This is a genomic window from Virgibacillus senegalensis, from assembly GCF_000821245.2.
Classification (GTDB): domain Bacteria; phylum Bacillota; class Bacilli; order Bacillales; family Amphibacillaceae; genus Sediminibacillus; species Sediminibacillus senegalensis.
The window spans coordinates 757240-814910 of sequence record NZ_LN611424.1; the positions used below are offsets into that span (position 1 = coordinate 757240).

Below are 57671 nucleotides of genomic sequence, written 5' to 3' on the forward strand. Positions count from 1 at the left end.
CGAGACCCCACAGCGGGCTTTGCGAGGAGGCTCGGGCGTTCGTCCGCGGAAAGCGAGTTTATTTCCTCTGCGGTCTGAGTAAAATAGCTGTTTTTAGAATGAGCCTTTCGATAAAGAGAGGGTGGAAGAAAAATCGCACCACCACATTTGACAGAGAACCAGAAGGATTCCAGTAGGATGTATCGAAATGGTTACACAAAATAAAAAACGGGAGGAGATGGAACATGCGGTGGACGCTTGATGACCAGGATTTTTTGTTAAGAAAAGCGGAAGAAAGCGATCTTGACAGGGTACTCGCTTTGCTTCAACAGGCTGGAAAGTGGCTACAGACAAAAAACACAAACCAATGGGATTATTATGTAACGGATTTGCAAGGCAACACGGATGAAGTTAGGGATTCAATCAACAGTCAGCATACATACATTTTAGAGACTGATGGAAAAACCGTTGCCTCGGTTACCCTGGAAGATACGCCAAATGAATGGGATTGTTCCATTTGGGAAGAAGCTGTCGAGCAAACAGGTACCGTGTATTTGCATCGTGTTGTGGTGGACCGGGATTATGCGGGGAAGGATATTGGAGGAAAACTGATCGAATGGGCCTGTGAAACTGCAAAAGAGAATGGAAAAAAGCGGATTCGATTTGACTGTCTGGCCAGTAACAGCGGGTTGAATCGTTACTATCAAAAGCGGTACACACGGGTAGGTATTGCTAACAATTATGGAGAGCACAGTAAATATGAAATCCCCTTGTAGATAGGAGGAGAAACTTATGGCAAAGGTGATCGGATTTGAGCTAAGCAGTCAGGAACCAGAAAAAGCGGTGCAATTTTATGCAAGGGTGTTTGGCTGGGAATTTGGTGAACCAAACTGGGAATATTGGCCGTTAATCTCGGGAAACGATACGGATAATAGCCGAATGAGTGGTGGAATCAGTAAAGGCCCCAGCGATTTTCCGCATGGAACAAGGATTCAAATAGAAGTGGAATCGATAGATGAAACGCTCGCATTGGCGACACAGAATGGAGCCATGGTAGTCAGAGAGAAAATGGAGTTCGAATCTTTTTACCTGGCATACTTGGTTGATCCCGCAGGTATAGGGTTAGGTTTGATTGAGAACAAGTAGGTACTTGATTCGATTGGTGAATGGTACAATTTTTTTCTCTGGAGTGAGAGAATTTAGTAGAGGGAGAAGCAGATGATAAGCGAAAAAAATTATATCGTTCACGATCTAAAGTACAGGGTAAGACCTGCGGTGGAGAAAGATGCAGAACAACTGTCAAAAGTGAGATTGCAAATCGATGGAGAAACCGAAAACATGGATCGGGAACGGGGAGAAGATTATATAGACCCGGCTGGATTTCGAGAGCTTCTTAAAATAGATAAAAAGGCTCCCCGTAATCTTTTTTTAGTAGCAGTTTCTGGTACAGAAATTATCGGATATTCAAGATGTTCGGGCAGCAATCTAAGACGGACAGCACACAAAGTCGAATTCGGATTGGGCGTGTTGAAGAATTTTTGGGGTTACGGTGTCGGAGGAAATTTGTTAAGTGAATCAATCGTCTGGACAGAAACAAACGATATTGTCAAAATGACCTTGAGTGTGTTGGAAACCAATACCTCAGCTATCCATCTATACAAAAAGTTTGGATTTGAAGTGGAAGGCGTGTTGAAAAACGACAAATTACTTTCAGATGGACAGTATTATAACACCATATTGATGAGTCGAATGAAGAACAGCGAAGGCAATCCTATTTGTTAAAGCCCGATTGCTTTTAAAATCGGCTAGTATGAAGGTTTCGTTTCGTATTAATAATGTTTTTCAGATAGTATATATCCGTCCAGTTATTTTGAATCTACGAGCCACTTTTGGTAAAATGAATGTAAATTTTATAGAACGATTTGTTTTCTAGGGTTCCGCAGTTAAAGTCGCTGGCCAGGTCCGAGAGAAAACACACAGCTTTTGTTGTGACACGGAGGGATAAAAGCCCGGGAGGTACTGCCAAGCAGTAGTCTCCCGGGCTTTAATATGAGAAAAGGAAAGTAAGTCTAGGAGGAAATACATTGAATAAAGAATGGATCAAAATAATCGTCGCAGCATTTTTTGAAGTTTGTTGGGTAATAGGTTTAAAGCATGCAGATGATAGCTGGACATGGATAGGGACTGTTTTATCTATTGTTATTAGCTTTTATTTACTGGTTAAGTCTGGTGAAAAACTTCCGGTTGGAACAGCTTATGCCGTATTTGTCGGTCTGGGGACGGCGGGCACGGTCGTGTCCGATATCGTATTTTTCGGCGAACCGTTCCAGTTTATGAAGGTTCTATTAATTGTCGTGTTGTTAGCAGGCGTCATTGGTCTGAAACAACTTGAATCCGGTGAGAAAGGAGAGAAAGCGTGATGGCTTGGATAGCGTTGGTAGTAGCAGGAATATTTGAAATGTTTGGGGTAACGATGATCAATAAACTGCATAAAGACAACAAATGGCAATCATTCGTGTTATTAGTTGTCGGATTTGCCGGAAGCTTTCTGTTTCTAGCGTATGCCATGAATACGTTGGCGATGGGTACTGCTTATGCAGTTTGGACCGGTATAGGTACAGCAGGCGGTGCGTTAACCGGCATGGCTATATATGGTGAATCAAAAGACTGGAAGAGAATTGCGTTTATCATCATGATTCTGGGAGCAGCGATTGGGTTGAAGCTGGTGTCTTAGGACAAAAGAAGATCGGCTTCCTCATGAAGAAGAGCAAATCCCGAATTTTAGGGAAAAAACAACCGGCTTCTCTCCAGAAGCCGGCCGCTATCAGTCTTGAACATCATATGGATCAATTGTTTGAATCGTTCCATCTTCATTGTATTTCAACTCTGTAAATTTTACAGAGCGTTTATGGTCGACGCCATCAGACAATGAGCAATCATGATAGAACAAATACCATTTATCCCGGAACTGGACAATGGAATGATGGGTAGTCCAGCCGGTGACTGGTTTTAGAATCGTTCCTTTGAATTCGAAAGGTCCATCCGGATTTTCGCTTACTGCGTAAACGATTTTGTGGGTCGTACCTGTTGAATAAGAGAGGTAATATAGTCCGTTGTATTTGTGGACCCACGGGCCCTCAAAGTATCTGCGGTCTTCATCACCTGCCAGAATTGGTTCACCTTGTTCATCGACAATAGAAATCTCTTTTGGTTCATTTTTAAAAGTTAGCATGTCATCGCTTAATTCAGCTACTCTTGGTCCCAATGCAGGTTCCGCGGGATCAGGACCTTCTGCGTCTGGAGCGAATTTACCGGTTTGCCATTTTTCAAGCTGTCCTCCCCAAAGACCACCAAAATAGATATACGCTCTGTTATCATCATCCACTAAAACAGCAGGGTCGATACTAAAACTATCTGGTATGTAGTCTTTTTCAGCCTTAAATGGTCCGGAAGGGTTCGAACTAGTCGCTGCGCCGATACGAAAAATACCGTCATGATCTCTTGCGGGGAAGAATAAGTAATACTTCCCGTTTTTATAGGCAGCGTCTGGCGCCCAAAGCTGTTTGCTTGCCCAAGGGATGTCGTCTAGATGAAGCACTTCTCCATGATCTACGCACGGTGCATCCATAGCTTCCAACGATAATACATGATAGTCTTTCATCTTATATTGGTCACCATTATCATTCGAAGTTCCATCATGATCCAAGTCGTGTGAAGGATAGATATACACTTTTCCTTCGAAGACGTGTGCAGAAGGGTCTGCCGTGAAAATATGCGTAACCAACGGTTCATTCGGTTTAACGTTTCCTGCCATTAATAATCCCTCCATCCAAATGTAAATGCTTTCATTAGTAGTATAACGGAAGATGGTTACTTTGTACATTCAACGAACTAACTTTTTCTGCTAAGTGATAGAAACGAGGATGGCGTTATTTTTATAGGTGTGTCCGCATGGATTAATTCATTCTCTATGCTTGAATTTAGCAGGATAAATCGTATTCAAATGGAAGGTGTATATAGTATAGAAAGGGGGGAGACATTTGAGTGCTTTAATAGAAGATTTCAATTCCTTTTTCACGAAGTATCAAGAAGCCTGGAACAGTTGCAATCCTGATGAAATGATCTCCTTGTTATCAAAGGAACTTGTGGTTCGTTGGGCAAGACCTGGTAACAATATTTCCGATTGGGGATACGAAGAGGATTGTGAAGGATGGAAAAAGGCGTTTGATCAGTACAGAGAAGGGAATCCAAAATGGATGTTTCATGATCCCATTGTCACGCCAGTGCAAGCGAACGAAGTAATGGCTGTGTATTGGGTTACTTTTGAAGTGCATGGGGAATCAAATGGGAAAATCAATTTGTTTGTTGAAACTTTCCGAAAAGAGTCAGACGGATGGAAAAAAATTCGTTCGTACAGTGAAAGCTCAATACCAAAAGAAACTGTAAACGCTACTTATTTATAGGGAAAGTTCGTAATCCACTTGAAAATGGTTAAATGAGCAACAACACAATGTAAGGAATAGAAAATGGCCCGGTTTAGTCCGGGCCACTTTTTACATTAGCAAGTTTCCTCGGTTTTGGGGACTGACCCCGATTGGAATCGGGGTCAGTCCCTCTGTGAGGCGATTCACATGTTATAATGGGTGGTAACGATGAGGGGGGATTAGGTGATGCATGTTATTTTTGATATGGATGGAACGCTTTTCCAAACCGATAAGATTTTGGAGCTTTCCTTGGAGGAGACTTTTCAGGATTTAAGAAGTAAGGGATTGTGGAATACGGAAACTCCAATTGAAAAGTACCGGAGCATTATGGGTGTTCCGCTTCCCGAAGTGTGGAGAACGTTACTGCCCAACCATCCTGAATCTATTAAGGAACAAACAGATGCGTTCTTTCTGGAACAATTGATAAGCAATATTAGAAGCGGAAGGGGAGCCTTATATCCAGATGTCACAGACGTTTTCCGACATCTAGTGGAAAGCGGCTGCAGCATATACATAGCGAGCAACGGATTAATTCGATATCTCCAGGCAATCGTTGAGTTTTATCGGCTTGATCAGTGGGTGACGGAGACGTTCAGCATTCAACAAATCGACTCTTTGAATAAAGGGGATCTAGTCAAGCAGATCGTCGACATATACGGGATTGAGGATGGAGCGGTGATTGGTGACAGGCTATCGGATATTAAAGCTGCCAAACAAAATGGCTTGGTATCCATCGGTTGTCATTTTGACTTTGCTCGTGAAGAAGAACTGGCACAGGCAGATATAGTAATCGATGGGCTTGCGGAATTGAGAACGATCATTCCTGCATTGCATAGGCAGGCAGGAAGTATACTTTCCTAAAGATTTTCTTGAAGAGGGGGAGGAATGTTGCGGAATATAACGTTGTCTAACGGTAAGACGGTGGAAGTGGAATGTCTTAGCTGTGCTTTGACCAGTAGAATGATCGAACCGGAAGGCGGCGCAATCATAGAAACGGCTTTTTTCCACGCGCATCAGGATGTCGCATATCCAATAAAAGGATTGGTCATCCTGGCCTCCAGGCGGCATATCAAAGGCATGGATGAACTGACAGAAGAGGAGCGGTTAGATTATATCCAATTACTTGCTAACATCCGCAAGGCACAGCGGGAAGTGTTGGGGATTGAATCAGTTTACTACTTTTATAACGAAGACACCACCCATCACTTTCACACCTGGATGGTTCCGCGTTATCCGTGGATGGAGTCATTCGGACGCTCCATTGAATCGGTTAGACCAGTGCTTCTTCATGCCCGTAACGAACGGAATAATGAGAAGAACCGAATGGAAGTCATGCAGGCAATAAAAACGTTACGAAGAGAGTTGAATGCGTAAGGAGAGATGTGCATGAGCGAATGGGAGTTGAAGATTGTACCTATTAATCATCAAACCCAGTATATGGCCAAGCAAGTCATATTCGAAGGACTGTATGACTATTTTGGTTATATCGATAACGGGCTGAATGAAGATTTAGTTTGCCCGGCTGATTACTACCAAGGGAATCATAGGACACTCTTCACAGGAACATACCAAGGGTTGATTGTATGCACCGGCGGACTAATCAGGGAAGATGAAAGGATAGGCAGAATCGTCAGAATATCGGTTTTGGACAAATTCCGGAATAGAGGATTCGGCAGGGAAATGGTTACTTTTCTGGAGAAAAAGGCTCGATTGCTAAGCTATAAAAAAGTCATCTTGGAAACGAATAAAGAATGGCTTGCCACACAAGTTTTTTACCAAAGACTTGGTTATAAACCAGTCGGCGGGCAAGCAGGACTTATGGAATTATCTAAGGACCTAGAGGGATAGAACCGGTAAAGGGAAGGATGAGCGGGATGGGGATCGATTTTCATGATAGGAAAAACCGTAATTCTTATACTACAAGACATGCTGATGATGCCTGGATAAAAACTATAGATAGGCTAGTACCTATTGAGCGTATTTCACTAGCATTGGATATTGGCTGTGGCGGCGGAATTTATTCACAGGCGCTTGCGAATTTGGATATCAAGGAAGTGATTGGAATTGATTACTCAGAAGCTATGCTCGAGGGAGCAAGGGAAAACTGCAGGGAATATTCTAATTTAACTTTTCGGAAGGGTGACGCTTTAAATACTAGATTAAAGAGCAAACAGTGCGGTTTCGTACTTGAAAGAGCCTTGATCCATCATATAACGGATTTGGATGCATGTTTTCAAGAAGCGCATCGTATTCTGGAACCAAATGGCTATTTTATTGTGCAAGACCGTACACCGGAGGATTGTTTTCTGCCAGGAAGTGAAAACCATATAAGGGGTTATTTTTTTGACTTGTTTCCACGATTGAAGGAAAAAGAAAGGATGCGCAGGCATTCCAGTCAGAAAGTAACCAAAAGTCTTAAGGATGCAGGTTTCCATTCTATTGAAGTGCTCTCTTTTTGGGAAACGAGAAGCAAGTACCCTGCAAAGGAGCCACTTTTGGAAGATATAAGAAAAAGAACAGGAAGAAGTATCTTACATGAGCTTAATGACGATGAATTGGCGTTATTGATTAAACACATCGACCATTCTCTTCCGTCCAATTCTCCCATCACGGAAAAAGACCGCTGGACAATCTGGAAAGCAGTGAAATGAATTTCGTTTACAGAGGCAGTCGCCAAGCGACATTGGGGACTGTCCCTGTAAACGTTCGGGGACTGACCCCAATGTCGAATGGGGTCAGTCCCTCTGTTTAAAAAGCTATTAATCGTGCTTTTTTTGCCACTCACTCCGTAACATTCCCATTTTGATGGCGTCATAATACTTCCCGTCTACCATTCTTGCATCTCTAATCCGCGCTTCTACCTGCATACCTATTTTTTCAGCCACTTTCATCATCCGGACATTTCCAGACCAAGTAGACATGCCGAGTCGATGTAATTGTGTGTGTTGAAACAGGAAGTCAATCCATAGCTTGTAGGCTTTCGTGCCATAACCGCCGTTCCAATAATGCTTGTCATAAATGACAATACCTGTTTCCAGCCAATTCGTGTTTTTGTCGATCCAATAGGCACCGACATACCCAATCAATTTCTCATCGACATAAATTATCAAGGAAGCAGGAACCCCGGGAGCAATTGGTTCTTCCCGTCGCCAGCTTACTTCGTATTCTTGTTTACTTACCTTTTCTTCTGGAATGTAAGGGCCGTTCCATTTTTTTGCCGCCTGTTCTGGTTCTTCGTACTTCCAGTAGAATAGTTCATCGATCGCTTGTTGATCAGGTTCTTTCAAAGTGACTTTGTCTCCGACTATCTTTACCATAAGAAACACATCCTTCTGTATAAGAGGCTTAGTGCAATTCATTTAATTCATTGGTCATCTGATCAACTAGCTCTGGCCGACCATGAAACTGGGCAGGGGTATTTTGAAAGAGTTCGATTTTCCAGGAATCATTCTCTTTCACTGTTACCAGTGTGTGATGTGTGTTGACTTCCGGATTGATGGTTTGCTGACCAGGTGGAATCATACCGGCAATGGCCCTCAGTATCACCGTGTTATCAGAAAGAAATCGGACAGATTTTACTTTGCAAACAAATGGGGGTGTTGGATGGTCTCTGAATATTGGGCTTAAGTGATCGAAGATTTCCTTTGGTCCTTTTGCCAGGCTTCCATCAAAGCCTATTAATTCACCGAACTCATTAAATAACTCGGCCATTCCTGAAGCGTTTCTTTCATTCCAGGCAGTAATTAGCTGGTTATATACCGCTTCTATTACCATTTGTTTGTCCTTACTCATGTCATTACCTCCAAACAATTCATGTTCATTATTCTCCCATTAATAGTCCTATAAGTCACCAGCCGGAGAGGGGACTGACCCCAAACCGGCCCGGGGACAGTCCCCGAAAAGGCCATTATTCCCAGTTTCCTAGTAAGAAACCTGATCAGGACGGGCTTTTTCGATGGAAGGGACAGTCCCCGAATCCGATCAAGGTGTGTCCCTGTGCAGGAATGGGGACTGTCCCCTCATTATTTCCGCTTTATCTTTGGGAAGAAGAGGGTTAGGGCGAAGGTGATTAGTCCGATGGCGAACAGGCCGATATAAACGGCGTGTAGGGCAGTGGACAGGGAATTCTGGAGTTGCTCCAGGGTGCTCTCGGGCAGGCGCCTTCGCATGGTATCATCCAGCAATGCATTGGTGGAAGTGCTGTCGATAAGCCCGGATTCAGAAGTATCTTTGTCCTGCATGGTCTGGTTCATCCGCATGTTAAGAACACCGCCGAGGATGGCCGCTCCGAGTGCACTGCCAATAATACGCATAAACATATTCAAAGAGGTTGCGACGCCCCGGGTTTTCCAGTCCACACTGCTTTGAATCGCAACAATAAAGGTTGTGCTGGACAGCCCCATACCTACCCCGACTACAAAGGAACTAATACCTGCATAAATCGGCCCTTTACCTGGATCAAGAAATACAAATAATAACCCGCCGATTCCAAGAGCTGTTCCTCCCAAAATCGCCGTCGTCCGGAAGCCGATTTTCAAGACCAGGTGACCGGCGATGGTAGAGGAAATCGGCCAGCCAATTGACATGGTACACAAGGTGAATCCGGCAACAATGGCGGAGTACCCCATGACTGCTTGTACATAAGTCGGCAGAAAACTCGACAGCCCGATCATCATCATGCCTGATGTCAAAGTTGCCAGGTTGGCAATGGAGATCAATTTGTTATTCCAAATCCCCAGCGGCATCATTGGCGCTGCTGCTTTTGTCTCCTGCCAGATAAACATGATGGCACCGACGATAAATACGGCTATTAATATCAGTACCTGCGGGGATGTCCAGGACCAGGCTGCTCCTCCTTGCACGAGCACTACAATTAAAGAGGAGATGGCGATGAAAAATAAACTCGAGCCAAGGTAATCAATTGATTTCTTTTCTTTGGTAACATCTTCATGAAAAAACAAAATGACACCAATCATGCCGATAATACCAAGCGGGATATTCATCCAGAAAATCCAGGCCCAATCGGAAAAACGGACAATAAAGCCGCCTAGCAGTGGTCCGACGACAGAAGAAATTCCCCAAACGCTGGCCAAGTAGCCCTGGATTTTGGAACGCTCTTCGACTGTATACATATCGCCGACGATGGTTGTGACGATTGGCTGGACGGCTCCCGCCCCTAGACCCTGTATCACCCGGAAGATAACCAGCATGGTCATCGTTGTAGCCAGTCCGCATAGCAGGGAACCGACCAAAAAGATGACGACGCCTATTAGAAAGATAGGTTTTCTCCCGAACAAATCGGAAAGTTTTCCATAAATAAGCGTGGTGACGGCCTGCATAAGCAGGAAGGAAGAGAATACCCAGCTATAAACAGAAAAGCCGCCAAGGTCTCCAACGATGTTAGGCATTGCCGTCGCAACGATGGTTCCTTCAATAGCAGCCATAAACATGGAAATCACCAGAGCAGCAAGGACAAGCGGTCGTTTGGTGTTATTTGCCGTGGCGGTTTGTGTAAATTCCGACATGATAAAGCCTTCTTTCGCATTTATTTCTCTATTTCAATGTAATCGGATACTAGAAAAATTGCAAAAACTGTTTCTTACAAGCGAAACCACTCGATAAAAAAGTGAGTGGTTTCGCTTGTTCTTTAATGCGGCTAGCGCACACCATTTTCCAAAAAGGTTATCTTTCCCTAATTATTTCCCCGGAAATTGTCAAAAGTTTGTTTGATGATTTTATGCTCAATGGAAGCGGGAAAATTTCGCAGCGAGGTTTTTAGAAACTCCGGAACAAGATGTATATTTTCCAGTTTATCCAGTGCGACCCATTGATAGATTAATCGATCGTCTTCTTCGCCGTAAAAAGCATCTGTAGTCACCTCTATTGCTTTGGAAGGGGAAGCATGGTAATACATCCCGATTTCATGGTAATCCCGTTCCTTATATTCGAAAAAATTCTCTGTTACCCAGAGCAGGCTATGTACTTCGATATCCCAGTCTAGTTCTTCTTTTATCTCCCGTTTGACGGTCGTCTGGGAGTCTTCGAGAATTTCTACTCTTCCGCCTGGAAGAGCCCAATGGCTTTCGTTAACTTGCTTATGCAGCAGCACATATTTGTTTTTTGTCAGTATGGCTGCTGCTCTATAGTTGAAAACCGCCTGACCGATAGGAAAAGTCGCATCCATTTTTTAACCCCGTGTCTAACATGGTTTAGTTTTTCTTTTTTTGTTGCTCGAGCATTTGCTCCAAATATTCCTGGGATTTTCCTTTTGGGATACTGAGTGTTTCCCATTCTGCATCTTTTACTTGCTTGCCGATATAGACGATTTGACCGACGTGGGAAGCATAGTGGGCCAGTTGGCGTTCAATCGCATCGATAACCAAGTGGCCTTCTCCACGGATATAGACCGTTTTCAACAAATCGGCTTCCGTTAAGTCATATAATGCTGCAAATAACGTTTGCCATCCGTGTTCCCAAACCTCCAAGAGTTCACCTTTCGATGCAATAGTATTTTCAAACTCTCCGTCACGATTTCGACTAGATTTTTCTCCGTCAGAATTCAAAAAGTCCGTCCATCTTGAAACCATGTTACCACTCAGATGCTTGACGATAACGGCAACACTGTTGGATTCCGTGTTGTAAGTCCAGTGAATGTCCTGCTCCGATAATTGCCTGATTGCTTTTTCTCCAAGACTTTTAACGCTTGTAAATCTTTGGATAACAATGTTCAAGTATGCTTTTCCAAGATTCATCAGTTTCCTCCTTATTTTTTGCTTTTAACAAACATTCTCCACGAATAGAACGGACTTAAATAGTCCATAAAAACGGGAAATAACGGACCTTCCTGTAAAAGCCCGTCAAAAGTTACCCCAATAAAACCTCACAAACTATCGGAAGGGCATAAAAACCTAAGTATTCTAAATGTCCAGACTTCTTTCGTTAACCTTCTTCTTTCTTTTTGAAAATCCCTGTCAGCAGTAAAATAAGGCCGACCAGAAAAAACAGTGGAAACAGGTAGAACATGATCATTGCGGCCCAGCCGCTTTTAACCAGTACTGCAAACGTCAATCCCATTCCAAAAGCCAACGAGGGGGAAATCACCAGTATAATCGTAAATCCCCAAATCTTGTATTTCTTCTTTTTCGGCTTGCCTCCGCTAAATTGATAGGCAATAGCTGCCGCCAGCAAGGCAATAATAAAACTTATGAAAATAGCCATTCATTTGTTCTCTCCTTTGTTTCCTTTCCATGGTGTTTTCTTTAGTGAAAGAAATGAATTACCAGCAGGAGAATCTGGACAATAACCAACAGATAAACAATGCGTGAATAGGCTTCCATGGATTGCGCGATTTCTTACCAGGAAGCTCCGAGTGAGGCTGATTATCGCTGTTTATTCAACATATCCAGTTCTGAGATTTATTTGGTACGATAAGCGTAGTAAAACGTAAGCGAAGCCCCCAGTATAATTCCTATGCAAGCGAAATAGGAAAAAACCAGGAATGGTACACGTCCGGTTTCAGCCTCCGTGATGGAATGATCTGCGAACAACGAAAACAACACGAGGATATAACGGAACCATTGCATCGCCTAATAGTAGTTCTTTTCTGCACGGCGAGCGCTCTCCCTTTAAAGTTAGAATCTTCAAGCTTTCATTCAACTCTAACATAAAATGATAAATTATTTTTAAAGGAGGAGGGTTTTACCATAAAAAAAGACCAAATCATTTTGTGATTTGGTCGGATGGGGACTGATCATTCAATTTGTTTATACGGCTGCTGTTTCTTTTTTATGGTTTTTCTTAACCGGTGCATGGCTGCGGAGGAAAGGCATTGCCCATCTGTCCAGGCCGTATTTACCAGCATTGGCGCCTGCTACGATGACAAAGATGGCTAACAAAATCATTTGGCCGTTGGTGCTGACCGTTCCGCTGAACAAAAATGCGAAGTTCATGACCATGCCCATCAAGGTGGCAAAGTTGGTTAACAATCCAAGGATCAAGGCGATACCGACTAGTACTTCACCCCACATGACAAGGAAAGAGAAGAGCGTTGCGTTTGGCAGTGCGACATGTTCAAGGAAGGTTGCCCACCATCCTTGGACGGCAGGGTGTTCACCTGTTGCAGAAGCGATGGCACCTTGCAGGAACCCACTGGCATCAAAACCTCCGCCAGTCAATTTTTCAATACCTGCGTGAAGAAATTGATAACCCAAGTATAAACGGATGACAGCTAACAGACCGGCGACGACATTATTTTTTCTTAATAGTTCTAACATAGTAGAACACTCCTTTTTAAAATAAGATAAGGGTTTTAAACTTTGTTCATCATTTCACATTCAATTTTACAAGATCTTGTTTATTTCTTATTACACTTACATCTTACCACGATTTTCTAGGAAGAAAAGGAATATGTGAACTGTTTCACATTTTGTTCAAAAAGATATGGCATAATTGTGAATTGGTTCACAAGTTAGAGCGAGAAGAAGGGAGAGAGGCTGCATCACTCCCTCTCTGAAGCTTCTTAATTCCTGTCCTGATTAATATCAAACAAAGTCGGCTGGGCGGAAGGATAAGATACACTGTCTTCCAGGTCCGGATCTTCGACATACAAGAGCAGCTGCCCATCATTCAACCGATTAACATATTGCTCTTTTTCCTCCGAGCTTATATGGAATTTGTCCAATACCTTTTCCTCGACAGCTTTGTCCGAAAATAGGGATGCGAATTTTTCGCTAGTGACTCCTTGGACGGTTTTGTATTGGATATTGGCTAGTTCGTTCAACATCCTGGCGTCTGCTTTCTGTTGAGAAATTACCCAAATTTGGCGTTCCGGTACTCCGAATGCTTTTAGGTCTTTGATTCTGTCAAATACAGCATCTTCATTCTTGAAAACCTCCAACTTGTGGTATTCCAGCATGAGATACCCTCCCAATAGATTCATTTGCTAGTAAATTCAATCGGGTTTTGTCCAATTCTTCAAAACCTTGTAAGGACAGAAGTTATCCAATAGCGATAATTGTTCCTATACCGTTTTCCCTTTTTCCAACAAAAATAACAACTATTCTGAAAAAAAGCGCTTTAGAACCCGCTGTTCGAAAGTATATATTGCGACTTTCCATTGGCTAAATGATAGAATAAATGTATTACAGGAAAAGGGGTGGAGCTGTGAAAAAAGTCAAATTGGGTACAAGTGACTTACATACTGGAGAAATCTCGCTTGGATGCATGCGAATGGACAAGCTGTCTAGTCAAGACGCTGCCAATGTCATCGAAAATGCGGTGGAGCATGGAGTGGATTTATTTGACCACGCAGATATATACGGTGGCGGTAAATCGGAAGAAGTTTTTGCCGATGCTTTGAAGAGCACCTCCATAAACAGGGGGGATATCGTACTTCAGACGAAGTGCGGTATCAGGGACGGATTTTTTGATTTTTCCAAGCAACATATCCTTGAATCAGTAGACGGCAGTCTGCAGCGATTAAATACGGATTATATCGATATTTTGCTGCTTCACCGTCCAGATGCATTGATGGAGCCGGAGGAAGTGGCAGAGGCCTTTGCCAGGCTGAAAGAAAGCGGTAAAGTACGCCATTTCGGTGTCAGTAACCAAAACCCCATGCAAATCGAGCTGTTGAAAAAACACCTGAAGGATGATTTGATTATCAATCAGTTGCAACTTAGTCTGATGTTTACACCGATGATTGATGCCGGCCTTAATGTCAACATGCAACATAATCCCGCATTGGTAAGGGACAGCAGTATTCTGGATTACAGCCGGTTAAATGACATGACCATACAGGCTTGGTCGCCGTTCCAGTATGGGATGTTCGAAGGAGTCTTTGTCGGCAATGACAAGTTCCCGGAACTGAACGCAAAGATGCAGGAGCTGGCTGAGAAAAAAGGAGTAACAGACTCTGCTATCGCAATTGCCTGGATTTTGCGCCATCCTGCCAAGATACAGCCGGTTGTCGGTACGATGAATGTACAGCGCCTTACTGCTATCGCGAAAGCTTCGGATATCGAATTAGGCAGGGAAGAATGGTATGAACTTTACAGGGCAGCCGGGAATCAATTGCCATAAAAACGAAAAGCACCAGCATGGACACGATAATATGTCCTGGAAACGCTTAAAAATGGAATTTAAAAAACGATAAGTCTAGTTTTTACTCAACTAGACTTATCGTTTTTCGTTTTTATTACTATTGCTTTCGTGCCTCTGGGAAGCTTACAGCATATTGTTGTGGAAATGTGGTTTCTTTTCTTAGCTTGGTGGCTGCTTCAAGTGTCCAATATGGATTTCTTAACATACCTCTTCCAACAGCAACAAGATCTGCATCTTCATTCCCTACAACAGCATTGGCCAAAACAGGTTCATCTAACCGTCCGACGGCGATGACGGGAACGTCTAAAGTGTGCTTAATTTCTCTAGCTAATGGAACTTGATAAGCGGCATGTGTGCCTGGTCTTCCATGAGCGGCAATCTGGCCTTCTCCACCTGCACTCACATGGAACATATCCACACCTGCAGCTTTGTATTCTTTTGTCAGTTCAACGGCTTCTTTAATACCATAGCCGCCGTCAACAAATTCCTTTCCGGAAATCCGGAAAATTAAAGGCATATCGTCTGGGATTTCGTTTTTTGCAGCTTGAATCACTTCTCTGCCAAACTTAGCTAGGTCCTGCCCATACTCATCCGTTCTTTTGTTCGTATAAGCGGACTGAAATTCATGGATTAAATAGCCATGTGCCCCATGAAGCTCAATGGCATCTACGCCTGCTTCAACCGCACGTGCCACAGCACGACGGAATTTTTCAACCATCTCTTGAATTTCATCAACAGTAAGTTCTCTAGGTGTTTTAGAGTTTTCATCAAATGGAATCGCTGACGGTGCTACGGGTTCAGCAGCATCTTCTGCTTTTCGTCCGGCATGCGCTATTTGAATACCTACTTTCGCACCATGTTGATGACAGGCGTCAACAATCCGTTTTAAAGCAGGGATTTGCTCATCTGACCATAAGCCTAAATCATTGTCCGTAATGCGTCCATCCGGCTCGACGTCTGTCATTTCAATGATAATCAAGCTTGCTCCACCAATGGCTCTGCTTACATAATGTATATAGTGCCAGTCTGTCGCAATTCCGTCCTTCTTTGTAACAGAATATTGACACATCGGAGGCATAACCACGCGATTTTTGAGCTCTAGACTTTTCAATTTATATGGGGTAAATAAATGCTCCATGAAACTCTCTCCTTAGTTGAGGCGTCATTTATTGCCTTGTTTTTTATATGCACATGCGTAGACTATACGATGTATCCTATCATCGTCAATTAAAAGAACCTGTGATGTAACTTTTGCAGTGAAGTAGATATAGACTGATAATTCTTGAAATTTCGGTCTTATTTCTCCGGAATCCCAATAGGCAGGAGGCATTTCATGGACACATTTAACGTCCTCATACTTATTTGGCAAATCTCTTTAGCCGTTTCCATTGTCACGTTCCTTTTTGGAATCTATCTAAAATCATGGGTTTCGTTGTTGATTAGCTTCATCTGCTCTATACCGATAGCTTGTTACTTTTATGGAGCGGAAAACGGCTGGAGACTAATCAGTTTTATTCCTATTTTCCTATTACTTTTGGTAGTTGTTTTTCGAAAAAGAAGATTATCGAAGAGGTAGGAAATGGGAGAAAGAGACTTTTCATTAGTGGTGTTTTATTTAGATACGTGTTTGTATCACCTGCTCGCCCAATATAAAAAATCCCCCTTCTGGTAGACGGAGGTTCTTACCATCCACCTGAAGGGGAATTTCAACTTATCTATCTATTCTCACATCAACTTATCACATGAAAGACAAAGTTAAACAAAAACAGGCCGGCGATGACGTACAATGCCAGGGAGACTTCCTTTGCTTTTCCGATGGCTATCTTCAAAATCGGATAAAGAATGAAGCCTACAGCAATTCCATCCGCAATACTGTATGTGAATGGAATCATGGCAATGATGAAAAAGGCCGGGAAGCTTTCGCTCATGTCTTCTAAGTTCAAGTGACGGATATTTTCCAGCATCAATCCTCCGATAATCATTAAAATCGGGGCGATTGCACTGTCGGGAATGAGCTTGATGACGGGAATGAAAAACGCTGACAGTAAAAACAGAAACCCTGTTGTCACGGTGGTCAATCCCGTTCTTCCACCAGCGGCCATACCAGCAGCTGTTTCTACAGTCGCAACAGTAGGGCTGGTTCCGAACAAACCGGACAAGGCTGCAGAAATAGAATTTGCCTGAAATGCACGGGCAAACTTTTCCGGTCGGTGAATGAAATTCACATGTCCATGGGTTAGTCCGATATTTTCAAACACAATCACCATGGTGATCAGAAATACGGCGATCCAAAAGGTCAATGAAAAGATATTTTCGAAAGACATGGCTCCGAATACATTCATATAATCCACAAAGGAAAAGGTTGCTTCTCCTGCAGCTTGCACGTTGATCAGACCGAACATCCAAGCAATCAAAGTGCCGGCAACCACCGTAATCAAGAAATTACCCGGAACATTTCGGATAAACAGGATGATGGCGATCAAAAAGGTCAGAATCGTGGCAAGCACCTGGGGGTCTCCCAATTCACCAAGAGTAATAATCGAGTTTGTTCCTTTTTCGACCATTCCGCCCTTTTCCAGTCCGATCAGCATCAAAAACAATCCGAGTCCAACTGTAATCGCCTCTTTTAACGACTGGGGAATCGCTTCACTTAACGTTTTTGCAAACCTGGTGAACGCGATGAACATAAACAATAATCCGGAGATAAATACGACAGCCAATGCTTCCTGCCATGTAACGCCCATCGACTGAACGATGGTGTATGAGAACAAGGCGTTTATTCCCATACCGGGCACAAGCAAAATCGGCACGTTCGCATAAAAGCCCATAATAAAACAGCCAGCGACTGAAGCGGCGATGGTTGCCAGAATGGCTGCTTCCAGCGGGATCCCCGCTTCTGACAAAATAAGGGAATTGACGGCGATGATATAGACAATCGCAAAAAAGCCGACCAATCCTGCCATTACTTCCCGTTTTACCGTCGTCTCATTCTGCTCAAGTTCAAAGAGCCGCTTAAACCAATTATGTTTCATGGCGGTCTATCCTATTCAATTAGCCCTCTCCCTACCCGCTCGTCCTGTCAAACGACAGGGAGCCACAAGATAGAATTGTAACAGATTTTCGCCCTGTTCACAATGGTTCTCTTCTCCAATATTGGCTTCTCCAAGGGAATAGGGCAGGTCCTTAGTATACATTTTCAAGCTGGTAAAAGAATCGAGATCAGGCATATATAAATCATGAAAAATGAAGCATTGTGAAAGCGTTTAGACTCCTTGTAAACAAAGGAATTTGTCAGAAATGTTTATTCGCAAAAAATATGTCGAATAAATTTCGGGAAATGTATTGTCAGTTCCCGCAGCTGTGGAGTATAATTAGCCTTTCGTGTAAATTGTAACTATGACTCTGTGGCATTCTTTTTAATGATGGCTTTTTCACGTGTGACATCCGCTTTTTATCACGATAGAAATTGCCTTTAGGGGACAATCTTGCAAAAATCCCCATAAACTAGTAGTAGAGAAGCATATTTATTGAATTAGCATCAAGTGTTAAAGCAGCTAAGGCAATTTGAAACAGGGAGCTAGATACTATGACTTGGAAAATCTCCAGAAGTTCTTTAAGAGAAAACGATCTGTTGTTGAATGAGAGTTTATTTGCCCTTGGCAATGGCTACTTGGGAGTAAGAGGAAACTTCGAAGAAGGCTATCCGGAAGACATTCGCTCGATTCGCGGCACTTATATAAATGCATTTCATGATGAAACGGAAATTAGTTATGGAGAAAAATTGCATGCTTTTCCGGATACCCAGCAAAAGCTGGTCAATATCATTGATGCACAAGACATAAAAATCGAAATCGATGGCGAGCTCTTTTCATTATTCACCGGAAAAATACAAAGCTATGAGCAGCATCTCCATTTTGATGCCGGTTTTTCAGAACGTCTGATCCATTGGGTGTCGCCATCCGGAAAAGAAGTAAAACTCCATTTCCGGCGATTGATTTCGTTTGCTTTAAAGGAATTGTTTTTGATGGACATTAAAGTAGAGCCTGTCAGCGATATCAAGGAGATAAAGATTGTTTCATCGGTTAACGGGGATGTATCCAATTATGTTGATAAGAAGGATCCTCGTGTTGCTTCAGGCCATGCAAAACGGACATTTGTCAAAGAGGCTGGGAAACAGGATGCATACAGCTTTATCCGCAATGAAACGATGGTGACAAAGCTGGAGGTTGCCTGTGTATCAGAGACAATTATCGATGCAGAAGCAGGTTACCGGTATAACAGCGGAGTAACCGACAAAGCTGTCGAAGAAACATACATTTGTGATGGCAGCAGTCCTGTCCACTTTACCAAGTTCAACATCTATACCGATACGTTACGGCATCAGGAAAAGCTGGTAGAGACAGGCATAGGTCTGCTCCAAAGGATTAAGGGAGCCATTTTTGAGGATTTCGTTGTCGAACAAACAGCATACCTGGATAACTTTTGGAGCAATTCTGACGTAATGATTGCAGGGGATGAACAACTGCAGGAAGGAATCCGTTTCAATTTGTTCCAGCTGCTGCAATCGGTCGGGAAGGATCCGGTCAGCAACATTGCGGCAAAAGGACTTTCCGGTGAAGGATATGAAGGGCACTACTTCTGGGATACGGAAATCTATATGTTCCCAGTCTTTTTGATGACCAATCCCGATTTAGCTAAAAATCTGCTTATTCAACGGTACTCGACGCTGGACAGTGCCAGACAGCGAGCATTGGAGATGGGGCACAGCAAAGGCGCGTTATTCCCGTGGCGGACTATTACAGGAACGGAATCTTCTGCCTTTTTCCCTGCAGGTACGGCGCAATATCATATTAGCGCAGATATTGCTTACAGTTATATTCAATACTTTCTGGCGACGACGGATGTCGATTTTCTCAAGGAATACATGGCAGAAGTGCTGTTCGAAACAGCAAGGTTGTGGATGGAGACCGGCCATATGTATGAAGGACAATTCCGAATCGACAATGTCACAGGTCCGGATGAATATACGTGTATCGTCAACAACAATTACTATACCAATGTCATGGCTAAACACAATTTAACTTGGGCGGTAAAGGCTTATAAGCTGCTGGAAGAGGTGGACGGCGTACAGCTTGACCAGTTGAAGACTGCATTGTCCCTCGATGAACAGGAAGTAAACGACTGGTTATTGGCGGGAGAGAATATGTATTTGCCATTTGATGAAAAATTAGGGATCAATGCGCAGGACGATACCTTTTTACAAAAGCGGCGGTGGGATATACCTGGTACACCGAAGGAGAAATTCCCATTACTATTGAATTATCATCCCTTGACTTTGTATCGTTATCAGGTATGCAAGCAGGCGGACACAATTCTCGGTCATTTTCTTCTGGAGGATGAGCAGAGCCTGGAGACAATACGCAAGTCCTACGATTATTATGAGCAGGTGACGACCCATGATTCGTCCTTGTCTTACTGTATTTTCAGCATCATGGCTTCCAAGCTTGGTTACCAGCGAAAGGCATATGATTACTTCATGAAAACGGCCCGCCTTGATTTGGATAACATGCATGGCAATACGAAAGACGGTCTGCACATGGCTAATATGGGTGGAACCTGGATGGCGATTGTTTATGGATTTGCTGGGCTGCGATTGAAAGAAACCGGGTTGTCCTTTTCACCAGTAATACCGGAGAAATGGGAAACGGCATCCTTCAATCTGCAATTCCAAAACAGGCAGCTCGCGGTCACCATGGAAAAGGATGGCATTTCTTATTGGTTGAAATCTGGAGAAGCGCTGACTTTCCGTCACTTTGATCAGGCTGTCACCTTGGAAAGCGGACAGTCGGTCAAAATCAGCACAGACAGCGGAGAACCGGACAAAAGCTTGGCAGTTGTATGATATAGATTGAGAATGAACAGGAATGCGATCTTTCGTATTCCTGTTTTTTCGTTTGGGTGGAAATTTACTTACACTAAGAGGGATCGTGTACGAAAGCGATGAAGACGAGTCGGAAAAATGATCCGGAAGTTGTTTTGATACGTACTGAAAATTTTAGATCCCTAGTTAAGAGATTTATAAAGCATCACTCAACAGAAGCTGTATTTGCACATCCAGCTTCTGTTTTTCGATGGCAAAGGAGTAGGTGATAAGTCCTGTTCTATATACATTTATCTCCTTCTCATACTACCTTTTAACTGTTTTCTGAAAATTCGCATAATCAAAGTTGAGGAAAATTTGTCGAGTCTTTTATAATGAATACGTTATATGTAAGCGCTTAGATTACCCTGAAAGGAGGGCGAAGAAGGTTAAGGATTCGACGAATGAGCGAAATTCCATAAAGGGGAGGTAAATGATGAGGATAAGACATGTTTCCAGAAATGTTTCCATCATACTTAGCTTTTTATTAATAATGCAAACGATGTCTGTTCTGGTAAGTAACCGTACTTATGCAGAAGAAGAGGAAGATGTTGATTTTTTTACATCATTTGAAGCGGGTGAAGCATTACCGGATTGGGAAAATACGGTAGAAACAGTGAATGGGGAAGAAAAAATAACTGGCGTTCATGGGGAGGTTCTCTATGAGGGCATCCAGGGAGACATTACTCAGCGTATAGAAGACGTATCGGTAAGCGCTGAAAATCCTCCAAACGAAGTAGCTGACATGCTTGTCGATCAGAGTGCCCAATCGAAATGGCTGGCATTTGAACCGACAGCATGGATTGAACTGGATTTTGCAGAACCGGAGCAAGTGATTAAATATGCGTTTACATCAGCCAACGATGCGCCGGGGAGAGATCCGAAAAATTGGACGCTGTACGGTTCTAATGATAAACAAGATTGGATAGAGCTGGATCAGCAGACAGATCAGGAATTTGAAGAGCGTTATCAACGTAAGCTTTTTGAGTTTGAGAATGATCAAGCATTCCAATATTACCGGTTTGAAATCACTGAAAATGCCGGGGAAGGACTAACGCAATTAGCGGAAATCGCGCTTTCCAATGGAGAAGATGCGCCTCCTGTAGAAACAGAAGGAGGAATGAAGGCATTCGTTGGTGAAGGACCGAACAGCAGCTATACGGCAAAAACGAATGTCGGCTGGACAGGAGAAAACGCCTTGACTTACCAAGGCACCCATACAGCGGAGGGACATGGATATTCGTATAACAAAGTATTTGATGTGAATATCCCGGTTACTGACAAGAGCAAGCTTTCCTACTATCTTCATCCACAATTCATGGATGACGATCACCTCGATTACTCCAGCACCTATGTGGCCATTGATCTCGCTTTTACGGATGGTACCTATTTAAGTGAGCTAGGGGCAAAAGACCAGCACGGTGTGGAACTGACGCCGCAGGCACAAGGAGACTCGAAGACACTTTATGCCAATCAGTGGAATTACAAATCGGCTGACATTGGTAAAGTAGCAGAAGGAAAGACGATCGACCGCATTCTTGTTGCCTATGATAACCCGGAAGGGCCGGGCGTATTCAAGGGAAGTGTCGATGATATTCGGATTGAAGGAAGTCCGGAAGAAGCAGTCTTTGACAGCCCCGTAGATTACGTCAATATTTTACGTGGTACGAACTCTAATTCGACATTTTCCAGGGGGAATAACTTCCCTGCAGTAGCTGTGCCACATGGTTTTAATTTTTGGGCACCAGTGACGGATGCAGGATCGACCAGCTGGCTTTATACGTATCAGCAGGCAAATAATGAAAATAACCTGCCTGAATTGGAGGCCTTTTCTCTTAGCCATGAGACAAGCCCGTGGATGGGTGATCGCCAGACGTTCCAAGTAATGCCGTCTGCGGCCGATGAGCCGAATGCAGACCGTGAAGAGAGGGCACTTGCATTCAAGCATGAAAACGAAATAGCGAAACCGCACTATTACAGTGTCCGTTTTGAAAATGGCATCCGGACCGAGATGACGCCGACAAATCGGGCGGCAATGTTCCGGTTCAGTTTCACTGGTGGCAGCGGCAAGCTGATTTTTGACAACGTCAACAACAATGGCGGTCTTACATTGAATCCGGATGAGAAAACGATCAGCGGTTATACCGATGTCAAAAGCGGACTTTCCACAGGCGCAACCCGGATGTTCGTTTATGCGGAGTTTGATCAGGAAATAACGGACAGTGGAAAATTGACAGGAGAAGGCAGAAACAATGTCACGGGCTTTTATGCGTTTGATACTTCCGATAACCAAACCGTTACGATGAAAGTAGCCACTTCCCTGTTGAGCGTAGAGCAAGCTAAAAAGAACTTGGAACAGGATATCCAGCCGGATGATACGTTCGATCATTTACGACAGGCTGCCAAACAGGCATGGGAAGACAAGCTGGATATCATTGAAGTGGAAGGAGCCAGCAAGGATGAGTTGACCACATTGTATTCCAATATGTACCGCTTGTTCCTCTATCCGAATGTCGGCTATGAAAATACAGGCACCCTGGAAGAACCGCGCTATCAATATGCAAGCTCCTTTTCCGAAGCTGTTGGGGAAAATACGGCGACCGAAACAGGGGCAAAAATCGTCGATGGTAAAGTGTATGTCAACAATGGTTTTTGGGATACGTACCGGACTTCATGGCCTGCATACTCCTTGCTGACGCCGACGAAAGCCGGAGAAATGATCGACGGATTTGTCCAGCAGTATAAGGATGGCGGCTGGATTTCAAGATGGTCGTCACCTGGTTATGCGAATTTGATGGTCGGAACCAGTTCAGATGTGGCGTTTGCTGATGCGTATCTGAAAGGGGTAACCAATTTCGACGTCGATGCCTTCTATGAATCAGCTATTAAAAATGCTGCTGTCCGCAGCGATGATGACAGTGTTGGCCGTAAAGGACTGGCTGCTTCGATTTTTGACCGGTATACCAATACAGCCACTGGTGAAGGAATGTCCTGGGCGATGGATGGGTACATCAACGATTATGCGATTGCCAATATCGCCGATAAGCTGGCGGAGGAAACCGGCGAGAAGCAATATGAAACAGATGCTGCTTACTATAAAGAACGAGCTAGTAATTATGAGGAAATGTTCAATAAAGAAGCCGGGTTCTTTATGGGGCGTACCCCTTCCGGTGATTGGCGAACCGCTGCAGAGTCGTTCAATCCTGCAGAGTGGGGCGGAGACTACACAGAAACAAACGCCTGGAATATGGCTTTTCATGTACCACAGGATGGCCAGGGATTGGCGAATCTGTATGGCGGGAGAGATGGCCTAGCCGAGAAGCTGGATCAATTTTTCTCCACGCCCGAAACAGCAGGATATCCAGGACATTACGGTGGATTGATTCATGAAATGCGGGAAGCAAGGGATGTGCGTATGGGAATGTACGGACATAGTAATCAGCCGGCACATCATATCCCGTACATGTACAACTATGCCGGCCAGCCGGAGAAAACGCAGGCAAAGGTTCGAGAAGCATTATCCCGTCTCTACTTGGGCAGTGAAATCGGGCAGGGGTATCCAGGCGATGAGGATAATGGCGAAATGTCTGCATGGTACTTATTTAGTGCTGCCGGATTCTACCCGCTGCAAATGGGGTCACCGGAATATGCAATAGGTGCTCCGTATTTCGAAAAGATGACCATCCATTTGGAAAATGGCAAGGACATCGTTATCAACGCGCCTGATGTCAGTGACAAAAACAAGTACGTCCAAAGCCTGAAAGTAAATGGCAAGCCGTATGAAAAGCTCACATTGAAGCATGAGACCCTGGCTGACGGTGCAGTCCTGGACTTTGAAATGGGGGATACTCCATCTGATTGGGGCAAAGGAGAAGAGGCGCTTCCGAATTCTCTTACTGATACCAAAACAGATGGCTCCGCATTGTCTGCCGATCCGCTTCACGATTTAACAGATGACAATGAAGGAACAACCTATCATGCGGATCAGGGAACAGCTGATCGGCTATTTGACAATACTTCCAAATCGGTATTGTCGCTTGAAAGCGAGGAGCCATGGGTGCAATATAACTTTGCCGGCAATGCCCGGCATGCGCTGATGTACACGATTACCTCCAGTGACGAGAAGCAGCAGGATCCGAAGAAATGGGTGCTGATCGGTTCGAATGACGGAGAAGACTGGACGGTACTTGATCGCCGGGAAGAGGAGAATTTCCAATGGCGCAACTATACCCGTCCGTTTACGATTGAAAATCCGGGCAACTACCAGTTTTATCGACTGATCATAAAAGAGAACGGTGGTTCGGATCGGACGTCGATTGCCGAGTTGGAACTGCTTGGCTATGGGGACACTAGTGATTTATTTGCGGAGGCTGCCCAGGAAGTAAGCGACTTTGCCGCTTCGGGTTATCTTGCTAAGACACTGGAAAAACAACTGAATGAAAAGCTTGATCAGTCGCTCAGCCAGTTTGAAAAGTATCACATAAAGCAGTCGCTTAAGAAACTAGATGATGTTACCGAGAAATTGAATAAAAAGTCGTCTGATGTTTCGAAGGAAGCACAGCGACAGCTAAACGCGGATGTGAATGTATTAAGAGGTATGGTTGAAAACTTCGTTGACAGAGTGCCCGCTTCTGGGAAAGAAGAATGGCAATATGATGGGGAAGTATCACAAACTCCTATCTTTGAGTTTGCCAATCTGGAAGCAAATGCTATCGAACCAGATGAAGATGCCACGAGTCCGTTGAAGTGAAAAACAGCGGTTTAATGGAAGGGGAAAAGCAAATCGATTTCACCTTTGATGGCGAGCTAAGGGAGTCAAAGACAATCGGCCTTGCGCCGGGCGAATCGGAAACGGTCACCTTTACGGTTCCGAATGTACCGCAAGGGATCCACCAAGTTCAGATCAACGACTTATCAACAGTCCTTCATGCTCTTTATGCTGGACAGCCTGTTTTGGAATTGGGCTTTGAAGAGGAAAATCCCGGCGCAATTGCTGACAGCTCGGCTTATGAACAGGAGGTGTCCGTAGGCGGAAATGCTTCCGTGTCGGAAGGGAAATTTGGTCAAGCATTGCGGCTGGATGGCGGTTGGGCTAAAATTCCCGACTCCGACTTGTTAAATGGAGGAAAACAGCTATCGATTAGTCTCTGGGTAAATCTTGATGATGCGGATCAGGATCAGAAAATCATTGGAAAAACCTCCATTGGCAACGGCTATGTAGTCGGAGTCGAGGAAGGAATTTATCCAGAGGTATGGACGGAAACAGGAAGGCTCTCCTTCAATGAAGGAATGATTGCATCCCGGGAATGGACCCATCTTGTCCTGACGTGGGAGCAAGGGGAGCAATTGATCGCCTATATCGATGGAGAAAAAGTAGCAGAATCTGCAGCAGGCAACAGTCCTGTAGCTGACAACGAAAACGATTTGATTATTGGCGGAGCTCCTTGGAATCCTAGCTCATTACAGATGAAAGGCAGTGTCGATGAAGTAAAAATGTATAAGGATGTTTTGAGTACAGAAGAAGTGGAGCAGTTGTACCAAAACAATACAATTGAATAAGCTACCAATCAAGGACAGCAGTTTTTGACGTAATAGGGCAGCCCCAAATGTTTTGATAACAAATGGGGCTGCCTTTTTGATTTACCGTAAAAATCAGTTCCCGTTATTGGAATCGTATGTTTCGTCTATTTCCTCTTTCGTTTCGCTATATGTTTCGTCGATGGTTGTTGAATTTTCATCATAGAATTCTTGTAGTTCATCCACCATACTAGAAAAGTAGTCATCAATTTGGTCGACGACAAGGGAATATGTTTCTTGGTCAAAGTCATGCTGATTCTTTGCTTTGATTAATAGGTTCTTGACTTTGTTTTTATAATTTATCAATCTGACATTCGTATCATTTTTCAGATTTATCAATTCCACTTTATCTTGGTTTTTTTGATTAATAGCATCGACTGTATGCTGGTTTCTCCAGTTTATCCACTTAACAAACGTTTGATTTGATTCTTTGAATTCATTGACTAGTTCCTGCTGGTTATTCGCCTGAATGTATCTTCCTTCTGCAGCTTCGGCCACTTTTTCCAATTGTTCTCTTTGTTCTGAACCAACTGCAAAACCAATGATATTGATTATTGGTTGTATATCGGATGCTACAAGATCTTCTGCAACTTTCTCAGGGTTTCCGTCGCAGGTTTCTTCCCCATCTGACACCAGATAGATAACATTGGTGTTTGAATCACTGTTTAGGTTTTGAAGGGTTTCTCCAGCCTGTTTCAGTGATGATGCAATGGGGGTCCAGCCTTTTGGCTCTACTTCAGCCAGAGCATTGTCAAATTCCGTGCTATTATATTTTTTTAGCGGATAGATTTCTTCAATACTTTTACAGGAGAGCTCTTTGTCTTCGTCACTGCCAGAGCCTTCAAATCCATAAATGGTAAGGGATACATTTGTTTTCTCTGGCAGATTTGAAACGAAGTCTGTAATGGCGTCTTTGGCAATCTCCATCTGGCTCTTTCCATTTTGTTCTGCTTTCATGGAGCCAGAAGCATCTAAAATAATCGCTACATTTATGTTTTCCTTCACTTCCTGGCCATTTAATTTCAAACCGCTTTTATTTTGTAAATCTTCCAAGGTGATTTTTCCGCGGGGCTCGAAGGAAGTAAGACCGGGAAGTTCAGGATGATAGTGTGTAAACAGGAGATGATTGATAGAAGCCGCTCTTGCTTCAAGGGGAATGTCCTGATGATTGATGCCGGCAATTTCCTGTATAAAGTTATCTTTCTCAGATTCTTGCGGCTCATTTTCTTTTCCCCACCATTCTCCAGGTGTTGCTTCTTCCGCCTCTTTTAAAGTGGATGGGTACTGAAACGTATCATCGGTCTGAGAACTAATTGTATCTTCCTCTGTATCCTGCTCGTTTTCTTTCTTTTCATCATCTGTGCTTTTTTCTTCTGTTTTCTGATCGTTGGTGGGTTTTTCTGAAGTGGATTCAGCACTATTTCCGCAGGCTGAAAGAATCAAGAGGCAAAAAACTAAGATTAGTAACAACCGTGCTTTCATTTATCATTCCTCCAAACGATATTTATCTTTTTTTATGATACTTTAGCCTGGCGGAAGAGTAAACAAAAGACGGTTAGAGATAATCGTATTGCTCAGAAGACATTCCTTCTGTGTAGTTCCGGCAGTATTTTCTTGATACAAACAAACTTATTTAAATGCGCTTTCATGTGTTTGAAATACCTTCCTCATCTAAAGGAAAATTATGTTAAAGTTAAAGTACATACTAGTTAAGCGGGTGATGAAAAGATGCAAAATCAGGACGAAAAAATTCTTTCCCTGACCAACTTGATGATGAGTTACGGTGGGGACCCTGTTTTAAAGTGGATAGATCTAGACGTGTACCGCGGCCAAATCATTGGATACATAGGACCAAATGGGGCGGGGAAAAGCACCACGGTGAAAATCATGCTCGGACTTTTGGACGGGTATAATGGAACGGTAGAAATTTTCGGACAGGACATCGCCAATGGAGATCCTTCGTATAGGCGGAAAATTGGCTATGTTCCGGAAAACGCCGAGATTTATGACAACTTGACTGCGTGCGAATATCTTACGTTTACGGGCGAAATGTACGGAATGGATGCCGAAGAAGCAGAACGGAAAGCACTGCTTCTGCTCGACAAGTTTGAGATGCGCGGCGTATTCCATACAAAAATCTCTTCTTTTTCCAAAGGGATGAAGCAAAAAGTTTTGATTATTTCCAGTTTACTGCATGATCCGGATTTATTATTTCTTGATGAACCGTTAAGCGGACTGGATGCGAACAGTGTGATGATTATTAAAGAAATCCTGGCACAGCTTGCTGCAGAGGGCAAAACTATTTTTTATTCGTCTCATATCATGGAAGTGGTAGAAAAAATCAGCAGTAGGATTGTATTGCTGGCAGACGGTAAAATCGTAGCCGATGGGACGTTTGCTGAACTGCAGGCAAAAAATGAGGAAGGGACATTGGAAGAAATCTTCAATCAGCTGACAGGCTTTAATGAACATCGTGCGATTGCTGAATCGTTTGTGGCGGTTGTCCGGGAGGGTGACAGCTGATGAAGAACTTTTTATCATTGCAACTTCTGGATTATGGTAGTCGTTTGTTTACCATGCTCGGGGCTGATTATTTGGTAATGCGACGGATTTTGCAGGTGAAATTGACGATGGATCAGCGCAGGGTTCCGACGATTTTTGAACAATCGAAAACTAAAGAAGGAAATCAATTCATCAAATCGCTAGGTCTTTACGCTTTTTATGGATTGATTCTTATTCCGTTCATCGTGTTTGGTGATTACTATCTATTTCAGATGAGCCTCGTTTTCGCCATGATGATGTTTATTCTGATGACAACGATGATTGCCGATTTCTCAGCTGTCCTTTTGGATGTAAGAGACAAAAACATCCTTCACACAAAACCTGTTGATCAGCGGACAGTTAATATAGCCAAGATTGTTCACGTCTGTATTTATATGACACAAGTTACTGGTGCCTTTTCTCTGCTTCCGCTGCTTGTCGGTTTATTCTTCAAAGGCTTCCTGTTTACCGTTATCTTTCTAGTTGAAATCTTGTTGACTGGTATGTTGGTTGTCGTCTTGACAGCGCTCATCTACATGTTTATTTTGCAGTTTTTTGATGGTGAACGGTTAAAAGACGTCATTAATTATGTCCAAATTTTACTCTCGATTGGAATAGTCGTCGGGTACCAGGTATTGGTTCGGGTATTCGATTTTTCCGAGTTAAACGTCGACTTTACGTTTCAATGGTGGCATCTATTGCTTCCACCGATATGGTATAGCGCACCTTTTGAGTGGTTATTGAATGGCAATACTGCTGGCTACATCGTTGGCTATTCCATCATGTCGCTTGTGGTGCCGATAATGGCAATTATTATATACAGTAAACTTGTACCATCTTTTGAACAAAATTTGCAGAAGCTCCTGCAATACAATGGAGATAATAAGCGGAAGGCGCACCGGATTGATCAATTGTTTGCAAAGATATTGTGTAAGACGAAGGAAGAACGGACATTCTTCCGGTTTTCAGCGCTAATGATGAAACAAGAACGAGCGTTTAAATTGAAAGTTTATCCGTCGCTTGGATTTGCTTTTGTATTTCCATTCATTTTCCTTTTCAATGAAGTAAGCAGGAACGGGTTCGGTGCATTACCTGGAAGTAAGTATTTCTTGACCATCTATTTTGTGAATATCATGATTCCTGCTGTCATACATATGCTCAAATTTTCCGGTAACTACAAAGGGGCATGGCTGTTCCGCACCGCTCCCATCCAAAACGAAGTCATCTTTTACAGGGCGGCTTTAAAGGCCTTTTTGACCAAGCTCTATTTACCGATCACGGTCGTGCTTAGCATTCNATTGCAACTTCTGGATTATGGTAGTCGTTTGTTTACCATGCTCGGGGCTGATTATTTGGTAATGCGACGGATTTTGCAGGTGAAATTGACGATGGATCAGCGCAGGGTTCCGACGATTTTTGAACAATCGAAAACTAAAGAAGGAAATCAATTCATCAAATCGCTAGGTCTTTACGCTTTTTATGGATTGATTCTTATTCCGTTCATCGTGTTTGGTGATTACTATCTATTTCAGATGAGCCTCGTTTTCGCCATGATGATGTTTATTCTGATGACAACGATGATTGCCGATTTCTCAGCTGTCCTTTTGGATGTAAGAGACAAAAACATCCTTCACACAAAACCTGTTGATCAGCGGACAGTTAATATAGCCAAGATTGTTCACGTCTGTATTTATATGACACAAGTTACTGGTGCCTTTTCTCTGCTTCCGCTGCTTGTCGGTTTATTCTTCAAAGGCTTCCTGTTTACCGTTATCTTTCTAGTTGAAATCTTGTTGACTGGTATGTTGGTTGTCGTCTTGACAGCGCTCATCTACATGTTTATTTTGCAGTTTTTTGATGGTGAACGGTTAAAAGACGTCATTAATTATGTCCAAATTTTACTCTCGATTGGAATAGTCGTCGGGTACCAGGTATTGGTTCGGGTATTCGATTTTTCCGAGTTAAACGTCGACTTTACGTTTCAATGGTGGCATCTATTGCTTCCACCGATATGGTATAGCGCACCTTTTGAGTGGTTATTGAATGGCAATACTGCTGGCTACATCGTTGGCTATTCCATCATGTCGCTTGTGGTGCCGATAATGGCAATTATTATATACAGTAAACTTGTACCATCTTTTGAACAAAATTTGCAGAAGCTCCTGCAATACAATGGAGATAATAAGCGGAAGGCGCACCGGATTGATCAATTGTTTGCAAAGATATTGTGTAAGACGAAGGAAGAACGGACATTCTTCCGGTTTTCAGCGCTAATGATGAAACAAGAACGAGCGTTTAAATTGAAAGTTTATCCGTCGCTTGGATTTGCTTTTGTATTTCCATTCATTTTCCTTTTCAATGAAGTAAGCAGGAACGGGTTCGGTGCATTACCTGGAAGTAAGTATTTCTTGACCATCTATTTTGTGAATATCATGATTCCTGCTGTCATACATATGCTCAAATTTTCCGGTAACTACAAAGGGGCATGGCTGTTCCGCACCGCTCCCATCCAAAACGAAGTCATCTTTTACAGGGCGGCTTTAAAGGCCTTTTTGACCAAGCTCTATTTACCGATCACGGTCGTGCTTAGCATTCTCTTTCTTTCTATTTTCTCCTTCCGCATCATCCCGGATTTGATGGTGGTACTCGTGACAGGAGTATTGCATGCTTTGATTTCTTATAAACTATTAAACAATCAAACCATCTATCCTTTTTCTCGTTCGTTCGAATTCGCTTCCGACACGGATACGGCCAAGAATATCCTTTTAATGATGATTGTCGCCGTATTTGGGGGATTTCATTACCTGGCTACGATCGTGCCCTTTGGTGTGTTTGGTTATCTTGGAATGATCGCTGTTGTACTCATTATTTGCTGGAAGCTTGCGTTTCCCGTAAAAGAAAAGAAGGTGGTAGCCGGACAGACTTGACGGCAGAATATTAAATAGCATTTGCCCACACGTTGGAGCAATTTAATCTCTGTTAGGGAGAAATACCAGCATTCTGTCCATTTAATGGAAGGAAAGCTTGGAGATATTTAAGGGGGAAAAGGTGAGTGAGTATTAGACCAGCCAAAAATATAGAAGTCAATAAATTAGTAGAAATATGGTATGAAGGTTCTTTAATAGCACACGACTTTATTGATAAGACATTTTGGGAATCAAAGCAAACGGAGATGGCAGAAAGATATTTTCCAATGTCTGAAAACTTTGTTGTTAGTAAGGAAAAAGATGTTGTCGGCTTCGTATCGATGATCGATCATTACTTGGCTGCATTGTTTATTGATGTAAATCATCAAGGTAGGGGATATGGCAAGGAGTTGTTAGAGTTTATAAAAAGACGAAGGGAAAATATACAATTAAAGGTGTACGAGAAAAATAAAAAAGCCGTTGATTTCTATTTGAAGAATGGCTTTGTTATAAAGGAAGAAATCATAGATGAACAGACTTCTGAGAAAGAATTTTTAATGGAATGGGAAAAGAGTTAAGTGTTGCTAGACGAGTTAGAGTTATTACATGAAAATACAAACGAATCATCTTTATCAATTGGGCGCTATCCCTTAATAAGGGATGGCGCCGGAATTTGGCTGCACGTCCTTCTACAACAAAAGGTGGACTAAGAATAGTCTCGCCCTCAGATGAATCAAATCTTTTGATTAGCGGTCCATCGTTTTAGTCTTCTTCTATAATTACATCAAACGCTTCTGATACTTTATCAAATTCTTCATCAGACTCAATAGCTGATAAATCACCTTCATTGTCTATCTTTAAGAAAAAGATATCTATATCGCCTTCGTTTTCATTCTGTAAGTCCTCTGCAAAGCTGACAGCTATATAGTCTGTACCTTTTAAGGTGACCTTTGCTAAAACTTCAACAGTTTGCTCCTCATTTGTTTCATCACTTATGGTAAATGTTTCTCCCACTTTGATTTCTTCCATAATCATTACGCTCCCTTCATGTATAAAAAAATGTTTTTATTCTCCCTAAAAGATCTAGTTCTATGTGTAAATCCCTGAAGATGGAACCTAGTTTGTCTGTTATCCGTAGTTAGAGTAACAATATTCTTAGGAGGATATCAATGGGGGAGTCCATTTATTTTAAAGATAACTTTTTCTCTGCCGGTACGACGGAGATTTTTAACGAGAACCATGAACAAATTGGATTACTGGATTTAAAGAGTGCGTTTTCTTCTGGCGTGGATGTGAAGGATAAAGAAGGGCTTATTGTTATGAAAGGTTCATTTCCTTTTCTGTTTAGGGGATGGGTAGTGAGAAATCAACATGAAGAAGAAATTGGTCAACTGAAGCAAAAGCTGGCTTTTTTCTCTAAAAAATTCATTTACGATTCCTATCAGGGGGAGTATGAAATTAGATCAGAAGCATTCTCCAAGGATTATGATATTCTCGATAAAAGTGGTAATTTAGCAGCTACATTTAAAAAGGTCAGCGAATTTTTCCAATCGCCGGCTTATGAATTAAATAATCACTCGTCAGAGTTGTCGAATGAGGAATTAATTGCAGTTGTAATGGGAGTCAACATGTTTATGAAACGTAACAATTCTGCTGGGGCGAGTGGTGGATCGGCTGGTGGATAATGTTCAAGAAAAAACAAAAGATTTATTTACTTGTGTTGCGCAGCACGAATATACAGTAATATGCAGGTGATGATACCTACGGGTAAAATAATGAGTTCAAGTATACAACCAGTTACTGACATTATTGCATTAAAACACATCATGCACATTTTTCAATATGGAAAATCAGATACGTTACGATCGTGGAAACAAAGGTATAAAGTGTACACGGACAAAATAAAAACGGGTAAAATACAAGAAGGTGCTGAAGTTGTACGTGATTTAATGCGTATGAAGAAAGAGAAGGAACTTAATACAAGCGAGAAAAAATGTTGGATAATGCGCATGAAGTTTTAATTTAGTTAACTGAGGTTAATTAAAGGGATCACTGAAAATCAAATAAAGAGCTTTTGTTAAGCCCTAATGATAAGAATCTATAAACATCTCCCGAAAACACCCTCAATTTGAGAGGATTTTTATTGAAAAATCCTCTCAAATACATTCAACTTCTTCAACTCACTTTTAGAACATTGACCTCTTTTGTTATTTCATCTCTTGTTACTTAATTCTCTTTTTAGGAATGATTGAAGTTACTCAAATTACCCGATAATATGGTCACGTATATTTTGTAAAAAGAAGACCGCTAAAACAATAGTATATCTACCTCTGGCTCGCCAATTCGGCGAGTTTTCTTTAGTTGGTAATTCCAACCATGTATTTTTGCACAAAAGTCTGTGAATGATTTGGTCTTTTGATTCTAGGAGGCTTGGAATATAGTTAAACTAAGGCCGATAAAAGTTTTGCCCAAGGGGGGAAAACAATGAGTTTGGATAAGCGCAGTACTGCCATATTAAATCAAATAGTTCATAGTGAGGTATATATTCCTGTCGAAAAACTTGCCGAGCAATTTAATGTTTCGAGAAGGACGGTCTATAACGACTTGGATAAGATCAATTTTTGGCTGAAAGAAAACAGGATAAGTGAAATACAGCAAGTTAGAGCAGCAGGTTTATACTTGGAAAAGCAGGCGAAACAGGAAGTTATGAGTAAGCTGCTCGTGTTCCCGGTTTATTATTATGAGCTGTCGCCTGAAGAAAGAAAGGCGTGGCTGGTCACTTACTTTCTGACCAGTGAAAAACCTCTGGTCCTCAAAGATTTGATAGCGATTACCAGGGTTAGCAGGAACACAGTCCTGGAGGATTTGAAAGGTTTGCGGGAAGAACTGGCTGGCTATCGATTGGAGCTTACTTCCCGGAGGAAACTTGGGTATCAGGTATTCGGTAAGGAGACAGACATCAGGAGAGCGCTGGTCAACTATATTGACATGATAAAACCGCAGCACGGCTGGTACTCCTGGATTCATGGGCAGGCTTTTGAAGCGGATAATGACGACAGCAACTATAAGATTTTTAACCAAGCAGAATTAAAGCGGATTTATCGCAAATTGAGCCTCTGTGAGCAGCGTTTGGGCATTCAATTTACGGACGATGTCCTCGATATTCTTGTCGTTCGTTTTTACGTGTTTTTGCAGCGGATTAAGCAAAAGCAGTATGTAGATATTGATCCGGTTGAACAGACTGTCATTGAACAAACCGGAGAATGTAACGCTGCAAAAGATTTTATCACCGAATTGGAAAGTAGATGGCAGGAAGTGATACCCGCGAGAGAAGGATATTACTTTGCCAAGCATCTATTGGGTTCGAAGGTGAATTATCATGCGAGTTTCGAGGATGAAAACGGAGAAATCAGCGGATTGCGGGAAGTAGTCAAACAGATGATCGAGGATTTCCAATTGGTTGCAGTGGTTTCTTTTACAGATCGAGCAGGAATGGAAACCAACTTGCATTTACACTTAAAACCCGCATACTACCGAATCAAGTATGGCATTGATATGGGAGAATTGCCGTATGACTCTGTGGAAGACAATTTCCCGGAAATCTATCAATTAACCAAAAAAGTGGTCCATCATTTTGAGCGTTTTGTGGGGAAAAAAATCGATCAAAGCGAGATAGCCTATATAGCGATTCATTTTAGTGGATGGCTGCATAAAGAAGGGCTGTCCATCCAAACACGCAGAAAAATGCTGATTGTTTGTACCAATGGACTAGGTACTTCCCGTTTACTGCAAAGCCAGCTCGAAGGGTTGTTTTCTGAAGTCGATATCACCGGAATCGTTTCTTTGCGTGAATATCGCGAGATGGAACTAGCGGTCGAATTCATCGTCTCGACTGTCCCTTTGCCTGACCGCGGAATTCCTGTCTGTTTAGTCAATCCGTTGCTTGATAACAAAGAGAAGGAAAAACTGTTGAAGCAGGTGAATGCGCTGTTCACAGAAAATAATGGTTATCAACCATACTCGGTCGATACCCTTATGGACATTGTTAAGCGTTACGCAGATGTGAGGGAAGAAGGGGAGTTGCAGCAGGAATTGAGAAAGTATCTTTACCATCCAACAGTGACTTCTGAAGCCAGGATGAAGCCTGCTTTGAAGGAGTTAGTGAACGAGGGCGACATACTGTTTGCAACTAAAGCGGGTAGCTGGCAACAAGCGGTCGAGTTGGCAGCCAGCCCGCTTTTGAAAAAAGGATACATCACAGAAGATTATATCGAATCAATGGTCGACAATATTGAGAAGCAAGGTCCGTATGTCGTGATTTCTCCTTTGGTAGCAATGCCGCATGGTCGTACGGAAGACGGTGTGAATCAGTTGGGAATCAGCTTGTTGCATTTGCAGGAACCAGTAGAAATGCTGGGCAAAAAAGTCAGAATCTTCATGGTTTTGGCTCCGGAAAATAACGAAAAGCACCTAAAAGCTTTGGCTCAGCTAACCAATATGTTTTCCCATGACAAACGTGCAATACTGGATGCAATAAACAAGGAGCAAATTTGCAAAATCATTAAAACCTACTCATCAAGATAAGGAGTTTGATCATGAAATTTTTAGAAGAGGGATTAGTTAAAGTCGGAGCAAAAGCTACGGATGCTGCAGATGCCATTAAGCAGGCGGGTGTTTTGCTGGCAGATGCGGAGACAGTGGAGGAAGTATATATCGAGGCGATGGTACAGTCCTTTCAAGATAATGGACCTTATTTCGTCCTTGCGCCACACATAGCCATCCCCCATGCCAGACCAGAAGACGGGGGGAAGGAAGCATCTGTCTCCTTGTTACAGTTGAAGGATCCCGTTACATTTGGGCATTCATCCAATGATCCTGTCCAATTGATTTTCGGTCTCGGGGCATCGACAAGCGAAGAACATGTGGATTTATTAAAGAAGCTGACGTTGCTTCTCAACAAGGAAGAAAATGTGAAACAGTTGAGAACGGCAGCAAGTTACCGGGAAATAAAAACAATCATAGAAACGGGGGAAGGAAAATGATCAAAGTATTATCGGTTTGCGGACTAGGACAGGGAACCAGTTTGATTTTGAAGATGAATGTCGAGCAGGCACTAAGTGATAAAGGAATCCGGGCTGATGTCGAACATGTGGATGTATCTTCTGCATCAAGTATGAGTGCCGATTATATTATCACAAGCAATGAACTGGCAGAAGGATTGGAAGGGCATAGTGCCAAGGTGATTATCGTTAATAATTATTTTGATATGGAGGAGATCAACCAGGCGGTTGACGAGCATATTGCTAAGGCATAAGGGAACCCAAAATAAAAGAGAAAGCAGACGAAGGGGGAAACAAGGTGGAAGTCATTTATTGGATAGCCGACAACGTCTTTGGAACACCTGCCATTTTATTAGGGTTTATCGTGCTGGTCGGATTACTGTTACAGGATAAGACGGCAAGTCAGCGGGTCAGTGGTACATTTAAAGCAATCATCGGTTTTTTGATCATCAGTGCTGGTTCAGACATTATTGTCAGCGCCCTGACAGTATTTGAACCATTATGGAAAGAGGTTTTCAATTTATCGGAACAGCCACTTGGCGAATTTATGGGTCAGAATGCTTTTAACGCAGAATATGGAAGCGCAGTCACGCTGGCCATGACGATTGGTTTTCTGATCAATGTTTTGCTGGCTAGGTTTACAAAATTCAAATATATTTACTTAACCGGTCACATGATGTTTTGGACAACGACTATTTTTGCGGGGATTGTCGTGCACACGGCCGGAGAGGTTTCTTTTGGCAAATTGGTTATTTTCCTTGCTGTCATCATGGGGATTTATTGGACGGTACAGCCTGCTTTGACACAGCCATTCATGAGAAAAATCACGGGGAACGACAATATTGCTTTGGGTCATACATCAGCATCTGTTGCTTTGCTCGGAGCACTGGCAGGTAAGGTGCTCGGTAACAAAGACAATGATTCGGAAAAAATAAAATTGCCAAAAGGCTTGGAGTTTCTTCGGGATTCGAATGTCATCACAGCCTTGACCATGGGTCTGCTGTTCCTGGTCGGTGCAGTCATTATCTCCTTTAAGGACACACCAGGAGCGGGAGAGCTTGTGGCAAGCGCGGGCAGTCAAAATTTCGTCATCTATGCCATCATCCAGTCGTTTACGTTCACAGCTGGTATCGCGGTTGTTTTAATGGGGGTCCGTATGTTTATCGGAGAAATGGTTCCAGCCTTCAAAGGAATCGCGACAAAAATCGTGCCGGGGGCGAAACCGGCACTGGACAGTCCGGTTGTCTTCCCTTATGCACCTAACGCTGTAATTCTTGGATTCTTAGGTTCTTTCGTCGGAGCTTTGTTATGGCTGTTTGTGCTTGGTAATACAGTGGGATACATTTTTGTCCCGACCATGATCGTCCTGTTTTTCCATTCAGCCACTGCAGGTGTGTTTGGGAATGTTACGGGTGGTGTCCGCGGTGCTTTGATGGCCGGATTTATCACCTCCACGGTCGTTGCCTGGGGACAATATATCACGGTGAAAATGCTACTGGCGGATACGATTCCGGATACAGCCATGTGGGCGGCCGATTCGGATATGTTCATCCTGGGGCCGATTATCCGGTTCCTGGCGCAATTACTGTTCTAATAAAACGGGAAGAGGGGCAGCTGGATTTGCCCTTTTTCCATGTAATCAGGAGGGATAAAATGAGTTTTGTGCGCACGTTTGACGGGGATGTTTCCCCAGAACAATTAGGCTTCACTTATTCACATGAACATATTGTCTGCCGCCCTCCCTACTGGGTTATGCAAGGAGCAGATGACCTTTTATTAGATGACAAAGATAAATCGCAATTAGATGTGTTCGATTTTAAAAAACACGGTGGCCAGACAATCGTAGACGCTACAGCAGTAGACTATGGCAGGGAAGTATCAGCCGTACAGCAGATATCTGAAGAAACGGGCATTACCATTATCGGGACTGCGGGTTTTAACAAAAGCTTTTTATGGGATGCTCCAATGCGGGAAAACCTCAAACAACTTGTCGGAAATTACGAGACATATTATCAGTGGATTGAAGATAAAACGATCAATCAGTTGGCAGACTTTGTTATTAAAGAAGTAGAAGAAGGATTGGAAGGTACGAAGTTGAGAGGCGGGCAGGTCAAGTTCGGGACCGGTTATAACCGAATCACTCCCTTGGAAGAGAAAACGTTGCGTGCAGTAGCAAGAGCACACCACGAAACCAAAGCTCCGATTCACACGCATACAGAAGCAGGAACAATGGTTCTGGAGCAAATCGACCTTCTACGAGAAGAAGGTATCAATCTGGAATATGTTAGTTTTGGCCATATGGATCGCAATCCTGATCCTTTTTATCATGAGCAAGTGGCAAAAACAGGTGCATTTCTCTCGTTTGACGGCATTTCAAAAATAAAATATGCACCTGAAAGTACACGGATCCATTGTATTCTAGAATTAGTCCGAAAAGGCTTTGAAGATCAGATCCTTGTCAGCGGTGACACAGCCAGAAAATCCTATTATAAACATTACGATTACGGCCTGGGTTTAGAAAATATCATTGCAAAGTGGGTTCCCCGATTCAAAGCAGAGGCGGACAGTCTCGGATTTGACGGGGAGAAACTGATAACCAAATTTTTTGTTGATAACCCTGCCAGGTGTTTTTCATTCAAAAAGTAAAGAGGGGTGCTGTTGTGAAGTTTCAATATCAAAACTCCTATAATATTAAAGAAGAAATCCAGCGTTCCAAAGTTGCGATTCTCCCGGTAGGAGCAGTGGAAGCGCATGGTCCGCATTTACCGCTTGGGACCGATAACTTCCTGGCTGAACGGCTATCGGATAAGCTTGCCGAAGTGGTAAAGGGTTTGGTTTTGCCAACGTTGCCGTATGGACAGGTATGGAGCCTGCGTCATTTTCCGGGGAGCATCACCGTCAGCAATCGCTCCCTGATCAGCTATATTGTCGATATCGGTGAGAGTCTTTATCACCAGGGCATCGAGGTCTTCGCCATGGTAAACGGCCATTTAGGGAATGGAACAGCTTTAAAGGAAGCTGCCCGTGAATTGTATGAAACATGTCCGGAAATGAAAGTGCTATATTTATTTTACCCGGGAATGAATAAGGCGGCAGAAGAAGTGAGGGAAACGCCATCTACACATGGTACCTATTTTCATGCTTGTGAGATAGAGACCTCGTATATGTTGTATTTGGCACCGGAACTGGTACAAATGGAGAAAGCAATCAACGATATCCCTAATATTCCAATGAGTGCTGATGTCACGCCTACACCTTGGGAAACATTCACAAAGACGGCTGTGTTGGGTGATTCTACGCTGGCGACGGAGGACAAAGGTATCTATATAATTGATATCGCTTTAAAAAACATGGTTCAATTAATAGAAGCGGCTAAGCAAGAAGCGGGAAAAAATTAGCAAGGAGGGATTGGATGTTAACGAACTACTTTGAAAAGGTCCATTCTTTGTTACAAGTAATCGAAGAAAAAGAATTCACGAATTTACAAGAAGCTGCTCAAAAAATCTCTGCTTCGCTGCAGCAGGATGGAATCATTCACTTATTCGGCTGCGGTCATTCGCACATTTTGACCGAAGAGGTTTATTACCGTGCAGGCGGGCTCGTCCCTATACATCCTATTCTTCATGAGCCATTGATGCTGCATGAAGGTGCCGTACGCTCTTCTACCTTGGAGAGGGAGAATGGTTATGCAGCACAGTTCATGGAGGAAGAGGATATTCGCCAAGGAGATATCATGGTGGTGTTGTCTACCTCCGGACGCAATCCAGTACCTGTCGATGTGGCGCGGATTGCCAAAGAGAAAGGTGCCTTTGTTATCGGAATGACGTCGATCCAATATTCACAAAGCCAGCCATCACGGCATGAAAGTGGCATGCATTTGTTTGATGCGGTGGATCTTGTGATCGATAATCATGCCCCGGTCGGAGATGCTCTGCTGAGCCATCCGGATGTACAGGTAAGCTTTGCGCCAAGCTCCACCGTAATCGGGGCTGCGATTATCAATGGCATCTTAGCGGAAGCCATTAAACAGATGGCGGAAAATGGTTTTCAGCCTCCTGTTTTTTTAAGTGGTAATATAGAGGGAGCAGACGAGCATAATCAGCAATTGATTGACAAATATTTGGATCGGGTAAAATTGTAGTAGTCTTGGATAGGCTGAACAATCAAAGTAATTGAATATAGAGTGAAAAGCTTCTTGTTGAACTACTTATACTGTGCACCTGTTCAAGAAAATGAAAATCTGGTAATAATGGCTGCGTGTCCTAATACCGGAAACGGATGATTTTTTCCTGCTTTGTTTATGAGGTATAGTGGAATAGACGCTATAAATCTGGAGGTATTTTTATGGGCTTCGCTGCTATAATCATGTATCTTATATCGTTGTTCATTCTCTATAAGGTAATCGAGACAGCTGTCAAAAATGGGATTAACAAGTCCAATATTGGCCGCCACTTCCGGGCAGATCGACCAGAGGAACCGGAAGATACCAAGAAATCTTTTTTTGATAACGATGTGGATAAAGATTAAAAGAAGCGTCCTGCCCGTTTGGGCAGGACGCTTCTTTTTTTCAGAAAGCCGCTTTATTTCCATTAAAAACTTTAAAACTTCTGTCCGCCGGTAAGATTGGAACCTTCGATGAAATACCGTTGAAAATAAAAGAACAATAGAATGATCGGCAATAAAACGGTGGTCGACATGGCCATCAGGTAGTTCCACTGTGTCGATACAGTTCCTTTGAACGTCTGCAGTCCAATTTGCAGGGTGTACAGATTTTCATCATTCAAGTATAAAAGCGGTCCGAGTAAGTCGTTCCAGGAACCATTAAAGGAGAAAATTGCGACTGTAATCAGGGCTGGTTTGATTTGCGGTAAAATAATACGCCACCAGATATGAAAATGGTTGGCGCCGTCTATCTTGGCTGCTTCGACCATATCCTTTGGAATGGTCCGCATGAACTGTCTGATTAGGAAAATAAAGAAAGCACTTCCCAGGAAAGACGGTATGATCAGCGGAAGATACGTATTTACCCAGCCGATTTTAGCAAAAATGATATATTGAGGAACCAATGTCACGAATCCTGGAATCAACATCGTCGCCATGACGATGCCAAACAGAAAATTTTTCCCTTTGAACTTGATGACGGCAAAGCCATAAGCGATAAACGCATTGGCAAGGACACTGCCGATTGTCGACAAACCGGCAATCAACAGTGTGTTCAGCGTCCAGCGGGTAAAAGGAGCTGTTTGCCAGGCTTCCAGGTAGTTACGAAACCGGAAGCTATCAGGCCAGAAGCTTGGTGGATACTGGGCGATTTCCTGTGGTGTTTTCAAGGATGTGGCGATCATCCACCATACGGGAGACAGGATAATCAGGCTGCCGCCGATTAAAATCAGGTAGATCAGCGCTTTCTTGGTTAACAACTTTTTCTTGCTGCCAATCACGGAATTACTCATCTTTCATCCCCACTTTCATAGTAAACCCACTTCTTGCTTAGTTTGAAGTGAAGGAAGGTCAAAATCATGACAATGATGAACAATACCCAGGCCATTGCAGAAGCATAGCCCATATCAAAGATTTTAAAGGCATTGTTCCACATATGGAGGTTATAGAATAATAGGGAATTGGAAGGACCGCCTTGACCACTGTCCGTCATGACATAAGCTTCCTGGAAAATCTGAAAGGCTCCGATGGTCGATGTCACCATATCGAAGAAAATAATCGGTGTGATCATCGGCAACGTGATATGAAAAAACTTTCGGATCGAACCAGCTCCATCTAATTCTGCCGCTTCATACATTGCTTTCGGCACTCCTTGCATGACTGCCAAGTAAAGCAGCATTCCGCCTCCGACGCTCCACATTTTCATCATGACGAGTGCGGGCTTTGTCCATTCTGCTTCAAACAGCCAGGCAGGACCATCAATCCCAAACCAGGCCAATACGGTATTTACTAATCCTGTAGAAGGACTTAGCAGCTGCATCCATAAAAAATAGACCGCCACACCAGATAAAACAGCAGGCAAATAATAAATCGTACGGAATACCTTAATGCCTTTCATTTTTTGGTTAAGCAGCATGGCCACCAAAACCGCCCCTGCTGTTGTCAGTGGAACCGAAAACACGACAAAGTATGCTGTGTTGTATAAGGAAGTCCAAAATAACGGATCCACTGTGAACATTCGCTTGTAATTGTCGAAGCCGGTAAAATTCATCTGTGAAGTGACATTATAGTCCGTAAAGCTGGTTAATAAGGAAAACAGCAATGGTCCAAGTGTCAGGCCGAGAAAACCGATAATCCAGGGGGCGATAAAAATATATCCCCAAATGTTCTCTTTAAGCGACAGTTTGCTCATTTTCGGTTTGCTTATCGTCCGATTGCGACTCTTGCTTTTATGTACGGTTTTTTGGTGTGTCGTACCAATTACTGCATGATGCTCTTTCATTCCGCTCAACCTCCTCGCCTCCTAACTTGTGATGTAAAGTTGTAAGATTTCCCCCTGTATAATCTGTTATGGAAAAGACAGAATGGAAAAGCGGGGATACCGCTTTTCCTACTAATAATTCCTTTACTGCTTGGAGTTTTCCACATCTTTTTGAGCTTGATCAAGTGCTTCTTCGACGGAAATCTTTCCGTTAAGGGCATCGTCGATAAGCGGATTGACTAAATTTTCATACTCCGGATATTCTGGTGTTGTAATCGACAAATAGGTGTGTTCCAGGCTTTCCATCGATTTCTGGAAAATCTCGGCTCCTTTGCCATCCAGGTTGTCCGTTACTTGTTGGGTTGCCTCTTTATTGGCGATGTTGTCGAAGTTGTTTTCGCCCCAGTAGGTTTGTGCCTCGACATCCGTCAAGTATTGGATGAATTTCATGGAAGCCTCCGGATTTTTGGCTCCTTTTGGTATCTCCATGACGAATCCACCGCCGGTGCTCCATGGTTCAGTGTCTTCATTATAAGAAGGCATCAAGGCAACGCCATAATCCAAGTCGTTTCCGAACTCTTCCAGCTGTTTATAGAAAGTGCCGATTTCAGCCCACATTGCAACCTTCCCGGAGATAAATGGATTTTGCTGCTCATTGCCGAATTCCGCTTTCATGTCTTGAACAGCTTCTTCCCCGAGCTCCTGCTTCCAATCGTACATCCATTGGATAGCTTCTTTTTTTGCAGGAGTGTTGATGGTCGGTTCGCCGCCTTCCATCAGTCCTTTTCCATTGTCGGCATTTATCATCCAATCATGGGTAGTGAAATTTCCCCAGTTCGGGTAATAACCGACTTGCTCATAGTTGCCATCTTTTTTGATGGTGAGTTTATCGGAGTATTCTTTGAGTTCTTTCCAAGTGCGAGGCGGTTTTTCCGGATCCAGTCCTGCTTCACGGAAAGCGTCCTTGTTATAAAAAAGCATTCTAGTATCGGTAGTGAAAGGCAGGGCATACGCCTTGTCCTCGTAGGTCACCGCATCCCATAAATGGGGGTAGAAGCTGTTTTTTAAGTCGTCATCGACCCATTTGCTTAGATCCTCTACTTGATTGTTGGAGGCTCTGATTTTCACCGTTCGAATATCGTTGACAATGACATCAGGTGGATCTCCTGCAGCAATGGCTGCCAGGTTTTTTGTCCAAATATCTCCCCAAGGTACATAAGTGTGTTTGACAACGATTTCATCCTGCGAATTATTGAAATCCTCAATTAGCTTTTCGATCATCGGACGTCTTGTTTCCGAACCCCAAAATGTCCAGAAATCAAGTTCTACCTTTCCATCCGCATTCGTATTTTCAGCACTTCCGGAACTGCAGGCAGACAAAATGGCCAGTAGACTGGCGCAGACAATCATCAACCACTTTTTCATATGTATTCCTCTCCCTTTTTGAAACGAAGTGATAGAAGAAGCGTTTCTTATATAGAACACTTCTCGAAGTTACTAAGAAGTTCCCCTTCTTCTTCTCCTTCAAACTACTTCTTCTAAGAAAAAGGGCGTTTTATGTAAAATAGTGCCGAAGTCTTGGTGGAAAGTAAGGGAAAATATGATTTAATAAGGGAAACGGAATAATCTGAAAAAACTGATTACATAGAAGGAGAGGGCGAGGCTAAATGAAGAACCGATTGCAAGTGCCACTCCATATAAAAATTCTCGGTTTGGTCGGTACGCTTCTTTTGCTCGTCATTAGCCTGATTACTTTTATGGTAGGTTATATGGAATCGAAGGAGGATGTTGCCAATGCCGAGAGTCTGGCCATGCAGACGGCCAAAACGATTTCCTACATGCCTGGCGTTCAGGATGCGTTCCGTACCGGCGCTACTTTGGAGGAAATGAAGCAGTTGACAGAACAAATAAGAGAAGAGGCCGGCGCCTCGGTTATCACCATCTTTGACCGTTCTGGAGGGATCATCGGAAGGGCGCAGGATGAAACAGTTCCTATCGAGAAGGATGCAACCGCTTCCGATGAGGAGCTGTATAAAGCAGTTGTTTTTGGAAGTAGTTACGTGATCAAAACAGGAAGCAGGGAGGAAGGTATCCTAAAAGGAGTTGCACCGGTTACAATTGACTATCGCAAATATAAAAAAGTAGAGGGCATCGTGACGGTGGATTTTCCGATGAAAGGAATATACAACGAGATTTTGGCCGATATTTCAAAAATTGTCCTTGCTGCAGGAGTGGTTTTCCTGATGGGGATTGCTGGAAGTTTCCTATTGGCTAAAAGCATTCGGAAAGATACATTGGGCTTGGAACCATTTGAGATTTCCTCCCTGTATCGGGAGCGAAATGCCGTCTTGCAGTCTGTCAAAGAAGGCATAGTCGCGATTGATCATCAAGGCATCATTACCACCATGAATGTATCTGCTAAAGATTTGCTGGATATTCGAAGGGAGGAAGTAATTGAAAAGAATATCATTGATGTTCTCCCATCCGAGGAATTAATCGATATGATCCAGTCACCGACTAAAATTATCAATAGGGAACTTGAATACAAAGATAAGATTATCATTGTCAATACACGGCCAATAACAGAGAATGGCAGGAAGACAGGAACTGTCGCAAGCTTTCGAGATAAAACCGAAATAAAAAAAATGGTGGACGCCTTATCGGAGGTAAGGCAGTATTCAGAAGATCTTCGCGCCCAGGCCCATGAGTTTACTGGTACATTATATGTTATCCTGGGTTTCATCCAGTTGGGAAAAACAAACGAAGCAATCGAATTGATTCAACAGGAAGCAAATTTACAGGAACAGGTTACGGAAATGTTCTTTTCCCAGATTCGCGATGAAAAAGTCCAGGCAATATTATTGGGGAAATTCGCAAAAGCATCAGAAAAGAAGATTCGTTTTACGGTGGATGGGGAAAGTTCACTCGCGCCTCTGCCGGAACATGTGCCGTTGTCCCCGTTGATTGTAATACTAGGAAACTTGATTAACAATGCGTTTGATGCGGTGTCAGATTGTACCGATCCGAAGGTTTCTTTCTTTGTTACGGATTTAGGCAACGATATTATTTTTGAAATCGCTGACAATGGAAAGGGGCTAGACAAAAACACGGAGTCCCGCATATTTCTTCGTGGTTACTCAAAAAAAGGGGCTAACAGAGGGTATGGTCTGGCAAACGTGAAAGAGGAAGTTCATTCATTGAATGGAGCGATTGAAGTAAACAGTAGTCCTGGTAATGGAACAGTGTTTACGGTAATCCTTCCGAAGCAAATACAGGATATGAACAAAATGATAGGGGGATGAAAGGATGTTACAAGTTGTCATTGCAGAGGATGATTTTCGGGTAGCTCAAATACATGAAGCGTTTCTGGAGAAAGTACCGGGAATGAAACTCGTCGGGAAAGCTGCCAATGCGAAGGAAACGAGACAATTGCTTGATGCGTGTACGGTCGATTTGTTATTACTGGACGTTTACATGCCGGACCAACTGGGAACCGAGCTGCTCCAATACATTCGGGAAAACTATCCGAAGTTAGATATCATCATGATAACGGCTGCTACGGACAAAGCATTTTTGGAAAAATCTTTGAACTATGGCGTCCAGGATTACTTGATTAAGCCTGTCACGATGGAACAATTTCAACAATCGATGCAAAACTATAAGAAGAAAAAAGAAAAGATCGAATCGAGAAAAGAAGTCGACAAGGAACTTTTGCAGGAAGTATTTGGTACCCCCCGAATCGAACAAAAAAATACGGCCACCCTTCCGAAGGGTATCGATTACCGTACCTTGGAAAAGGTAAAAGAAATGCTTAGCATCGAACAAAATGGTATTACCTCCGAACAGGCTGCAGAAAAGATTGGCGCTTCACGGACGACCGCTCGAAGGTATCTGGAATACTTGGTTGGTAGAAACGAAGCAGTTGTAGAGCAAATGTATGGAATTGTCGGCCGGCCAGAGCGGCGGTATACAATCAAAAAATAATGGAAAGAAATTTGCAGGTGGGCACTTTTTTCGCATTTTGTGCATTTAATGCACAAAATGTTTTTTAATTCGTTAAAAAACAATATATTGAAAACGTTTACATAATGAAGGGAGAATTAGTAGGATACAAATAAATCAAGTATTAGGAGGGAGTTTTTATGAAAAAATTTATTCAGGTTCTTCTTGCGATGTCCGTGATTTTAATTACAGCCGCATGTGCGGGGAACGCTTCCGGAAATGATGGCTATCCGAATAAAAACATCGAAATGGTCGCTCCTGCTTCGCCGGGTGGTGGCTGGGACTTGACCGCCCGTTCGCTGGAGAAGGTACTGTCAGAACAAGATTTGGTCGATAAAAATATCAATGTTGTCAACAAGCCTGGTGGCGGGGGAGAAGTCGGCTGGAAGTATTTAAAGTCAAAGGACTCCCACTCACTTGCTGTCAACTCGAGTCTAGTACTTACCAATAACTTACTGGAGCAAAGTGAATTATCGTATGAAGAATTCACGCCGATTGCTACACTCGCGACCGAATGGCAGGCACTTGCTGTTCCGGCAGATTCACCTTATCAAACGGCGTCTGAGTTTTTGGAGGCTACTAAAGAGGATCCAAGTGCAGTTAAAATTGGTGTTGGACCTGGTCTCGGCAATGATGATCACTTATCACTAGTCCAGGCAGCGAGTGAATTCGGCATCAATCCGGTAGATCTCAACTTCCTCGTTTATGAGGGTGGAGGAGATGTAGTAACCGCTTTGCTGGGAGGACACGTTGATGCGGTCACTACCTCACTGTCAGAGGTGAAGGATCAACATTTAGCCGGAAAGCTTAAGATATTGGCTGTTTCTTCTGAGGAGCCGGTTGAAGATCTTGAGGATGTGCCGACCTGGCAGGATGAAGGCGTGGATATGGTCTTCCCGCATTGGAGAGGATTGATGGGACCGCCAGATATGACAGAGGACGAAATTGCTTATTGGGATAAAAAGCTGGAAAAAATGGTCGAAACAGATCAATGGCAGGAAGTCCTCGAAAACAATGATTGGGAGGATTTTTATAAAAATAGTGAGGAAACAAAAGCATTTTTACAAGAACAGCATGACCTTTATCAACGTTTAGTAAATGATTCCGGTTTGCTCGATAACTAAGCGTGTTTCTTACCAGAGATAAAACTGCGGCATCATGATCCGGTTGGCTCTCAGCCTTAGTAAGGGAGGGTGTCGCAGTTTATATCCATGACAATAAGAATAAGAAGAAGCTATAGAGATGGAGGATGAAGCAAGTAGCCTGTAACGCGGATGGCAGGTTTCATAGAGAGTAAGGGAGGCGATAGTGATGATGAAAGGAATTAAACTGGGGGTGCCGATATTTTTGCTGCTGTTCAGCAGTTTGTTTTTGATCAGCTCGCTTCAGTTGCCAAAAGCAAATCTTGGAAACCCGAATGCCCCCTTGTACTTTCCGACAGGTCTCAGCATTTTAATGTTGTTGTTAAGCGTCGTGTATTTATATCAGGAAATAAAGCATCTTGCAGAAGAAAATAGGGAAGTCCGACAGTTGTTTTCCGGAAGGACGCCAAAATTGATTGTGACTACGATTGTTTTAGGCGCCATCTATGCGCTTGTTTTTGACCAGATTGGATTTTTACTTTCGACAATTTTGTTCTTAGGCGGATTATTAATCCTCATCAATGGTTGGAAAAAATGGCTGATTAACGGCATCGTTGCCGTCAGTTTTTCCTTTTTGGCTTGGTATGCATTTAGTCAGCTGCTGGGAGTGAGCTTACCTTAAAGGAGGTGATCGCAGCATGGATGTTAACAGCTTCATGGAAGGTTTATCGATAGCGATCGAGCCGGTCAATATTGTGTGGATTATCATCGGTGGTTTTCTTGGTACGATTGTCGGGATGCTTCCTGGACTTGGGCCGGCTACAGCAGTGGCTGTGTTGATTCCGATGACTTTTGGCATGGATCCCGTGAGTGCCATCATTTTAATGGCGGCCATCTACTACGGAGCGATGTATGGCGGTTCGCGCAGTTCGATTCTATTAAATACACCGGGGGATGGTTCGGCTATCGCAGCAACCTTTGACGGTTATCCAATGGCCAGGAAAGGAATGGCTGGACAGGCACTGGCAATATCCGCGGTTGCTTCTTTTATTGGCGGTTTGATTGCGGTCATTGGGTTCATTTTTCTTGCGGAGCCATTAGCCGCTTTTGCTTTGGAATTTGGTCCGGCCGAATATTTTTTATTGATGTTGCTTACCTTGTCGGCAATTGTCTCGTTATCCATAGGGAAAATGGTGAAAGGTTTTTTGGCGATGACGATCGGGCTGGCTTTGAGTACGGTGGGAATCGATACCCAGACGGGCATATACCGATTTACTTTCGGTTCTTCGCATTTAAGTGAAGGAATCGACTTTCTCATCGTGATTATCGGTGTCTATGCTATCGGCGAAGTGCTCTACAATCTACTATCGATTGATGAGCAGCGGAAGGAAAAGAAAAAGGTAGGCAAGGTTTGGTTTTCAAAAGAACAATGGCGGCGTTCGAAATGGCCGATTTTACGGAGTGGTCCGCTGGGCTTCATCATCGGTGTTCTGCCTGGTGCTGGCGGTTCGATTGCCTCGATGATCAGCTATACCACGGAAAGACAGCTTTCGAAAAGGTCTTCTCAGTTTGGAAAAGGAGCAGTGGAAGGACTTGCAGCTCCTGAATCAGCGAATAACTCTGCTTCGGTAGGTGCCATGATCCCCCTGTTGACAATGGGCATACCGGGGTCGGGCACGACTGCAGTCATGCTCGGGGCATTGATCATGCTAGGATTGAGACCAGGTCCTCTTTTATTTGAACAGCAGCCTGAAACGGCTTGGGCATTAATCAATAGTATGTTTATCGGAAACATTGCCCTTGTCATCATAAATATTTTATTGGTTGGTGCGCTTGTTAAAGTTTTAGACACACCGCCAAAAGTACTTTATCCGGTGATTGTGGTGCTTGCCTTTATTGGAACGTACACATTGAGCTATGCCACGTTTGATTTTTACTTTTTGCTTTTATTCGGCGTAATCGGGTTGTTTATGAAAGTGCTTGATTTTCCGATTGCTCCGTTGGTGCTGGCGTTGATTGTAGGATCCGACATGGAGCAAAATTTCCGGATGGCTCTTACATCCTCTAATGGAAGCTTCGGCATCTTTTTTTCTTCCGGTGTCAGCATAGCGTTGATAGTCTTGACTTTGCTTTCACTGCTGTATCCGCTGGTTGTCCATTGGATGAAAAGAAAAGCTCAAAACAAGCACGAGGATCAGATGTATAAATCATCCTAAACATTCGTAATGACAAAGGAGGAGCGAGATGAAAAGTTATGATGTAGTGGTCGTCGGTGCTGGAAATGCCGCTCTTTGTGCGGCGATCTCTGCAAGGGAGTCAGGAGCAGAGGTGCTGGTGCTGGAGCGCGCACCTAAACATAAACGCGGCGGTAATTCGTATTTTACAGACGGAGCGATCCGCTTTGCTTACAATGATTTAGAGGACATTCGAAAACTTATACCAGAATTACCCGATGAAAAAGCTGAAAAAATTGTCATGCCGACATATGGACCAGAGGATTATTATCAGGACTTAATGAGGGTCACCGGCGGTAAAAGCAGTCCTGAATTGGCTGAACAGCTGGTAAACCGCTCCTATCAGANGGGAATCGATACCCAGACGGGCATATACCGATTTACTTTCGGTTCTTCGCATTTAAGTGAAGGAATCGACTTTCTCATCGTGATTATCGGTGTCTATGCTATCGGCGAAGTGCTCTACAATCTACTATCGATTGATGAGCAGCGGAAGGAAAAGAAAAAGGTAGGCAAGGTTTGGTTTTCAAAAGAACAATGGCGGCGTTCGAAATGGCCGATTTTACGGAGTGGTCCGCTGGGCTTCATCATCGGTGTTCTGCCTGGTGCTGGCGGTTCGATTGCCTCGATGATCAGCTATACCACGGAAAGACAGCTTTCGAAAAGGTCTTCTCAGTTTGGAAAAGGAGCAGTGGAAGGACTTGCAGCTCCTGAATCAGCGAATAACTCTGCTTCGGTAGGTGCCATGATCCCCCTGTTGACAATGGGCATACCGGGGTCGGGCACGACTGCAGTCATGCTCGGGGCATTGATCATGCTAGGATTGAGACCAGGTCCTCTTTTATTTGAACAGCAGCCTGAAACGGCTTGGGCATTAATCAATAGTATGTTTATCGGAAACATTGCCCTTGTCATCATAAATATTTTATTGGTTGGTGCGCTTGTTAAAGTTTTAGACACACCGCCAAAAGTACTTTATCCGGTGATTGTGGTGCTTGCCTTTATTGGAACGTACACATTGAGCTATGCCACGTTTGATTTTTACTTTTTGCTTTTATTCGGCGTAATCGGGTTGTTTATGAAAGTGCTTGATTTTCCGATTGCTCCGTTGGTGCTGGCGTTGATTGTAGGATCCGACATGGAGCAAAATTTCCGGATGGCTCTTACATCCTCTAATGGAAGCTTCGGCATCTTTTTTTCTTCCGGTGTCAGCATAGCGTTGATAGTCTTGACTTTGCTTTCACTGCTGTATCCGCTGGTTGTCCATTGGATGAAAAGAAAAGCTCAAAACAAGCACGAGGATCAGATGTATAAATCATCCTAAACATTCGTAATGACAAAGGAGGAGCGAGATGAAAAGTTATGATGTAGTGGTCGTCGGTGCTGGAAATGCCGCTCTTTGTGCGGCGATCTCTGCAAGGGAGTCAGGAGCAGAGGTGCTGGTGCTGGAGCGCGCACCTAAACATAAACGCGGCGGTAATTCGTATTTTACAGACGGAGCGATCCGCTTTGCTTACAATGATTTAGAGGACATTCGAAAACTTATACCAGAATTACCCGATGAAAAAGCTGAAAAAATTGTCATGCCGACATATGGACCAGAGGATTATTATCAGGACTTAATGAGGGTCACCGGCGGTAAAAGCAGTCCTGAATTGGCTGAACAGCTGGTAAACCGCTCCTATCAGACGATACGGTGGATGAAGGAACAAGGAGTCGAATTTGAACTGAATTACAGTAACCAATCATTCGAAAAAGATGGAAAATACCAATTTTGGGGTGGCCTGCCTGTCAAAACGAAAAATATCGGGATGGGGCTTATGGCTGCTTTATTCGCCCGGGCAGAAGAGATAGGAATCGATATTTTCTATGAAGCCCGTGCCATCGAATTGAAGAAGGAGGATCAGCGCATTTCTGCTGTCACTGTTGAAACGACAGAAAAAACGACAGAGGTACATACGGCAGCGGTCGTACTGGCTTGCGGTAGCTTTGAAGCGAATAAAGAAATGCGTAAAAAATATATCGGGGAGGAATGGGAAGCAGCCATTGTTCGCGGAACGGAGTATAACACTGGGGATGGATTGACGATGGCACTGGCTGCTGGAGCACAGCCGTTTGGAGAATGGTCCGGATGCCATGCCATCGGTACTGATTACCAGGCTCCGAGAGTAGGGGATTTTTCCAAGCCTGGGGACATTTTTAAAAAACATTCTTACCCTTTAAGTGTTATGGTGAATCAGGAAGGTTATCGGTTTGTTGATGAGGGGGCGGATTTCCGTAATTATACGTATGCCAAGTACGGAAAGGAAATACTCAAACAGCCGGGTCATGCCGCCTATCAGATTTACGACCAGCAAGTAAGACCGATGCTGCGTAAGGAATACAATCTGGAGGAAGCTACTTATTATAAGGCTGATACACTGGAACAATTGGCTGATCAGCTTCCGGTGAACAAGCAGCAGTTTTTACAAACAATCGAGGAATATAACGGTGCCGTGATGGAAGGGAGCTACAATCCGACCATTAAGGATAAGAAAGGAACTAAAGGGATCACCCCGCCGAAGTCAAACTGGGCTTTGCCGATCGAAAAAGGCCCGTTCTATGCCTTTCCGGTAACCTGTGGCATCACTTTTTCATTTGGCGGACTAAAGGTAAGCCCAAATGCTGAAGTACTGGATGAAAACGAACAGCCGATTCCAGGTTTGTTCGCTGCTGGCGAAATGGTTGGCGGTATCTTTTATGGCAATTATCCCGGCGGTTCAGGACTGATGTCCGGAGCGGTGTTCGGCAAACTATCCGGAAATACAGCGGCGCGCTACATTCAAGCTGCAGGGACGGTTCGTTAGACTTATTCATGCAGGAAAGCCACCATCTCGGTGGCTTTTGTTTTTGGCAATCAAATGTACGTTTGGTTAGGGGCGGATGGTATGAACAAAAAAATTCTGTTACTTTTATCCTTGATTCTCTATTTGATGTTTTTCCTTCCAGTCATCGACTGGGATATCAAGACAAAGGCCATTGCAGCTTTAATCATCATTCAAATGTTGTGGATTGGCAGGATATTTCCGTTAGCACACAGTTCCTTGTTGTTTATGTTACTACTGTCGTTTCATTTCTTTACTTATCAGGAGACGCTTGCTTACTTCAGTTCTGAGGTGGTCTGGCTGTTATTTGCTACTTTCATCATTTCCCACGCTTTTATCGAGACTGGGCTTGCCAGCCGGATTTCTTTCTCTGTCTTGAAAGTGTCGGGGGGATCAGGACGTGCTCTGCTGTTGATTTCCTTCTTGTTGATGTTTGTGTTAGCAATTCTTATCCCATCGAATGTCGGGAAGGGAAACCTGGTCGCCTCTGTACTGGATCGGTTGTTAAAAAACCTGAGAAAAATCAATACGATTGAGAACCTCGGAAAGGCGTTGTTCATCGGTATCAGTTACCTTGCAGCTATTTCCGGCGCATTGGTAGCAACAGGAGCTAGCTCTACCATTTATACGTTTGAATTGTTTACATCGATTCATCCTGATTTGAATTACATAAGCTGGATTGTGTATTTCGTTCCACCTGTTCTATTGTTTACGACGTTGTTATGGCTGCTGTTTATTGTGAAATTCCCCCCGGAAAAAGTCGATCGAAAAAAGATGATGGGACTGATTGAAGATGGCCTTGAGGAATTGGGGCCGTTAAGCTTAGCCGAAAAGAAAGTAATGCTTGTCATGGGACTCACCTTGCTGTTATGGATAACTCAATCCTTGCATGGATTCTCGATTCCGCTAGTGGGATTATTGGGAGCAGTTCTTACAGTCATGCCGTGGATCGGTGTCTGGAAATGGAATCAAGCTAAGAATTCAGTTGATTGGGATATGATGCTGTTTTTTGCCAGTACGTTAATGGTTTCCGGCATGTTGATCAAAACGGGAACGATTGCTTCGATCGCTGATTTCTTTATTTCCATGATTACCTTTCAATCTCCATTTTTTGTTCTCTTGCTGCTGATACTGTGTACCGCGTTATTACGAGTTATTTTTGTAAATATCTTAGGTTTCTTAACGATCATGATTCCGTTGGCTATAGAGATTGGGGAGACACTTGGAGGCTATTCACCGTTTGTAACTGCCATGGTGGTGTTTCTGGTGGGAATCCCGGGTTTTTTTCTGATTACCCAGTCTCCGGTTCATTTAATCAGCTTCTCGTTTGGTTACTTTTCGGAGAGAGAGCTTTTGAGAATCGGACTGCCGTCCTTTAGTCTGTGGGTGTTGACTATTTTAGGAGCGGTATTGCTTTATTGGCCCTACGTTGTAAGTCACTGACAAGGATTTAGGAGCGGAGGAGAGGGGCGGAGAAGCCCGGTATTTTAACCTGGGTTTTACAGAGGAAAAAATCCGAAAAAGCGATGATTCCCGGTACTTCACCAAACAAACAGGGACCGCTGATAATGGGCGGTCCCCGAAACAATTTTAATAACTTAAATAGTGACCGTAATCATACAACTCCGGAATGGTGACCGGCAGTTTTCCCTGCGGATTTACTTCTCCGCTGATCACTCGAGCAAGAGCTTCTACGGAAACATCCCTGTTGCCGTAAGTGGCTAAGTAACCATCCACCTCAGGAAAAGCCATCAAGTCATATGGGTTCCGGATAGCCGCAGCAATCACTGTTTTTTCGGTGTCTAGCAACGCTTCTACTAAACGTTGTTGTGCTGCATTGGTGTTCGCTGTATAGGTTGTGGCAATGACGGTGTCAGCTGTCGCTGCCTGTTCGCTTGCCGCCGCGATTTGGGATTGGCTCGGACTTGTGCTGGTAGCGTATGCCGATACGTCATATCCTTTTGCACGCAGCTGTTCTGCCAAATACTCGGGTTCTGCAGTCGATGGACCTGTAATAAAGACGCTTTGATCCTTGGCAAGCGGCAGTAAATCCTGTTCATTTTTTACTAGCGTGATGCTTTTATCAGCGATTTCATCTGCTTTGGCTAAGTTAGCCTCAGTACCGATATTGGCAATGGCACCTTCGTCTGTGGTCGGATCTTCGAATAACCCTTTTTCCATTTTCGCTTTCAAAATACGATAAACGGATTCATCCACACGTTCTTCACTGATTTCACCGCTTTCTACGGCTTCCAGCATGGCATTGTAGGCAAGCTCTACATCAGGCGGGTTTAACAGGATATCGTTTCCTGCTTTGAACGCCTCGACAGGTACTTCTTCCGGTTCTAAAACGTTAGCGCCGGACATACCAAGACTGTCTGTAATAATCAGGCCGTCAAATCCCATTTGTTCCCGTAAAAGATCTGTCAATATAGGCTTGGATAATGTGGCAGGCAAGCCGGAATCATCCAGTGCGGGGACGACGATATGGGCTGTCATGATGGCGTCGATGCCAGCATCAATACCTGCCTGGAACGGTTTCAAGTCTACTTCCCGCAAAGTTTCCAAATCGTGGTTGATGATTGGCAGTCCATAATGGGAATCTACATCCGTATCGCCATGACCAGGAAAGTGCTTAGCGCTTGGAATGACGTTTTCCGCTTCATAGGCTTGTGATTGTGCGACCCCTAATTCGGAAACAAGGTCCGGGTTTTCGGCAAAAGATCTGACACCGATTACCGGATTGGCTGGATTGACGTTGACATCAAATACCGGAGCGAAGTTCATATTGATGCCAAGGCTTTTTAATTCTGTGCCGATGATGGAGGCAGAATCAGCAGCCAAGTCGGCGGAACGAGTAGCTCCTAACGCCATATTACCAGGAAAGACGGTGCCTGGTGAGGTCAACCGTTGTACAATTCCCCCTTCCTGGTCGGTCGAAATAAACAACGGAATCGGCATCCGTTGATCCATCGCAATGTCCTGCAGGCCGTTGGACAAGGCGTTTACCTGTTCCAAATGAGCCGGTGTGCCGATATTATCGGACCAGTTAAAATAAATCACACCGCCAACATGGTATTTTTCGATGGCTTCTTTAAAATTCTTTGCCCCGCGATTATTATTGAGATTCGTTTGCTCATAATCAGGATCGGTCGGCGTTTGTCCATACATGTGAATGATAAATAGCTGGCCGATTTTTTCTTCCAGGGTCATATGTTTCATTTTGCTGACGATCCAGCCGTGTTGGGCTTTATCGCCATTTCCCCACCCTGGTTTGGAAGGGTCGTCCCAACCGTTAGCGAAGCCTGTGACAGGCAATGTCAACAGCAACGTAAGTATCAGTGACAAAGCAGCAATCAATCGTCGTTTTTGCAATTTGTCCACTCCTTATTTGGTTAGTTTCCTCTAGTCAAAAGCAAATCACTGACCACAGGTAAATGATCGGAAGCCTCGGTTTGCATCACTTCCGTATGCAGTACTTTCACATTAGGCGAAGTAAGGATATAATCAATTCGTTTTTGCGGAGAAACAGCAGGATAGGTGTAACCATCATCCGAACGATTCCATGCATCCTGAAATCTCTCCAGCAAAGGCAGTAATTCCGGGGCATCCGCTCCGGCATTCATATCCCCGGCCAGGATGGAGGTTCCAGTTTCCGGTATGATTCGCAGCATATCATCCACTTGCATTTCCCTGACAAATGGATCAGCACGATAATCCAAATGGGTAACATAGAAAGAAAAGCGTGCTCCTTGTGCATTAATACGAACGTCTGCAAATCCTGGTGCCAAGGCAGGTTCCGGATTGGCGTCTTGTGTGGACAATCTGGTTATCTCCTGGTTGATAGTGGAAGTTATTGGATATTTACTTAGAACGGCGACGCCGAATTGCCGTCTGGGTTCATCTTCGGTGAGGGGGTCTTGGTCGTAAATAGGGGCGAAAAAGGATTCCATGCCCAATTTTTCGGCGAGTTCAGACAACTGGTCGTCAAAATTGCTACGGGCTGCCCAGTGTACATCAACTTCCTGAAGACCGATCACATCGGCCCCTGAATCTTCGATTGTTTGGGCTAATCGATCCAGGTCATAGCTGCCGTCACTACCGATACCGGTATGGATGTTATACGTCATTACACGAACAGGGACTTGTCTGGCATCGTCACTTGAATTGGCTGCAACAACACTGGTGGTGGAAATCAAGAGGAAAACAAGGCTTGCCAGCAAGAAAAACACATACTTTTTCATTCAACCGCCTCCAAACGTATTGATAGCTTAATAGCATGCAAATCTAGCTAAGCCGATCTCGTGGAAAGCAGTTCTAGGATGGAAAAAACAAATAGAGATAATGTGTTAGAATTCGGCCTCCTTTCCTGGTAAATATTCCATACATACTTAGCGTAACCGCTTCCTTTATAGTTGTCTATACCAAAATAGAACCAATATTCTGATAATAATACAGAAGGACATGAGACTATTTACCTGTTTTTAGAGAGAGTTAGAG

The 57671-nt window shown here is 43.5% G+C and carries 50 protein-coding genes, 3 pseudogenes and 1 riboswitch; of the genes and pseudogenes, 35 read left to right on the plus strand and 18 right to left on the minus strand.

Features of this window, described 5'->3' with window-relative positions:
* The first annotated feature begins 224 nt into the window (after window positions 1-224).
* The 5 genes from BN1067_RS07800 to BN1067_RS07820 all read left to right on the plus strand — a co-directional run bounded on the left by BN1067_RS07800 (window position 225) and on the right by BN1067_RS07820 (window position 2713).
* Window positions 225-755, plus strand: a complete 531-nt coding sequence (locus BN1067_RS07800; RefSeq protein WP_053218324.1) for a GNAT family N-acetyltransferase — start codon at window positions 225-227, stop codon at window positions 753-755.
* A 16-nt stretch (window positions 756-771) separates the two neighbouring features.
* Window positions 772-1125, plus strand: a complete 354-nt coding sequence (locus tag BN1067_RS07805) for a VOC family protein (protein WP_053218325.1) — start codon at window positions 772-774, stop codon at window positions 1123-1125.
* Between the two features lie 72 nt (window positions 1126-1197).
* Window positions 1198-1761 (plus strand): GNAT family N-acetyltransferase, encoded by a 564-nt coding sequence (locus tag BN1067_RS07810; RefSeq protein WP_053218326.1) that lies wholly within the window; start codon window positions 1198-1200, stop codon window positions 1759-1761.
* A gap of 136 nt (window positions 1762-1897) precedes the next feature.
* Window positions 1898-1997, plus strand: a riboswitch (guanidine-I (ykkC/yxkD leader).
* 66 nt (window positions 1998-2063) lie between these two features.
* A complete protein-coding gene (locus BN1067_RS07815) occupies window positions 2064-2399 on the plus strand; it encodes a DMT family transporter (protein ID WP_053218327.1) in 336 nt (111 codons plus the stop codon).
* Window positions 2399-2713 carry a DMT family transporter gene (locus BN1067_RS07820; protein WP_053218328.1) on the plus strand — a complete coding sequence of 105 codons (315 nt, stop codon included), beginning with the start codon at window positions 2399-2401 and terminating at the stop codon, window positions 2711-2713. Before BN1067_RS07815 ends, BN1067_RS07820 begins: the two co-directional genes overlap by 1 nt.
* Before the next feature lie 90 nt (window positions 2714-2803).
* On the opposite strand, the gene BN1067_RS07825 is transcribed toward BN1067_RS07820, so the two are convergent.
* Entirely contained in the window at window positions 2804-3793 is a 990-nt protein-coding gene (locus BN1067_RS07825) for a glycoside hydrolase family 43 protein (protein ID WP_053218329.1), read from the minus strand.
* Between the two features lie 226 nt (window positions 3794-4019).
* Between BN1067_RS07825 and BN1067_RS07830 the strand changes: the two genes are divergently transcribed.
* From BN1067_RS07830 to BN1067_RS07850, 5 genes are all read left to right on the plus strand, one after another.
* Window positions 4020-4442, plus strand: a complete 423-nt coding sequence (locus BN1067_RS07830; protein ID WP_053218330.1) for a nuclear transport factor 2 family protein — start codon at window positions 4020-4022, stop codon at window positions 4440-4442.
* Window positions 4443-4649: 207 nt separating this feature from the next.
* Window positions 4650-5324, plus strand: a complete 675-nt coding sequence (locus BN1067_RS07835; RefSeq protein WP_053218331.1) for an HAD family hydrolase — start codon at window positions 4650-4652, stop codon at window positions 5322-5324.
* A gap of 24 nt (window positions 5325-5348) precedes the next feature.
* A complete protein-coding gene (locus BN1067_RS07840; RefSeq protein WP_053218332.1) occupies window positions 5349-5837 on the plus strand; it encodes an HIT family protein in 489 nt (162 codons plus the stop codon).
* A 12-nt stretch (window positions 5838-5849) separates the two neighbouring features.
* Window positions 5850-6311, plus strand: a complete 462-nt coding sequence (locus BN1067_RS07845; RefSeq protein ID WP_053218333.1) for a GNAT family N-acetyltransferase — start codon at window positions 5850-5852, stop codon at window positions 6309-6311.
* Window positions 6312-6337: 26 nt separating this feature from the next.
* Window positions 6338-7114, plus strand: coding sequence for a class I SAM-dependent methyltransferase (locus BN1067_RS07850; RefSeq protein ID WP_053218334.1), 777 nt, complete (start codon window positions 6338-6340; stop codon window positions 7112-7114).
* Between the two features lie 108 nt (window positions 7115-7222).
* Here BN1067_RS07850 and BN1067_RS07855 read toward each other — a convergent pair whose 3' ends face one another.
* The 8 genes from BN1067_RS07855 to BN1067_RS07890 form a co-directional block, all read right to left on the minus strand.
* A complete protein-coding gene (locus BN1067_RS07855; RefSeq protein ID WP_053218335.1) occupies window positions 7223-7780 on the minus strand; it encodes a GNAT family N-acetyltransferase in 558 nt (185 codons plus the stop codon).
* A 28-nt stretch (window positions 7781-7808) separates the two neighbouring features.
* A complete protein-coding gene (locus tag BN1067_RS07860) occupies window positions 7809-8255 on the minus strand; it encodes an SgcJ/EcaC family oxidoreductase (RefSeq protein WP_053218336.1) in 447 nt (148 codons plus the stop codon).
* Between the two features lie 230 nt (window positions 8256-8485).
* Window positions 8486-9988: an MDR family MFS transporter gene (locus BN1067_RS07865; protein ID WP_053218337.1), complete on the minus strand. Its 1503-nt coding sequence runs from the start codon at window positions 9986-9988 to the stop codon at window positions 8486-8488.
* A 167-nt stretch (window positions 9989-10155) separates the two neighbouring features.
* Window positions 10156-10647 carry an NUDIX hydrolase gene (locus BN1067_RS07870; RefSeq protein WP_053218338.1) on the minus strand — a complete coding sequence of 164 codons (492 nt, stop codon included), beginning with the start codon at window positions 10645-10647 and terminating at the stop codon, window positions 10156-10158.
* Window positions 10648-10672: 25 nt separating this feature from the next.
* On the minus strand, window positions 10673-11215 hold the full coding sequence (locus BN1067_RS07875; RefSeq protein WP_053218339.1) for a DUF1572 family protein: 543 nt from the start codon (window positions 11213-11215) through the stop codon (window positions 10673-10675).
* 187 nt (window positions 11216-11402) lie between these two features.
* Complete coding sequence (locus BN1067_RS07880) at window positions 11403-11681, minus strand: hypothetical protein (protein WP_053218340.1); 279 nt, start codon at window positions 11679-11681, stop codon at window positions 11403-11405.
* 545 nt (window positions 11682-12226) lie between these two features.
* Window positions 12227-12736, minus strand: coding sequence for a DoxX family protein (locus tag BN1067_RS07885; RefSeq protein WP_053218341.1), 510 nt, complete (start codon window positions 12734-12736; stop codon window positions 12227-12229).
* 245 nt (window positions 12737-12981) lie between these two features.
* Entirely contained in the window at window positions 12982-13377 is a 396-nt protein-coding gene (locus BN1067_RS07890; protein WP_053218342.1) for a general stress protein, read from the minus strand.
* 248 nt (window positions 13378-13625) lie between these two features.
* Here BN1067_RS07890 and BN1067_RS07895 point away from each other — a divergent pair, with 248 nt between their 5' ends.
* Complete coding sequence (locus BN1067_RS07895; protein ID WP_053218343.1) at window positions 13626-14543, plus strand: aldo/keto reductase; 918 nt, start codon at window positions 13626-13628, stop codon at window positions 14541-14543.
* Between the two features lie 118 nt (window positions 14544-14661).
* Here BN1067_RS07895 and BN1067_RS07900 read toward each other — a convergent pair whose 3' ends face one another.
* The gene (locus tag BN1067_RS07900; RefSeq protein ID WP_053218344.1) at window positions 14662-15702 is read right to left on the minus strand and encodes an NADH:flavin oxidoreductase/NADH oxidase; all 1041 of its coding nucleotides are present in this window, start codon (window positions 15700-15702) and stop codon (window positions 14662-14664) included.
* 592 nt (window positions 15703-16294) lie between these two features.
* Window positions 16295-17596, minus strand: a complete 1302-nt coding sequence (locus BN1067_RS07910; RefSeq protein WP_053218346.1) for an NCS2 family permease — start codon at window positions 17594-17596, stop codon at window positions 16295-16297.
* Window positions 17597-18150: 554 nt separating this feature from the next.
* Here BN1067_RS07910 and BN1067_RS07915 point away from each other — a divergent pair.
* From BN1067_RS07915 to BN1067_RS07925, 3 genes are all read left to right on the plus strand, one after another.
* Window positions 18151-20466, plus strand: a complete 2316-nt coding sequence (locus BN1067_RS07915) for a glycoside hydrolase family 65 protein (RefSeq protein WP_053218347.1) — start codon at window positions 18151-18153, stop codon at window positions 20464-20466.
* 454 nt (window positions 20467-20920) lie between these two features.
* Window positions 20921-25234, plus strand: coding sequence for a GH92 family glycosyl hydrolase (locus BN1067_RS07920; RefSeq protein ID WP_110943381.1), 4314 nt, complete (start codon window positions 20921-20923; stop codon window positions 25232-25234).
* A complete protein-coding gene (locus BN1067_RS07925) occupies window positions 25231-26043 on the plus strand; it encodes a LamG domain-containing protein (protein ID WP_053218348.1) in 813 nt (270 codons plus the stop codon). The genes BN1067_RS07920 and BN1067_RS07925 overlap by 4 nt, the downstream gene beginning before the upstream one ends.
* A 93-nt stretch (window positions 26044-26136) precedes the next feature.
* Here BN1067_RS07925 and BN1067_RS07930 read toward each other — a convergent pair whose 3' ends face one another.
* Window positions 26137-27543 carry a vWA domain-containing protein gene (locus BN1067_RS07930; RefSeq protein WP_053218349.1) on the minus strand — a complete coding sequence of 469 codons (1407 nt, stop codon included), beginning with the start codon at window positions 27541-27543 and terminating at the stop codon, window positions 26137-26139.
* A 246-nt stretch (window positions 27544-27789) separates the two neighbouring features.
* Between BN1067_RS07930 and BN1067_RS07935 the strand changes: the two genes are divergently transcribed.
* Both BN1067_RS07935 and BN1067_RS07945 read left to right on the plus strand, forming a co-directional pair.
* Window positions 27790-28584 (plus strand): ABC transporter ATP-binding protein, encoded by a 795-nt coding sequence (locus tag BN1067_RS07935; protein WP_053218350.1) that lies wholly within the window; start codon window positions 27790-27792, stop codon window positions 28582-28584.
* 3070 nt (window positions 28585-31654) lie between these two features.
* The gene (locus tag BN1067_RS07945; RefSeq protein ID WP_053218351.1) at window positions 31655-32086 is read left to right on the plus strand and encodes a GNAT family N-acetyltransferase; all 432 of its coding nucleotides are present in this window, start codon (window positions 31655-31657) and stop codon (window positions 32084-32086) included.
* A 184-nt stretch (window positions 32087-32270) separates the two neighbouring features.
* Here the strand turns inward: BN1067_RS07945 and BN1067_RS07950 are convergent, their stop codons facing one another.
* Window positions 32271-32543 carry a DUF1292 domain-containing protein gene (locus BN1067_RS07950; RefSeq protein ID WP_110943382.1) on the minus strand — a complete coding sequence of 91 codons (273 nt, stop codon included), beginning with the start codon at window positions 32541-32543 and terminating at the stop codon, window positions 32271-32273.
* Between the two features lie 134 nt (window positions 32544-32677).
* On the opposite strand from BN1067_RS07950, the gene BN1067_RS07955 reads away from it, so the two are divergent.
* The 10 genes and pseudogenes from BN1067_RS07955 to BN1067_RS08000 all read left to right on the plus strand — a co-directional run bounded on the left by BN1067_RS07955 (window position 32678) and on the right by BN1067_RS08000 (window position 41095).
* A complete protein-coding gene (locus tag BN1067_RS07955) occupies window positions 32678-33193 on the plus strand; it encodes an LURP-one-related/scramblase family protein (RefSeq protein WP_053218353.1) in 516 nt (171 codons plus the stop codon).
* Window positions 33194-33247: 54 nt separating this feature from the next.
* Window positions 33248-33538 (plus strand): annotated as a pseudogene (locus BN1067_RS07960) (CarD family transcriptional regulator); the annotation flags it as partial.
* Between the two features lie 454 nt (window positions 33539-33992).
* Window positions 33993-36092: a BglG family transcription antiterminator gene (locus BN1067_RS07965; protein ID WP_053218354.1), complete on the plus strand. Its 2100-nt coding sequence runs from the start codon at window positions 33993-33995 to the stop codon at window positions 36090-36092.
* Window positions 36093-36103: 11 nt separating this feature from the next.
* Entirely contained in the window at window positions 36104-36550 is a 447-nt protein-coding gene (locus tag BN1067_RS07970; RefSeq protein ID WP_053218355.1) for a PTS sugar transporter subunit IIA, read from the plus strand.
* A complete protein-coding gene (locus tag BN1067_RS07975; RefSeq protein ID WP_053218388.1) occupies window positions 36550-36822 on the plus strand; it encodes a PTS sugar transporter subunit IIB in 273 nt (90 codons plus the stop codon). Before BN1067_RS07970 ends, BN1067_RS07975 begins: the two co-directional genes overlap by 1 nt.
* A 44-nt stretch (window positions 36823-36866) precedes the next feature.
* Complete coding sequence (locus tag BN1067_RS07980) at window positions 36867-38162, plus strand: PTS ascorbate transporter subunit IIC (protein WP_053218356.1); 1296 nt, start codon at window positions 36867-36869, stop codon at window positions 38160-38162.
* 59 nt (window positions 38163-38221) lie between these two features.
* A complete protein-coding gene (locus BN1067_RS07985; protein ID WP_053218357.1) occupies window positions 38222-39214 on the plus strand; it encodes a phosphotriesterase family protein in 993 nt (330 codons plus the stop codon).
* A gap of 14 nt (window positions 39215-39228) precedes the next feature.
* Entirely contained in the window at window positions 39229-39966 is a 738-nt protein-coding gene (locus BN1067_RS07990) for a creatininase family protein (RefSeq protein WP_053218358.1), read from the plus strand.
* 14 nt (window positions 39967-39980) lie between these two features.
* Entirely contained in the window at window positions 39981-40709 is a 729-nt protein-coding gene (locus BN1067_RS07995; protein ID WP_053218359.1) for an SIS domain-containing protein, read from the plus strand.
* A gap of 203 nt (window positions 40710-40912) precedes the next feature.
* On the plus strand, window positions 40913-41095 hold the full coding sequence (locus BN1067_RS08000; protein WP_053218360.1) for a hypothetical protein: 183 nt from the start codon (window positions 40913-40915) through the stop codon (window positions 41093-41095).
* A gap of 71 nt (window positions 41096-41166) precedes the next feature.
* Here BN1067_RS08000 and BN1067_RS08005 read toward each other — a convergent pair whose 3' ends face one another.
* From BN1067_RS08005 to BN1067_RS08015, 3 genes are all read right to left on the minus strand, one after another.
* Window positions 41167-42021: a carbohydrate ABC transporter permease gene (locus BN1067_RS08005; protein WP_053218361.1), complete on the minus strand. Its 855-nt coding sequence runs from the start codon at window positions 42019-42021 to the stop codon at window positions 41167-41169.
* Window positions 42018-42920 (minus strand): carbohydrate ABC transporter permease, encoded by a 903-nt coding sequence (locus tag BN1067_RS08010; protein ID WP_110943441.1) that lies wholly within the window; start codon window positions 42918-42920, stop codon window positions 42018-42020. The genes BN1067_RS08005 and BN1067_RS08010 overlap by 4 nt, the downstream gene beginning before the upstream one ends.
* A gap of 213 nt (window positions 42921-43133) precedes the next feature.
* A complete protein-coding gene (locus BN1067_RS08015; protein ID WP_053218363.1) occupies window positions 43134-44414 on the minus strand; it encodes an ABC transporter substrate-binding protein in 1281 nt (426 codons plus the stop codon).
* Between the two features lie 242 nt (window positions 44415-44656).
* On the opposite strand from BN1067_RS08015, the gene BN1067_RS08020 reads away from it, so the two are divergent.
* The 9 genes and pseudogenes from BN1067_RS08020 to BN1067_RS08055 all read left to right on the plus strand — a co-directional run bounded on the left by BN1067_RS08020 (window position 44657) and on the right by BN1067_RS08055 (window position 54614).
* Complete coding sequence (locus tag BN1067_RS08020; RefSeq protein ID WP_053218364.1) at window positions 44657-46291, plus strand: sensor histidine kinase; 1635 nt, start codon at window positions 44657-44659, stop codon at window positions 46289-46291.
* 4 nt (window positions 46292-46295) lie between these two features.
* Window positions 46296-46973, plus strand: coding sequence for a response regulator (locus BN1067_RS08025; RefSeq protein ID WP_053218365.1), 678 nt, complete (start codon window positions 46296-46298; stop codon window positions 46971-46973).
* 158 nt (window positions 46974-47131) lie between these two features.
* Entirely contained in the window at window positions 47132-48115 is a 984-nt protein-coding gene (locus BN1067_RS08030) for a tripartite tricarboxylate transporter substrate binding protein (protein ID WP_053218366.1), read from the plus strand.
* 187 nt (window positions 48116-48302) lie between these two features.
* Entirely contained in the window at window positions 48303-48755 is a 453-nt protein-coding gene (locus tag BN1067_RS08035; protein WP_234400650.1) for a tripartite tricarboxylate transporter TctB family protein, read from the plus strand.
* Window positions 48756-48771: 16 nt separating this feature from the next.
* On the plus strand, window positions 48772-50289 hold the full coding sequence (locus tag BN1067_RS08040; protein WP_053218367.1) for a tripartite tricarboxylate transporter permease: 1518 nt from the start codon (window positions 48772-48774) through the stop codon (window positions 50287-50289).
* Between the two features lie 28 nt (window positions 50290-50317).
* Window positions 50318-50482 (plus strand): annotated as a pseudogene (locus BN1067_RS20705) (FAD-binding protein); the annotation flags it as partial.
* Between the two features lie 174 nt (window positions 50483-50656).
* Window positions 50657-51631: pseudogene (locus BN1067_RS08045) on the plus strand (tripartite tricarboxylate transporter permease); the annotation flags it as partial.
* A 28-nt stretch (window positions 51632-51659) separates the two neighbouring features.
* Complete coding sequence (tcuA, locus tag BN1067_RS08050) at window positions 51660-53153, plus strand: FAD-dependent tricarballylate dehydrogenase TcuA (protein WP_053218368.1); 1494 nt, start codon at window positions 51660-51662, stop codon at window positions 53151-53153.
* Window positions 53154-53234: 81 nt separating this feature from the next.
* Window positions 53235-54614 (plus strand): SLC13 family permease, encoded by a 1380-nt coding sequence (locus tag BN1067_RS08055; protein ID WP_053218390.1) that lies wholly within the window; start codon window positions 53235-53237, stop codon window positions 54612-54614.
* 147 nt (window positions 54615-54761) lie between these two features.
* On the opposite strand, the gene BN1067_RS08060 is transcribed toward BN1067_RS08055, so the two are convergent.
* Window positions 54762-56555: a glycoside hydrolase family 3 protein gene (locus BN1067_RS08060; RefSeq protein WP_407701356.1), complete on the minus strand. Its 1794-nt coding sequence runs from the start codon at window positions 56553-56555 to the stop codon at window positions 54762-54764.
* Window positions 56556-56566: 11 nt separating this feature from the next.
* Window positions 56567-57415, minus strand: a complete 849-nt coding sequence (locus BN1067_RS08065; protein ID WP_053218370.1) for an endonuclease/exonuclease/phosphatase family protein — start codon at window positions 57413-57415, stop codon at window positions 56567-56569.
* Window positions 57416-57671 lie beyond the last annotated feature (256 nt).

Excerpts from the sequence above, each read along its gene's own strand:
- BN1067_RS07875 (WP_053218339.1), bottom strand. The coding sequence starts at position 11,215 with ATGAATCTTGGAAAAGCATACTTGAACATTGTTATCCAAAGATTTACA.
- BN1067_RS07930 (WP_053218349.1), bottom strand. The coding sequence starts at position 27,543 with ATGAAAGCACGGTTGTTACTAATCTTAGTTTTTTGCCTCTTGATTCTT.
- BN1067_RS07825 (WP_053218329.1), bottom strand. The coding sequence starts at position 3,793 with ATGGCAGGAAACGTTAAACCGAATGAACCGTTGGTTACGCATATTTTC.
- BN1067_RS08005 (WP_053218361.1), bottom strand. The coding sequence starts at position 42,021 with ATGAGTAATTCCGTGATTGGCAGCAAGAAAAAGTTGTTAACCAAGAAA.
- BN1067_RS07935 (WP_053218350.1), top strand. The coding sequence starts at position 27,790 with ATGCAAAATCAGGACGAAAAAATTCTTTCCCTGACCAACTTGATGATG.
- BN1067_RS08020 (WP_053218364.1), top strand. The coding sequence starts at position 44,657 with ATGAAGAACCGATTGCAAGTGCCACTCCATATAAAAATTCTCGGTTTG.
- BN1067_RS07985 (WP_053218357.1), top strand. The coding sequence starts at position 38,222 with ATGAGTTTTGTGCGCACGTTTGACGGGGATGTTTCCCCAGAACAATTA.
- BN1067_RS07810 (WP_053218326.1), top strand. The coding sequence starts at position 1,198 with ATGATAAGCGAAAAAAATTATATCGTTCACGATCTAAAGTACAGGGTA.
- BN1067_RS07900 (WP_053218344.1), bottom strand. The coding sequence starts at position 15,702 with ATGGAGCATTTATTTACCCCATATAAATTGAAAAGTCTAGAGCTCAAA.
- BN1067_RS08035 (WP_234400650.1), top strand. The coding sequence starts at position 48,303 with ATGATGAAAGGAATTAAACTGGGGGTGCCGATATTTTTGCTGCTGTTC.
- BN1067_RS07805 (WP_053218325.1), top strand. The coding sequence starts at position 772 with ATGGCAAAGGTGATCGGATTTGAGCTAAGCAGTCAGGAACCAGAAAAA.
- BN1067_RS07855 (WP_053218335.1), bottom strand. The coding sequence starts at position 7,780 with ATGGTAAAGATAGTCGGAGACAAAGTCACTTTGAAAGAACCTGATCAA.
- BN1067_RS07955 (WP_053218353.1), top strand. The coding sequence starts at position 32,678 with ATGGGGGAGTCCATTTATTTTAAAGATAACTTTTTCTCTGCCGGTACG.
- BN1067_RS07865 (WP_053218337.1), bottom strand. The coding sequence starts at position 9,988 with ATGTCGGAATTTACACAAACCGCCACGGCAAATAACACCAAACGACCG.
- tcuA (WP_053218368.1), top strand. The coding sequence starts at position 51,660 with ATGAAAAGTTATGATGTAGTGGTCGTCGGTGCTGGAAATGCCGCTCTT.
- BN1067_RS07965 (WP_053218354.1), top strand. The coding sequence starts at position 33,993 with ATGAGTTTGGATAAGCGCAGTACTGCCATATTAAATCAAATAGTTCAT.
- BN1067_RS08040 (WP_053218367.1), top strand. The coding sequence starts at position 48,772 with ATGGATGTTAACAGCTTCATGGAAGGTTTATCGATAGCGATCGAGCCG.
- BN1067_RS08030 (WP_053218366.1), top strand. The coding sequence starts at position 47,132 with ATGAAAAAATTTATTCAGGTTCTTCTTGCGATGTCCGTGATTTTAATT.
- BN1067_RS07835 (WP_053218331.1), top strand. The coding sequence starts at position 4,650 with ATGCATGTTATTTTTGATATGGATGGAACGCTTTTCCAAACCGATAAG.
- BN1067_RS07915 (WP_053218347.1), top strand. The coding sequence starts at position 18,151 with ATGACTTGGAAAATCTCCAGAAGTTCTTTAAGAGAAAACGATCTGTTG.
- BN1067_RS07890 (WP_053218342.1), bottom strand. The coding sequence starts at position 13,377 with ATGCTGGAATACCACAAGTTGGAGGTTTTCAAGAATGAAGATGCTGTA.
- BN1067_RS07820 (WP_053218328.1), top strand. The coding sequence starts at position 2,399 with ATGGCTTGGATAGCGTTGGTAGTAGCAGGAATATTTGAAATGTTTGGG.
- BN1067_RS07910 (WP_053218346.1), bottom strand. The coding sequence starts at position 17,596 with ATGAAACATAATTGGTTTAAGCGGCTCTTTGAACTTGAGCAGAATGAG.
- BN1067_RS08010 (WP_110943441.1), bottom strand. The coding sequence starts at position 42,920 with ATGAGCAAACTGTCGCTTAAAGAGAACATTTGGGGATATATTTTTATC.
- BN1067_RS07840 (WP_053218332.1), top strand. The coding sequence starts at position 5,349 with ATGTTGCGGAATATAACGTTGTCTAACGGTAAGACGGTGGAAGTGGAA.
- BN1067_RS08000 (WP_053218360.1), top strand. The coding sequence starts at position 40,913 with ATGGGCTTCGCTGCTATAATCATGTATCTTATATCGTTGTTCATTCTC.
- BN1067_RS07920 (WP_110943381.1), top strand. The coding sequence starts at position 20,921 with ATGAGGATAAGACATGTTTCCAGAAATGTTTCCATCATACTTAGCTTT.
- BN1067_RS08055 (WP_053218390.1), top strand. The coding sequence starts at position 53,235 with ATGAACAAAAAAATTCTGTTACTTTTATCCTTGATTCTCTATTTGATG.
- BN1067_RS07880 (WP_053218340.1), bottom strand. The coding sequence starts at position 11,681 with ATGGCTATTTTCATAAGTTTTATTATTGCCTTGCTGGCGGCAGCTATT.
- BN1067_RS07995 (WP_053218359.1), top strand. The coding sequence starts at position 39,981 with ATGTTAACGAACTACTTTGAAAAGGTCCATTCTTTGTTACAAGTAATC.
- BN1067_RS07845 (WP_053218333.1), top strand. The coding sequence starts at position 5,850 with ATGAGCGAATGGGAGTTGAAGATTGTACCTATTAATCATCAAACCCAG.
- BN1067_RS08025 (WP_053218365.1), top strand. The coding sequence starts at position 46,296 with ATGTTACAAGTTGTCATTGCAGAGGATGATTTTCGGGTAGCTCAAATA.
- BN1067_RS07860 (WP_053218336.1), bottom strand. The coding sequence starts at position 8,255 with ATGAGTAAGGACAAACAAATGGTAATAGAAGCGGTATATAACCAGCTA.
- BN1067_RS07870 (WP_053218338.1), bottom strand. The coding sequence starts at position 10,647 with ATGGATGCGACTTTTCCTATCGGTCAGGCGGTTTTCAACTATAGAGCA.
- BN1067_RS07850 (WP_053218334.1), top strand. The coding sequence starts at position 6,338 with ATGGGGATCGATTTTCATGATAGGAAAAACCGTAATTCTTATACTACA.
- BN1067_RS07970 (WP_053218355.1), top strand. The coding sequence starts at position 36,104 with ATGAAATTTTTAGAAGAGGGATTAGTTAAAGTCGGAGCAAAAGCTACG.
- BN1067_RS07800 (WP_053218324.1), top strand. The coding sequence starts at position 225 with ATGCGGTGGACGCTTGATGACCAGGATTTTTTGTTAAGAAAAGCGGAA.
- BN1067_RS08015 (WP_053218363.1), bottom strand. The coding sequence starts at position 44,414 with ATGAAAAAGTGGTTGATGATTGTCTGCGCCAGTCTACTGGCCATTTTG.
- BN1067_RS07950 (WP_110943382.1), bottom strand. The coding sequence starts at position 32,543 with ATGATTATGGAAGAAATCAAAGTGGGAGAAACATTTACCATAAGTGAT.
- BN1067_RS07885 (WP_053218341.1), bottom strand. The coding sequence starts at position 12,736 with ATGTTAGAACTATTAAGAAAAAATAATGTCGTCGCCGGTCTGTTAGCT.
- BN1067_RS08065 (WP_053218370.1), bottom strand. The coding sequence starts at position 57,415 with ATGAAAAAGTATGTGTTTTTCTTGCTGGCAAGCCTTGTTTTCCTCTTG.